Raw genomic sequence first — 47,831 nt, forward strand, 5'->3', positions numbered from 1 at the left:
TGGTCATTCGACGAAACTGTATATTTGTACAGTTTCGACGAATGCGCAAATGCCGTTTTCCGATTAAGCGCCCGCTGGCTAGAAGATGTAGTCGGTGGTCAGGAAGCTGGACTGGCGATTGCGGATGATCTCGCTGATCAGCGTCTTGTTGGCCTCCTGGAACTTGGTGGCCACCAGGGTACGGATCGAGAATACCCGCAACGCGTCATGCACCGATAACGTACCTTCTGCGCTGTTCTTGCGGCCGTTGAACGGGTAGGTGTCCGGGCCGCGCTGGCACTGGGCGTTGAGGTTGATGCGCCCGACCTGGTTGGCGAAGGTATCGACAAGCGCACCGACGGTCTGCGGATCGTTGCCGAACAGGCTCAGCTGCTGGCCGTAGTCGGAGTCGAGCACATAGTCGATCACCGTGTGCAGGTCGCGGTAGGGCACCACCGGCACCAGCGGGCCGAACTGCTCTTCGTGATAGACGCGCATCGACGGTGCCACCGGGTACAGCAGGGCGGGGTAGAAGAACGATCCCCGGCTCTGGCCGCCGCCCGGATTGATGACCTTGGCGCCGTGGGCTTGCGCATCGGCGACCAGGCCGTCGAGGTAGTCGACCTTGCCCGGCTCGGGCAGCGGCGTCAGTGCAACGCCGGGTTCCCAGGGCATGCCAGGCTTGAGCGCAGCAAGCTTGCGCTGGAATTTCTCGAGGAACGGCTCGACCACATCCTCGTGCACGAACAGGATCTTCAATGCCGTGCAACGCTGGCCGTTGAACGACAGGGCGCCGGTCAAGGCTTCGTCGACGGCATTGTCCAGGTCCACCTCTGGCAGCACGATCCCTGGGTTCTTGGCGTCCAGGCCCAGCGCCGCACGCAGGCGGTGGGGGCGCGGGTGGAGCTTTTTCAGGTCGCTGGCGGCCTTGTGCGTGCCGATGAAGGCGAACACATCGACCTTGCCGCTGGCCATCAGGGCGCTGACCGTCTCGCGGCCACGGCCATAGATGACGTTGATCACCCCCGGCGGGAAGCTGTCGCGGAAGGCTTCGAGCAGCGGGCGGATCAGCAGCACGCCGAACTTGGCCGGCTTGAACACCACCGTGTTGCCCATGATCAGCGCCGGGATCAGCGTGGTGAAGGTTTCGTTGAGCGGGTAGTTGTATGGCCCCATGCACAGCGCCACCCCCAGTGGTGCGCGGCGGATCTGGCCGAGGGTGCCCTGTTCCAGCTCGAAGCGGCTGGAGCGGCGGTCCAGGTCCTTGAGGGCGTTGATGGTATCGACGATGTAGTCGCAGGTGCGGTCGAACTCCTTTTCCGAGTCCTTGAGGTTCTTGCCGATCTCCCACATCAGCAGCTTGACCACCGCCGTGCGCTGTTCGCGCATGCGCGCCAGGAAGGCTTCGACATGCTCGATACGCTCGGCAACACGCATGTTCGGCCACGCGCCGCGACCCTTGTCGTAGGCCTGCACCGCGGCATCGAGGGCGGTGAGGGCGGTGTCGGCATCGAGCAGCGGTGCGCTGCCGAGGATGACCTGGCGTTCTTCATCGCCTTGCTTGAGCCACACCGGGCTGCGCACGGTGGCCAGCGGCCCGTCCCAACGCCTGAGCTGCCCGCCCACCAGGTAGTCGCGTTGCTCCAGCGGCTCGCCCAGGCGCCAGGCCTCGGGGATGTCTTCTGGGGTGGGAAACAGCGAATCGAGCAGACGGTCCATGGGTACTGCACCTCACTTTTTAGCTGATCAGGTGAAACGCTTCAGCCGAGCATGCACCTGCTGTCGGAAATATTCCAGTCTGGTTCAAGCGCGAGGGTTCGCCATCGACGACCCACCGGCGCCTGGCAGGCGCCGACGGGTGGCCATGGGGTTTACTCTTCCGGTGACGGCGGCTCCGGCGATTCGGCAAGCTCGGCTTCGGGCGCCGGTGGGAAAGGCAGTTCCAGCAGGTGCTCGGCACCTGCGGCAACGGCTTGCTCGCCCAGGACCGGGTCTTGATCCATCAGGTAAAGGCGCCGCCAGATTTCTGCGAGGTTTGCCTCGGGGGCGGCATTGAACTGCTCGTCCTCGATCAGCGGCCTCAGGTCCCTGCGGTACTGAAGGGGCAGGCGCTCCCAGACGGCGGTGTCCTCTTCGCTGGCCATGGACAACAAGGCTTCGTATTCATGGTCGGCGACCATCAGGTCTACGCCGAAACGCACATAGTAGGCATTGATCTGCGCAATCATGCCGTCGCCCATGTGCTGGCTTTCCAGGCGCATCACCTGAGCGAGTGGACGCGGCAGAGGTTGTGGCTGTGGCAGTTCGGTGAAGCGGTTTTCCGACAGGTTGACGATGTTCGGGTTGCGCATGTTCACCAGCCCAGCGGGTATTTCGGTCAGTTCGCAATTCCCGAGCATCAGTGAGTCCAGGTGGGGCAAGGCTTCCAGGTTGGGGCTTGCCTGCAGCGGGTTGTTGGTGAGGTCCAGGGTCCTGAGGTTGACCATCTCGTTGAGCCTTTGCTGTGCCTGCTCGTTCCAGGTCAGGTTGTTTTCCTCCAGGTCCAGCAAGCGTAGGGTTTGCGGGTTGCTCAGTTGCGGAATGTGTTGCAGCGAGCACGCTTCCAGGGTCAGCCCCTGCAGGTTGGGCAAGCGTTCCAGCAACGAAGCGGGCAGGGTGTCGATGTGCGGGTTGCGGGCCAGGTCGAGGATCCCGACATGTGGGAAGTGGTGGGGCAGCTCTAGGCTGGCGAGGTCGTCGTTGGTGAGATCGAGGTCGGCCAGTTCCATCGAGAACAGCCGGTCTTCGCCCAGCGATTGTCGACTCATGCCGCGCCAGCTGTTCAGCAGTCGCGGTACGGCCCGGGTCCGTGCAGGTGAGCCTGCGGCCCAGGCAGCGAAGTTGGACGTTACTGATTGATACTGTGCGTTCAGGGCTGCCACGGCCTGATCCGGGCTTGCTCCTTGCTCACGACTCGAGGCAAAGAAGGCATTGATGCCGTCATTGTTCATCGTGGGGTAGACCTGCTGCACCTGGCGGTAAAGCGCTCGGTCGATCGGTGCGGGAGGTGGCGGGGGGACGACCGCCGGCTCAGGCTCGCCGCCTGGCGCAGGGTTCGGATCCATTGGTGCTCCACCGCGCAGGCCCTGTTGGCGCAACCAGGCGAAGTCGCCGAATGGGCGCAACTGTCTGGCCCAGGCTTGGCGGTCGGTGTCGACCAGGGCTGTCAGGCGCGCTCGCAGGCTGTCGCTGGCTCCGGCCTCAAGCTCCATCGCTGCGCGTTCACTGGCCGACAGTACCTTCGCCGCCGCCTGGCACAGATCGGCAGTGGCGGGGGCGAGAACGGGACGCTCGCCCAGATAGGGCGCGTAACCCTGCGCAGACTTGATGATGACCCGCAAGCGAGTCGCGTAGCGGCTGCCAGCCATGGCCAGGGTACGCCCCTGGAGATCCTCCGCGCGCAGCTCGATGCGCACATCCTGTGGCCAGCCCTTCAGCGCCGTCATGGCCTTGAGCGCAAGGCGTTCGCTGTGGGCGCTGGCCAGCTCGGGCAGGTTCAGGCCTTCCAGGCCTCGGGCAACCGGCAGCTCATCCTCGAGGCCCCGCGCAAGGTTGGCCAGGCGTGCGGGAAGGGCTTGTCCGGTGCTCCAGGCCGCCTGCTCGGTCGTGGTCATCGAACCGAGCAGGCGCCTGCACAATGGCGCACTCAGTCCCGGGTAGTCCTGCTGCATCCGTGTTTCGTCGGCATGGGCTGGCACGCTGGCCTCGTAGCCTTCGGCGAACAGCCTGTCACGCTCGGCGCCGCTGGCTGTCGGATAGGTTTGCGCGATCTGCCGTTGCAGGCGCAGGCGTACCAAGGTGTCGGCCAGCAGCGGTGGGGTCTTGGCATGGGTCAGGTGTACCTGGCGCAGTTGTGCTTCGTCCACGCCGCTGATGCGCGCAGCCAGCTCCAGCTGTGCCGGGGTGAAGGTTTCAAGACGGCTGTCCAGCCGCCTCACCAGTGTCGCCAGTGGCCAGTCGCGGGGTTGTTCGTGCTCGGCGCGCCAGGCCGTTTCGTCATTGTGCTCCAGCAGGGGCTGGTAGGCGTCAGGGTCGTCAGGATGAACCAGCCGCCAACGCTGCAGCTGTGCGTCGAAGCGTCGTCGATACCAGTGGCCGTCCATCTGCAAGGAGTCCGGCGTGGCGTCGGAGGCCGGGATACGGTAGGGCGTCAGGTCGGGGCGCCAGAGGCGTTGGCTGCCATCGGCCCGGGTGATCGGGTCGAGGCTCTCGAGCAGCGGTGTGCGGGTGAGCGTGCGCACCACCTGGCCACCGACATGCAGCCCGGCGATTACCGCCAGGTTCAGGCCTACCACTTTCAGATGCTGGAACGCCTCGTCGCGATCACCGACCTCCCAGGCCTCGTAGCCTTCGTAGACCTCATGCAACAATTGGCAGGCGGTCACGGCGATCATCAGCACGCCGATGGCCGGTATGAAGAAGCCGAGGGTCATCAGGGCATTCAACCCAAGGCTCTCCCACATCTGCAGGCGCTTCTTGCGCGCCCGCTCGTCGGCCTGGGCCGTGGGCACGGCGAGCAGCAGTGCCTCGGCCTTGAGCCAGGCGAGATGGTCGCTGTACAGGAACTCGAACAGCGGCCCTTCGATGTCGTGCCGCTCCAGGTGCAGATCGGCTCCCTCAGGCAGTGTCCAGGCTTGATCGTAGCTTGCGTGCGCATCGCTGCTGAGGTTTTGCCGTGCCCGATCGAGGAACTGCAGCCGATCTTCGCTGGCGATGAGCGCCAGGCACCGTCTGCGAAAGGTGGGGTCGCAAAGATCGGTCTGCAATTGCGCGACCAACGCCTGCTCACTGCCGAAGGCGCGGACGGCGGCTTCCTGCCCCGGGAGATACAGCAGTCGACCGGCTTCACCCGCATCGACCAGCAGGGCCTCGTGCAACGTCACGCCGAACACTTGCAGTTGCTGGCAAGGCAGGGCCGATCCGTCGTCGAGCAACTGCTGGATGCAATCCCGTGCGTTGCCATCGATCCGATGCTGCAGTCGCGCCAGGTCGGCTGCCAGTTGCAGGTTGCTTTGGTAAAGCCTGATTGCGGCGGGGCGGACATCGGGCGCGCTGAACCTGGCTTCCAGGTGCGCTTGGTAGCGCTGGCCCAGGTCGAGGTCGCGACATGTGCTGGCAAAGGCCTCGGGAGTAAGCGGCAGCGGTTTGATCTTGAAGGCTTTGGAGGCCAGGGAGTAGGGCACCTGGGTTTCGCTGTCGCCAAGGGTCGTGCTACCGGTCACGGTAATGTCGGTGATTTCGCTGTCGCCCTCGAGGGCCAGCGCGCTCTTGATGTTGAAGCTGACATCTTCGGCAAAATTGTGCAGTGCTGCCTGGAGCAGGCTGCGTCGTTCGTAGGTGCTTACGTAGACCTGATGGGTGAACAGATCATGGACCTGGATCAGCTCCGAGGTACGCAGCGGGGTCTCGAACCCGTGCTCGGCCTTCAGGCGCTCGGCGAGCAGTGGTTCGGCGAACGCGTCGATCTGCTGCAGGCCCTTGAGCGCCCTGGCCAGGCTTTGCTGGGCCGTGGCCAACTGTGTCTGGCTGGCCAGTACGGCTTCGCGCAGGTCGGGCAAGGCGTTTTCGAACCAGGCGGCGTGCTGCCCTGGCAGGCCCTGCTGAGGCAGTGCACTGGCACGCAAGGTTTGCCATTGCTCTTCTGCAAGTCTCGATGCCCAGGTGGGCAAGCGCTGGGTGATCAGGTTCTGGTGGGTGGAGGGGAGAGTTGAAGGCATGGCTGTCGCTCCTGTTGTGGAACGCAACAGCAGGCGCCATCGATGGATGGGGGGGTGGTAAATAGATGGGGCCTGATTATGAAGTTTGAAGGTTTCCAGGAAACCAGAGGCGATTCAGGAGCGTGCGGTGGCTCGGTGAGGGTAAAACCTGAGCCTGGCGCAAGGCGAACGCTGGCCGTTCTGGCCAGGTTTGATGGGCGCTGTCACCTGGTATTTCTGTCAGTTGTGCGATGTGGGCAACTGCTTTTCAATCAGCGGACCAAACATGCCGGGTCCAAGGGATTGGGAGACAGCCATGCCGAATGACGCGCAGTTCAATGAGCCAGACGACGAGGGCGGCGTCGTGCTGACCCTCGATGAGATGATCAAGGCCTTTAACCAGCAACTGGCGACGCAGGAGATGAGCATGTTCTCCGTGGGCGGTGCCGGCCTGGCGGCGCTGGAGCGGATCTACATCCCGGGGCAGATCACCTCGGTGAAAACCCCAGGTGTCCAGGTCGGCGTCAACTACAACATGGCGCACACGAATGCCCGTGGGTTGTTGATCATCATCCAGCGCTACTCGAACATGCGCGTTGGTGACTGGATCGAGGTGTTCTGGGGGGATGACACTCTGCCTGTAGCGTCCGACAGGCTTCAAACCCAAGAGCAGGTTGATCAGCTTTTTCCGATGTACGTGCCCTCGGAGAAAGTGAAGGAGGGGGTGTTCGACCTGTGGTGCAAGGTCACCCGTGCCGGGGGCGGTAATGAAGATAAGTCCACGCCGCTGAGCGTGCTGAGCCGCCTCATTTTCCCCGGCGGAACCGACCCCGAGCCGGAAAAGCCAGGCCATCAGCACCTGGTACCGCCGAAAGCCAAAGTCCCGCCCTCTGGCGTCATCGGTGAGGACGAAGCGAAAGCCGGTGTCGAGGTGGAGATCGAGGTGTACCCGAACATGCGTGAGTACGACCAGATCCGCCTGAGTTGGGGCGGGGAGTTCGTACTCCACGATGTGCAGCCGGCAGAGGTGGGGAAACCCGTGGTGATTACTGTGCCGGAAGCGACCATTCGGGCCGCAGGCGACAGTGATGCCCTGGTCCTGACCTACCGGGTGACCGACGAGGTGAACAACCCGTCCAGCGACTGGTCTGAGCGCAGCACGCTGAAGACGGAAGTCGGTGTCGGGCTGCTGCCGGCACCTTACATCTTCAACCCTGACCCTGGCGCCGATCCTGAAGATGTCATCGACTTGGATGCGTTGGGTGATGCTGACCTGGAAATCGAAGTGGACACGCCGAGAACGGACTTCGAGGTGGACGACGTGATCACCGTCACCTGGCTAGGTAGCTCCACGCACGGCGAAACCCTTGAAGTCACCCCACCGTCTCAGACTGTAAGTCGGGTTGGACGCACGCTGGTGTTCAGCATTCCCAATGACAAGCTGTTCGCCTTGGGCGGCGGGCGTGGCGTTGCATCATTCGTCAACACTCGTGGCACTGACGATACCCCCTCCAAGCGTTCGTTCGTCAGTATTGCTGGTGTTATCCCCGTCCCGGCCAAACCTGACCTGCTCGAGGCTACCGGGGGTAGTTTGGACCCCACCCTGGTGGAGGCCACCGTCCAGGTGCCTGCGCAGGTGAACCTCGTGCGGGGGGACAGAGTGACGTTGACGTGGCTGGGGACGCGTGCCAACGGTACGCCGCTGCTGCACACGGAAATCAAGACTGTCAGTACCTCCCAGGCGGGCAAGGCCTTGGCGTTCCATGTACAAGGCGCTGCCAACCTGGCCCCGCTGGACGGCGGCAGCCTCGCCCTGAGCTACCAGCTCAAGCGGCGTGATCTGGACACGCCGCTGGATTCCGCGCATGAAGTGCTGCAGGTGGGTGACGCGCGTGCCGCATTGCCCGCGCCCTCGACGCGCCCACTTGTTCCCGGCGGCAAACTGGACCCAGACGCTTACCCACGGGGTATCGAGGTCATCGTACAGCCCTACACGAACATGAAGCAGGACCAGGACATGTACCTGGAGTGGACGTCCACCGTGGGGCAGCCGTACTACGACGATGTGCCGGTCACCCCGGGGCAGGAGACCATCTTCGAGGTCAGCCCCGCCCAACTGCGGGCGAATGATGGCGGCGCGGTGCTGGTGGGGTATCGGATCACCGAGGCTGGACAACCGGACCGCTATTCCGAGTACCTGGAGTTGCAGGTAGGTGCCGGCGAGAAGGTTGATTTGCTCGCGCCGGAGGTCGTGGAGGCCCAGGACGGCATTCTCAACCCTGGCGTTGTCACCGGCGGTGCGACGGTGCGGGTGCCGGCCAGCGCCGATCTCAAGGCGGGCGATGAGGTAGAGGTCTTCTGGGACGGCGACAAGCCGGGTGGGGTGACCTCGGTGTCCGACTTCGTGCTGGCGGATGGTGGTTTCCTGGACCTGCCCATCGACTATGCCTTCGTCATCGCCAATGCCGATGGAAACGTCAATGTCCGCTATGCGGTCTATCGATTGAGTGGCGCAAAGGACAAGTCGCTGGTTCTGTCGATCCGCGTGCAAAGCGCCGCCTTGCCACTGCCGATCGTTCTCGAGTCCATAGAGGGTAATATCAACCCGGACGACGTGGTCAGTGGTGCGACGGTGGTCGTCGAGGCGGTGGCGCAATTGCGTGAGCGTGATGTGGTGACGGTCGAGATCGTCAGCCCGGCGCCAGGCGGCAGCACGACGATTCCGGTCCCTGTGCCGACCGGTGGTAACAATCAGGCATTGCGCGTACCGGTGCCCTATGCCGTGATCAACGCCAGCAGTGGAGCGACTATCGCCCTTGAATACAGAATCGATCGCGCCGCTGGCGGCCCGCCGGAGAGTTCACCGTCCAATACCTACTCCGTGAGCCGGGTGATCGGTGCGGGGCCCATCCGTATCTTCGGTGCCCGTTATGGCGCCAGTTCCTCCCTCGCCTCGGGCTCGCCACGGATTATCAGTGCCTACAACTCGACCACCGACCAGCCCATTCTCGTGGAATGGCAATACGCTGGCGATGTGGCCTGGACGGCAGGTTACACCTGGCTCGACCGCCAACCCCAGCGGCCCCTGCGGGTGCGCAGCACCACCGATGCGGTGTGGCTCAACCCGGCCAATGTCGTCGGCAACGGTAAAGATGCACTGGGCAAGGGTCAGGCAGCCTTTGCGGTGATGCTCGACAACCCCACCCCTGGCCTGTTCAGCCTCTATGGCTGGGGGAGCGCGGCCTATGGCGCCAATGTGTCTCCGACACTTATCACCTATGATGATGTGGTCGAGGTCAGTGGTACCCGTAGCGCTTACGCAGCACGTCTGCAGAGCGGCTCCGTAGCCTGCTGGGGCGATACCGCCGAAGGCGGGACCCTGCGACCTGAAGACATAGGACAGCCATTCCTTGAGGTTCGCAGCAACGGCACGGTGTTCGTTGGCCGCCTCCAGGTAACGCCGGGAAGCAACAACGGCCGACTGACTGCGTGGGGCACTGCCGACAATGGCGCAACGGTGCCGCCGGACATCCTCGCGCTAACTGATATCACGGCGGTGTTCGGCGCTGGCTATGCCTTCGCTGCACAACGGGCGAATGGGCGATTGGTCGCCTGGGGCGATGTACAGCGTGGGGGTACCCTACCTGCAGATATCGCTGCGCTGAGCGACATCCAGATTGTCAAGGGCAACTGGGGGGCCTTTGGCGCCCGGCGGGCCAACAAGCGCCTGGTGGCCTGGGGTAGCGTCACCTATGGCGGAACGATACCGGCGCCTATTGCGGCACGTAACGACATCGAAACCCTGGAAGGCGCCACGGGTCAAGCCTTCAGCGCCCTGACCACCGCTGGGCAAGTAGTGGCCTGGGGGGCGACCAGCCATGGCGGAACAGTCCCTGCAGAAATCGCCGCGCTCAGCGATATCGTCGAGGTCACCAGCACCCTTCATGCGTTCTGCGCACGGCGTCGCAACGGCCATGTGGTGGCGTGGGGCAATACCGCCTATGGCGGTACGGTGCCTGCGCCCATCGCGCAACTGTCAGATATCGTTCAAGTGACGGGCAGCGCCTGGAGTTTCGCCGCCTTGCGCCGCAACGGCACGGTGGTGGCCTGGGGCAGTGCAGACTCTGGTGGCGATACAAGTGCCGTGGTTGCGCAGTTGACCCATGTGCAGGCGGTGTATGCCAACACTCACGGTTTCACCGCACTGACCACTGACGGGCGTGTGGTCACCTGGGGCAATGGCCCAGGTGGTGGTGACAGCTCGGCAGCGCAACCGGTCATTGCTGGGCGACTGCTGGCGGGCCGCCCTGACCCGAGTGCGGTCAACGCCGCAGTCAACGAGCGGAACGGGATGAGCCGCTTGGCGCTCGACAGCGCCAGTTTGTCGGAGAGCACACGATGAACGATATGACAGAAGCACAAGCAGCGCAGAATAGCCTTGCCGTACCCACCATGGCGAATGTGATCAATGGCAAGCTCGATCCAGCCCAGGTGCCGAGTAACGGTGCCCCGGTGGTCATGGCAGTGGGGGCGGAGCATGCCGGCAAGACCCTCACGCTGGTGCTGGCATTGGCCCAGGGGACTGAGCTTTTCACCCAAAACCTGCCCATCGGCTCTACGGGGCGCTCCATCACGCTGCGTATTCCCAAGGAGCACTTCACCAATAACCTGGCTGCTCAGGTGAAGGTGTTCTACCGGGTCAGTACGGTAGGGGATAGCCCCGTGCTGACGTTCCAGATCGACCAGGGGTTCGCGGGCGCTCATGAGTTGGACCTGACGGCACAGCGGTTCACGCCGGTGTACCTCGACGGTGAACTCAAGCTGCCTGGCCAGTTGCCGGTATTTTTGCGTTTCACCCGGATCGCTCCGGGGGCGACCAGCTACGCCAGCAGCGACGAGAGTGTGGCCACGGTGGATAACCAGGGGCAGGTCACGGCATTGCGCAACGGCCAGACCACCATCACCGCGCAATCACCTGGCGGACCGCAGAGCTATGTGCTGACGGTCAAGGGCATTCGTGGCCTGGAGTTCCTCGCGCGTCAAGGCTCTACCTGGCAAAGCGCGGACACCCTGTGCAAGAGCGCGGGCATGCAGCTACCGACCCAGGCGGACTTCACCAAGGTCCAGGGTGCATACGGCGTGCAGATGGCCGACCTGGGGCTGCCGAACTACCCCATCTGGGGGGCGGCACTGGATGGCGGCACGGCCTGGACCTACCACCCCTACACCCAGGTCCTGACCTCCGAGAGCACTGACGCCAACACCCTGCGTCAGGTCGCCGGGGTGGGTTGACCTGCGGTGTGCTGCTTCGCTGAGGGGCGGCGAACCCCACTCCCCACTTCTGTCAGGCGTTCCATCATGCGATCCCTGGGGTGGTGACCTATCGCCTGGAAGAGCAAGTGGTCAGTTGATCACTCGCTGAGCATGTCTGAGGTTTTCTTGTGAGAATGCCGTGGCTGTCACGTTGTTGTGTGCTGTTGAGCTGCCTGCTGGCCCCCGCTGCCTGGGCGCTGACCGGCCCAGAGCTGGCGGTCGCTCTCAACCAGTCTTACCAGAGCGGTGCGCTGCGCTGTGCAGGTAATCGGCCAGCGTATTTTTGCAGCGGTGTGCTGGTGCGACAGCAGCCTGCCAATGCGCCGCTGCCGTTCTGGACCCATGGCCCCGAAGCCATCGGTCAGGGTGCCGAGCGCTTCAGTTGGTTGCGACATGACGTGGGGGGAATGAGTGTCAGCGAGCCCAGTGGCTACATCTTCAGTAACCGTTTCGAGGCCATGGCGCAGGGCAAGGACTACAGCGTGCAAGGCGATGACGGCGGCACCCGGCCTGGCGAACTGCGGGTGGTCAACTGGGACACGTCGTTGCCCGAGCGCCTGGCCGTAGTGGCGGTGTACTACAACCGTGGCGACATCAACGGCCTACTGGCGGCCCAGCGGGACCAGCGCGCCTACCACGAGGCCGTTGGCGTGTGGTTGCCGGTACTGCGACTCGACCCCGCCCTGCCACAGAGCGCGGTGTTCGGTTTCGACTCGCGCGAGCAACTGTACCGCGGTTACCAGGTCGCCGACCGGCTGAACTTGCGCTACGCCGACACCGCCGCCAGTTGCTACGATGCGAGCCCCAGTTACAACTGCAATGGTGTGCTGATCCGCGCCACCGGTGCCTCCGCCGGCTTTCGTTCCTGGAACCCCACGCAGAACTCCATTTCACGAGATGGTGTTTCGTTCACCTATCTACGCGCCGATACCGGTGTCCAGCGCTTGGCCAGCAATGAGCCGGGTTTGATCTTCGATCGTCTGGATCAACCTGTCACGCATCCGGTCAGGTTGCGCTGCGCCTACCCGGCCAATGCCGGCACCAGCGGCATCCCGAACAGCTGTCGAGCCAGTTGCCTGTCGCAAGGTATTACCACGGTCGCGGCGTGGCGCGCGCGTTACGCTGGCAGCGCTGCGAACAGTTGCGCCTTCAGCATGGAGCCCACGCCCAATGCTGCGCAGTTCCAGTTGAACATCGACGTGCGCGCCAGCGCTGGTGCGCACAACGAAATCATCATTGGTGCCTGGCCGCAGAACATACCTCGGGAGTTGCCTATCGAGGCGATCTACTATCCTTCCGGTAGCGCCAGCCTGGCCGGGGCGAAGCTGATCCAGCGTGACTACTTCCAGCACACCGGCGTTTTCATGCCGGTAGTGCGCGTGAACCTGGCCAGTGGCAATGGTCAGGTGTTCACCTTCGTGGCGCAAGACCAGAACCTCTAGGAGTCAGAGTGAGCGACGTGCCATTAGCCAATGATTTCGACGAGCAAGAGACGCTCGCCCCTCGAAAGGCTGGTACTTAAAGCGCGGTGGCGTAACCCACCCGCGGTACGTCCTCAAGACGCGCATCGATCAACGATTTCAACGATTCCCCACTCTCCAGGTAGGCATCGCCAAAATCATGCCCGCCCAGCGCGCTGGGATGCGCGACCACCTCCAGCACCCCATCGCGCGGCGCCAGGCCCGCCTTCAGGTCCGCGGGGGTGCACACATAGTCGGCCGTGGCCCCGCTCAACTGGCGCAGGCGCCGGTTCAGCAGGGTCTTGAACAGCCGTTTCGCCGGGCCGATGTTGTGCCCCAGGTTGCGTGCCAGGCGCACCGGCACGCCCTGCTCACGGGCAAAACGCGCAACCACCTCACCCACTGGCCAGATGTTGTGCACGTGCTGGTGCGAGTCCAGGTGGCTGGGCATGACGCCATGGGCCACGCAGCGTTGCCATTGGGCTTCGAGTTCGTGGCGCACGGCCTCGCGCTCGCTGCGTGACAGGCGCAGGGTGCGCTGGCGCAGTCCGAGGTCGAACTCGCCCTGGGCGGTGCAGAAGCGCGGTTCGGCGAGGATCGCCTGGCTCAGGGGCCGACCGTAGGTCAGGTTGAAATGCAGGCCGATCCGGCCCTTCAGCACTGGCTGCTGGGCCAGTATGCACGCTGCCTGGAACGCCGGCATGTTGGCCATCAGTGTTGCCGAGCTGATCAGCCCGGCCTGGAACGCGTGCAGGATCACCGCGTTGATGGGGGCACTGAGGCCGAAGTCGTCAGCGTTGACTATGACCTGGGATGGCATCCGGGCGCTCCTGTGTGGGGTTAGGGGTGACGGTGGCTGCGCTGTGGGCCTTGCGCAGGCGTGGCTTGAGCCAGCGCCAGCAACGCAGGGCCAGGCCCAGGGCGATGCCGTCGGGGCGCCAGCTGTAGCTGCTCAGGCGCCATTGTTCGACCTGGCCGGTCTGGCGTTCATGCAACTGGTGGCTGGAGTTTTCAAGGCTTACCCGCGAGGCGTCGACCCAGCTCCAGCCCTCCTCGAGGCCCCAGTGAATCCACTCTTCGAGCAGCACTCGGCCACTGCCCAGCTCGCGTTGTTCGGGCACGAACGCCAGGTTGTAGTCGTAGATGCGTCCGCGCTCGAGCAGGGCCAGGCGGTAGCTGATGCATCGCCCGTCCAGCTCCAGCAGCACCAGGCACACCAGCCCTTCGCCAGCCAGCGCGGTGAAGGCCTGGTACATCCACTCGCGGCGCTGGCTGCCCGAGAAGATGCCGACGTCATCGTCGCCTTTCCAGCTCGCCGCTTCCACGGCGCTGATCGCATCGAGCAGGGCGGTGATGTTGTGGCGGTCGGCGACCACCCGGCGCACCTGCGCGCCGCAGGCGGCGATGCGCTTGCGTGCACGGCGCAGCTTGTAGCGTGGGTCGCCACTGACCTCCTGGCGATCGGCTTCACTGATCCGGTGCACCGGTACACGGCAGCTCAGGCGCCGCTCGAAGGTCGAGCTGGCCGCAGCCCATTGGCGCAGCCAGTCCTCATTGTCACCCTGCACGACTTCACTCAATTGCAGCAGCGCATGGGGAAGATGCTTGCGGATGGTCTTGAGCACCTGTGTTGCGTGGTGCGCCGGCAGGTCGAGCAACAACGCGATGCGATCGCTCAGCGGATGACCCAGGTGACGCACCACCGGGACATTCAGCGGGCCTGCCGCCTGGCGTTCGCGCACCAGGGGCAGGCACAGGCACAGGCGGCCATCGAGGTGACCGAGCAGAATCTTCAGTTGCTGGCCCGGTTGCAGAGCGGCCTCGGCGGCGCGCAGCCAGCCCAGGTGATTGAACGGGGTGCTGCCGGCCACGCGCTGGCGCAGCGCTTCATAGCCGGCGGCGGGAAAGCTGGGGGTGCGCAGCGAGGCGCACCAGCTCAGTTGCAGGGCCACGGGGTCAGGACGCCGCAGCCGTGGCGTTTTCGGACGCCGGTTTACGCAAGGGCTCCAGACGCGACTCGCTGTAGCGGCTTTCGCGGAAGAACTTCCAGCGCCCGAACAGGCAGTAGACATTCATGATGCGCCCTTGCTCCTGATAGCCCATGCGCAGGTGCAGTTTGAGCGCCGGGATGTTGTGTTGTTCGCAGACGTCCACCACCTTGGTGCAACCCTGCGCGGCCATGGCCTTCCACAACGCCACTTGCAAGTCCACCGACAGCTCGCTGCCCCAGTACTTGCGGATCAACTCGCCGCCGAACTCGAAGAACTCGCCCGGACCGACCGGGAACCAGCACCCGTAGTAATGGCGGTCGTGGTAATGGCGCGCACTGCCCCAGATGAAGGCCACGGTGTCGCCGTCGTCATCGAGGAACATCAACCCTGTGTGGCCCTCGGCCGCCAGCTCGCGCATGGTCTCGACGCGGTCGCCGAAGTGCTTGGCGAAGGCCTTGACGTTGTTCACGGTGATGTTCTCGATGCGCAGTGGCGCATAGGGTTTGAGACGGTGCGGGGGCACCGGGGTTTCCAGGTCGCGTTCCATCCACACCAGTTCCCAATGATAGAAGACGTAGTGTCGCCAGGCGCTGCTCAAGGTATTGCGTAGTCCCTTGCGCTTGATGCGATCCTGGATCTTGCTCAATGCACGCATGGTGCCTCCTGTTCGCGGCAGGTCGAGGTGCGTCTCATGACGCACTCCAGGTCAGGGCAAACAAGGTCTGCCCTGGCAATTGAAAACGAATCTGCCCCTGCTGGCAGCTGAAGCGGGCAGGGCGCGGTTGGTTATCGGGGCCGAACAGTTCGAGCTGGCCGGCCGGGCAGTCGCCCAGCGCCAGGTCGACTTGCTGCACGCGCTCGGCCTTGTTGACCCCCAGCAGGCTGCGCTGACGGCCGTCGGCCATGGCCAGCACGTCGACCTCGAAGGCGTCGTTGTCCAGGGCCAGCACCTGGCGCAGCCAGTGGCGCTGGATGAACTGCTGGGCAAGGCCCACCGGCTTGAGCTCGAAACGGTCATCGCCCAGCACGCGGATCATGCCCTTAGGCCATTCGGGCTCGTCGGCGACATGGAACCAGTTGAGCATGTCCAACAGGCCGTCGGCGGAGGCGTTGATCACCACCGAGGCCCACCACAGGCCCGCGTAGTGGGTGTTCTGGTCATAGGGGCTGAGGCTGGAGCCGCTGGACAGGTTGGTCTGGTCGAGCAGCAGCGCCTTGCGCGGCCGGCCTTGGCTGTCGAGGCCGACCAAGGCCGCGGCCTGGCGCACGCTGTCGCGGTAGCTGCGGGTGGCGAGCAGGTCGCGGACCATCCATTCGTGCCAGGCCAGGGCATCGATCTGCGCACCGTGCTCCTGCAGCAGGCGCCGGGCCCAGTCGATACCGCGCAGGTCCTTGCTGCCCTGGGTGAAGGGGCCGCCGAGCAGGCGTGACGAGGCGGGCATGGCGATCCGCACGCCCGCCTCCCGGGCACCCGGCCAGGCGCTTACGCGCTGGGCCATGCCGGCGAAGAAGTCGCGGTAGCTTTCATAGTTGCGGTAATTGAGATTGGGCTCGTCGGCAAAGGCCAGGTAGTGCAGGCCCTTGCCGCCCAGGCGCGCGGTGCCGGCCAGCCAGGCATCGAGGCCGTCGTGGCTGGTGCGGTCGGCGGCAAGATCGGCGCGCCGACCCGTGCCGGCGAGCAGGGTGATGTCCTGGGTGATGCCGAAGCGCTGCTGGTACAGGCGGCGCCAGGCGTCTTCATAGCCGGGCTGGCGGGCGAGCACGTCCATGAAGCTGTAGTAGCCGGCCGCCTGCGGACGCAGGGCATCCAGGGCGGCGAAGCTCGACGGTGGCGGCAGCACGTAGGGCAGGTTGACCCCCAGCAGCGGCGTGTGGCCCAGCACCTTGGCCTGGAGCCTGAGTCGCACCTGCCCGGCAGGGTTGGCGACATCGCCCAGTTGATCGGCGCGCTGGGCGAACAGGTTGGCGCTGCCATCGAGCCAGAATGCCGCCTTGCCGCGCCCTTGCAGGCGCAGGCGCCAGGTTTCGTCGCGTGGGCTGACCGGCAGCGCCTGCTGGTCGAAGCGCCAGTAGGCGGGGTAGGGCTTGAGCGCCACCTCGACCTGCCGACCGTCGCTCAGGCGCTGCGCCGAGAGCCCGCGTACGCCGCCGTGGAACTTGCCGGCCAGCGTCGCCTGCTCACCGGCCTTGACGCGGAAATACAGCTCGACCCGTGGCCCGACCTCGGCGCTGAAGTGCACCTTGGCGGGAGCGAACAGGGCGCGTGTGGTGTCGCTGTGCTCGATCTGGTAGCCACGGAAGCTGTAGCCAGGCACCTCCAGGCGATAGGGGCCGGCGTCGGCGGTCACTGGCCAGCGTTGCTCGCCGCGCAACTCCTCGGCCTTGATCGCCCGCTCGCCGCGCAGTTGGCCGTGGCCGTCGAGCAGATAGATGCGCTCGGCATTGGCGTCGGCCTGCCAGGCCGGATGCCAGCGCAGGCGCAGTTCATCGTTGCGCGCGGGTTGCAGGTACAGGCTGCCGTCGCGGAGATCGCCCCATTGCAGGCTCGCCGCCGGTGCCAGCGGCACCCACAGGGCACAGAGCAGCAGGCAGCGCTTCATGCTGGCCTGCGCTGCAACATCTGGCGCAGCGGCGCGAAGTCGCTGGGCAGGATGATCAGGGTGTGCAGTACCGGCACCCCACTCAGGCGGCAGTACAGCACCAGCATGGCGAGGGTCACCGCGAGATAAGCGATGGACGAGGCCGCTGCGGCACCGACGATGCCCCAGGTCGGAATCAGCAGCACGTTGAGCACCAGGTTCAGCGCGGCGCCGGCACCCATCATCAGCGAGACCGTGCCGGGGCGGTTCTTGCCCAGCAGGTCCAGGCGCAGGATGCTGGCGTAGCACAGCCCCAGCAGCCCTGGCAGCAAGGCCAGCAGCGCCGGGTAGGCCGGTTGGTAGGCAATGCCGAACAGGGTGACGATCAGCCAGTCGCCGATCACCGCCATGCACAGACAGGCGCCGAGCATCACTGTGGCGGTCAGGCGCAATGCCAGAGGGGTGAGTTTCTCCATGCCGGCGTCCTGTTGCAGCAGGCGCTTCATCAGCGGAGTGGTCACCGCTTCCGGCACGATCAGCAGTAGTTCGGCAGCGGCACTGGCCATGGCGTAGTGCCCCAGCGCAGTGCTGCCGAGCATCGCGCCGATGAACAGGTAGTCCGAGCGCAGGATGACTTGCTGGAACAACAGGTCGGGGTGGCTCTTGGCACTGTAGCTGAGCAGCTCGCGCTGACCGCCGCGATCCCAGCGCAGGGCCAGCGGATGCTGGCGGCGCAGCCACCACAGGCCCAGCAGCAGCACCAGGGCGATACCCAGCAGCCAACTGATCACTGCCGCCTCCAGCGCCTCCTCACGCCACATCCAGAACAACGCGAGAAACAGCAGCAGCGGTGCCGCCGATTCGACCAGGCGCAGCGCGTTGAACGCGCCGACGCCACCGCTGGCGTTGTGCAGTGTCAGCAGGCCGCTCTTGAGCACGGTCATCGGCACCGCCAGCAGCAACAGCCAGGCCAGCAGGCCCAGTTGCAGGGTGATGTCCAGGTCGGCACCGAAAGCGCGCACCAGCACCACGCAGACCAGCGTCAACAACCCCGCCAGCAGGCAACCGTAGACCAGCACCTGGGTCAGCAGCAGGCCCATGTCGCGCTGCTTGGCCGCCTGGTAGCCAACGGCGCTGTTCAACCCGCCGCTGGTGGCGGCGCTGATCAGGTCGGGCAGGGTGCTGAGCAGGGCGAACAACCCTCGCTCGCTGGGGCCGAGGATGCGCGCCAGCAGTACGTTGCGCAGCAGGCGCAGGGCGATCATCGCAAGCTTGGTGCCCATGCTCAGTGCCAGATGGCGCAGGTAATGGTTGCGGCTCATGAGCGGCCCCCGCGGCTGATGCGCCAGGCCAGCAGCGACGGACGGCTGGCATTGCGCTGGCTGACGCCGATGCGTGGCAGGGCCAGCGGATCGTCATGCCCCTGGCAGATGCCGGCGCGCGTGCTCAGGGCGAAGGGATAGCGGTGCGCCGCCACGCGTGCGCGCACGCGGTCGTCATGATCGCCATTGGGGTAGCAGTACACCGGCAGGGGTTGCTGGCAGCCGTGCGCCAGGGCGGCATGGCTGCGTTGCAGTTCCTCGTCCAGGCGCCGGTCGTCGAGGTAGGGCAACAAGGCGTGGCTGGCGCCGTGCGGGCCGAAGCGCACCAGGCCCGAGTCCTCCAGTTCACGCACTTGCTGCCAGTCCATGGCCTGGGGCAGCGATTCGGCAGGGCAGGCGTCGGTCAGTTGCTGCAGGGCTTGCGGGCTGAGGCTCTTGAGGCTCTGCAGGTAGTGCGCCAGGGCCTGGCTGCGCGCTTGCGAGCGGTCGTTCATGAAGTAGGCGGCCGGCAGCGGTCGGCCGAGCTTGCGCAGGTACTCGATGAGGCTGCGCCGTGCAGGCTCGCCGTGGCTGCCCCACAGGGTCTCGCCGACACTTTCCCACCAGAAGCGCTGGCGGCTGCCGATGTAGTCGGTGGACAGGAAGATGCTTGCCGGCACCTGGTGCTTGCGCAGCAGCGGGAAGGCGTTGCTGGCGTTGTCGCGCCAGCCATCGTCGAACGTCAGGGCGACCTTGGGGCGCTGGTTGCTGCGCGGTGCCTCGTGGTCCTTGAGCAGGTCCATGAGGCTGACGCAGTCGAAGTGGCGTGGCAGCCAGCGCAGCAGCCCTTCGAAAGCGCGTGGCCCGACACACAGCTCGTTGCGGTGCGCCAAGGCGGCGCTGGCATCATCGGCCAGTACCCGGTGCAGCATGAGGATCACCCCGGCGCCGCGCAAATCGGCGCGGCCCTTGGGCGACTTGAAGTACAGCCAGCCACTGGCCTGTTTGATCTTTGTCTTGATCGGCATGTCCGTCGCTCATCGATTCTGGTCGGGGTTCCATTGGCTGTAGCTGTGCCCGCGCAGGAATTGCCACAGGCCGACACTCATGCCCGCCAGCGTCACCAGCACGAAGGCGGCCAGGCGGAACGGCGTGGGCAGGCGGTGGCCGGCATCGAGCAGGCCGGCAATCGCCGCCGCATAGCCGAGCAGTTGCGCGGCCAGGGTCAGGTGGTAGAAGTGCGACTCACCGACCAGCCAGAGATTGGCCAGCAGCAGCGGCAGCAACAGCACCGGTGCCAGGCGGCGGATCAGCTTGTGACTGATCAGGGCGATGGCGTACAGGCCGTGGCGTACCGGGTTGAGCAGTTCGCTGCGCGCGGCCAGGCTCTGCAGGCCGCCGACGGTGACGCGTTGGCGACGGCGGAACTGCTTGTCGGCCTCGTCCACCCCCTGGTCGAGCACGATCGCCTCCGGCACGTAGACGATGCGCTGGCCGGCGGCCGGGGCGCAGGTGCTGATGTAGAAGTCGTCGTTGACCTGTTTGGGAATCGCCTGGTACAGCGGGCGACGCAGGGCGAGCAGGGCGCCGTCGGCCGAGACCATGCAGCCGGTGCGGTTTTCTACCTTGCGCACCCAGGCTTCATAGTGGCGGTACAGGCTGTCGCCCAGGCTCAGGCCCTTGCCTGGATCGGGGATGATCATGTGTCCGGCAGTTCCCCCCACATCGCTGTCGGCGAACGGCGCCAGCAGCAGGCCAAGGGTGTTGCCAGACCACTGGTTGTCGGCGTCGGTGAACACCAGGATATCGCCGCGGCAGACGCTCACCGCGGTGTTCAGCGCGCCGGTCTTGCCCAGGCGTGGCAGGTCGAGCACCTGTACCCGCGGATCGTCCACGGCGCGGGCCAGCGCCACGGTGCGGTCGCTGGAGCCGTCGCTGGCCACCACCACCTGCAGTTCGGCGGCCTGGTAGTCCTGGGCGAGCACGCTGGCGAGCTTGGCCTCGATGTGCCGCTCCTCGTTGTGCGCGGCGATCACCACGCTGACCCGCTGCGGAGGCAGCGGGCCGGGTCTGCGCACAGGGAAGAACGGCGCAGCCAGGGTCAGCAGCAGCGGATAGCCGACCCAGGCGTACAGCGGCAACAGCAGGCACAACCAGAAGATGATCTCAGCCACGAGCGGGCCTCCTTGCGGTGCGGTTGAACAGGCTGAGGATGAACGCAGCGCCAGCCAGGTGCAGGCGCAGCCAGTGCAGGCCCCAGAGCTGCAGGGTCAGCAACGTGTCGTGGTGCCTGAGGCTCTGGCGCAGGCTCAGCGCCAGGGCAGGCAGGGCGCTGATCAGCAGCAGCGCCAGGGCCACATGGGGGAAACCTTCGAGCAGCGTCGACAGCGCCATGGCGTCGAGTACCCAGGCGCCGACCGACAGCAGCGGGAAACGCAGCAGGCGCAGGCTCACGCCATGGCTGCGCAACAGTTGCAAGTGGCTGCCCTGGCGCCACATCTCCTTGCCCAGCCATTCACCCCAGCTGCCCTCGAAGCCCCAGTGCAGCACCACGGGCTGGCGCAGCACGCGCAAACGCGCGCCGGCTTCGTGCAGGCGCAGGGTAAAGTCCTTGTCTTCGCCGGTGCGCAGGCGCTCGTCGAAGCCGCCAACCTGGTCGAACCAGGTGCGGCGCATCAGCAGGTTGGGCGTGGGCAGCCAGGTGCAGTCCTGCACCGTCTGCCCGGCGCGCAGCGTGCGGCGTTGCCAGGCGTGGGCGAACCAGGGCGCCTGGCGTGGGGTGTCGCAGTCAAGGGCGAAGACATCTCCTTCGCCTCGGCGCTGCAGGCCCAGCAGCAGGTCGAGCCAGTTGTCGGGCACCTCGATATCGGCATCCAGGAACGCCAGCCACTCACCGTGGCTGACCTGTGCGCCCTGGTTGCGCAGCGCACCGATGGCCACACCGGGCAGGCTCAGCACCTGGGCGCCGTGCTGGCGGGCGATGGCCGGGCCATCGTCGCTGGAGCCGTTGTCGACCACGATCAGCTCACAGCCCAGCCCCGCGCAGTGGGCGGCCTTGCGCGCGGCTTCGAGGGTGCGGCCGATATGGCGGGCTTCGTTGAACATGGGGATGACGATGCTCACCTGGTTCATGGCGTCGCCCCCGCGGTGCGCGGCTCGCTGGCCTGGCGCAGCAGCACGCTGGACAGCGCCAGCATCATCCACAGGTACTTGTGGCTGGGGGCGCTGAGGAACATCAGGAACAGCCCGATGGCCAGCATGCTCATGGTCAGGTGGGTCATCAGGTCGGCGTTGTCGTGCTCGCCGTTGGCCCGCCAGGCCGCGCGGGCCCGCCAGAAGTTGCGCAGGGCCAGGGCGATCATGCCGACGAAGGCCAGCCCCGCCGGTACGCCGGTTTCGCTGAACAGCTCCAGGTAGGTGTTGTGGGCGCGGCGATAGAGGTCGGTGGTCTTGCTGTTGACCGGCGCGAAGGCCTTGGAGAAACCGGTGTCGGCGTAGTGCAGCGGGAAGGTGCCGGGGCCGGTGCCGAGCATCGGGCTGTGGCTGATCATCTCCTTGCCCACCACCAGGTACGAGGCGCGCCGACCCAGGGATTCGTCCTGGTGCGCATTGACCCCGGACTTGAGCAGCATCAGCGACTGGATGCGCTCGGCGTAGCCGGCCGGCATCAGCGCCGCGCCCAGCGGCAGGACGATGGCCAGGCCGAGCATGGCGAAGCCCAGGTGGCGCGGGCGGATGCGTGCCAGTTGCTCGCGGTAGTTGTACAGCACGATGCCCAGGCTGATCAGCAGCACCACCAGGCCTGAGCGCGACTCGGTCTTGGTCATGCCCACCAGCAGCAACAGGCAGCAGCCGGCCCAGAACAGCTTGAGCGGAATCTGCCGGGTCTTTATCGCCAGCCACAGCCCCAGCGGCATGGCGATGGTGATCAGCAGGGCGAAGGCATTAGGGTCGAGCATGGCCGAAGCGCGACCCTGCTCCTGGTATTTGCTGGAGAAGATGGCGAACAGGCAGGTCACGCAGACGCTGACGGTGATCAGCCGGGCCAGCATCGGCAGGTTGAGGTCGCGCCCCACCAGCAGGGTGATGACGAACACCACCAGGCCGACCAGCAGCTCGCGCAGGTGGCCGACGGACAGCTCGACGCTGTCGCTGGTCCACAGGCTCAGCAGGTACAGGGCCATGAACGGTATCAGCAATCGCCATTGATTGCTGCGCAGGCGCTCGGCAGGCAGCTGGCGCACGGCCAGTTGCAGGGTGAGGATCAGCACCAGGCCCAGGCCGATCAGCTTGGCGCCAGAGACCATGCTGTCCTTGAGCAGCCCTTCGAGCGGCACCAGCGCGGCGATCGCCAGCAGGCCCCAGGCTGGCTTGCGGTACAGCACCAGGGCACCGGCCAGGCCGACCACGGCGCCAGGGGCCAGGTAAGGGTAGGGGCTGGCCAGCAAGCCCAGCGACAGCAGGGCCACCAGGCCCACCAGCGACAGGGGGATGATCATGCGACAACCTCCGTGGCCGTGCCCCGGTACACCAGGGCCCAGCGTTGTGCCAGGGTCGGCAGGTGGTAGTGTTCGCGCTGGGTCTGGCGGGCGCGGGCAACCAGTTCTTCGGCCTGTTGCGGATCGTCCAGCAGCGCCTGCAGTTGGGCAGCGAGTTCATCGACTGCCAGCGGTGCGGCAAGCAGCCCGCTGCGCCCGTGTTCGATCACGTCGGGAATGCCGCCGACGCCGAAGGCCACCACCGGTACGCCGTCCTGCATGGCTTCGAGCAGAATCATCGGCGTGCCTTCGGTGCGCGAGCTGATCACCAGGGCATCCAGTCGGGCCATCCAGGCTGGCATGTCGCGCTGGAAACCCGGCAGCGTGATGCGCTCGGCCAGGCCTGCCGCCTCGATACGCGCCTGCAGCGTGGCGCGTTCGGGGCCGTCGCCGAGCATCACCGCGTGCAACCGTGGATGGCGCTGGCACAGCGGGATCAGGGTGTCGAGGAACAGGTCCGGGCCTTTTTCGCTGGACAGCCGCCCGACATAGCCTGCCAGCCAAGGGGCTTGGCGCAGTCCCTGGCTGTGCACCGCGGCGCTGCCATCGCGGGACGAGCCCGCTCCCACAGGCACGGGCTCCGGCAGGCCGTTGGGGATCACCTGCAATTTGCTGGCTGGAACTCCCGCCTCGCGATGGATGCGGGCAATGCTCTCGGCCACGCACACCACGGTCGCCACCGTGGGTGTGCGGCACAGTTGCAGGCTCAGCCAGGTGTAGAAGCGCTGCTTGGTGCTGCGCGGCGTGAAGCCGTGCTGGGTGGTCACCAGTGGCAGGTGCCAGAGGGTCGCGGCCAACCAGCCGAAGACCATGCCCTTGAAGTTGTGGGTGTTGATCAACGGCCGCTCGCCACGCTGGGCCGCCACTTGCCTGAGCAGTGCGCCCAGGCCATGGCAGCTCTGGCAGTCGATGCCGGCTTCGCGAAAGCGCGTCACCAGGTCCTGCGGCGCGTCGAGGAACAGCACCCGGTGCCTGCCAGGGGTTGCCTGGCAGTGGTCCAGGAGCATGCGCTCGGCGCCGTAGAATCCGCCGCTGCTGAGCAGGTGCAGGATCAACCGGCCGGTTGCGGGAGCTGCAGCGTTCAATTGCGCACCCAGTGCATCAGGCGAGGCAACGACCACGACTTGTGCGGGTTGGGCAACGCCGGGGTCTGGTCGTTGATCACCAGCAGCACCGGCAAGCCCAGCTCCTGGCCGATCTGTGCAGGGTGCTTGAAGCGGTGGTCGAAGAACTCCTTGACGTAGACCAGTGCGATCGCCAGCAGCAGGCCGGTGACCAGGCCGAACGGGATGATCAGGCCAGGTTTGGGGAACGACGCGGTGGCCGGCTCGTAGGGCGCGCTGAGGATCCGCGCGTTGGACTGGCTGCCATCGAGCAGCCCCTGGCCGCGACTTTCTTCATAGCGCTGGGCATAGGTGGAGAAGGCCTTGTGCAGGGCATCGATCTCGGTGTCGAGCTGGCGGGTCTTGCTCTGGGTCTCGCGCAGCTCGGTGATGCGGTTCTTGTACTCATCGATGCGTTGGGTCTTCTGATCGATCACCTGCTGGGTCACGGCCAGGTCCTGCTGGCGTTCGCGGATACGGTTCTCGACGATCTTGAGGAACTGACCGCGCAGCTGGGCGATCTGCTGACGCGCCATGACCATCTGCTCGGCACCGGGCTGGAACACCGTGGCATCGCCGTTGTAGCGTGCCAGCTGGGTGGTCAGTTGCTCGCCCAGTTGCTTGATCTCGCGGTCTTCGAAGGCGACGTTGTCGACCGTGGTGGTGAAGGTGTAGGGGAAGGCGTAGTCGGCCATCTTCGCCTTGCTCGCCGCCGCCAGGCTGCTCTGCAGGTAGTCGAGCCACTGCTGGTTCTCCAGCTTGCGGTCGCGCTGCAGGTTGAGTGCCTGTTCCTCGGTGTTGATCGCATTGAGGCGGAAGGTGATCTCTTCTTTCGGATCGGACGAGCCGATCGCCGTCAGCAGGGCCAGGCGTTGGCCCTCGAGGTCTCCAAGACGCGCCTGGTAGTGCAGTTTCTTCTGCTCGTAGAAGGTCTCGGGCAGCTCGTTGGACTGCAGGTCCTGGCGGTTTTTCAGGAAGTTGTCCAGCAGGCGGGCGACGAACAGGGTGCCGAGGCGCGCGTCATCGGCGCTGTAGGTGACCGAGATGACGTTGGAGCCGGGCAGGGTCTCGACCTTGAGATCCTTGACGGCCTGGTCGGTGAGCTCGTCGAGCTGGGTGTCGCGCTCGTCGGCCACCGACTTGCCCAGCAGGCGATGCAGTGGATCGACGATGCCATGGCGCAGCGGGTCGATCACGGTGCGCCGCAGCAGGCCGGGTTCGGCCTGGTACTGGCCTTCCTGACGCAACTGGCTGATGGTCTGGCGGATCAGCGTGGGCGAGCGCAGGATGTTGCTCTCGGTCTCCATGTCGGCCAGCGATGGCGGGATGAACTGGTCCGCCTGCTGGGCCAGCGAGGAGCTGGTGTCACTCTGCGACAGCTTCTTGGACTGCACGATGACTTCGGCGGTGATGTCGAAGCTCTGCTTGAGCACCAGCGGCAGGATCACCGCGATCACCGCGAAGATCAGGAACACCCTTTTCACCAACTGGCGGTTGGCGAAGAAGATGCGGAAGAACTCATGCACATAGTTTTCTTTCGGTTGCGTGGTCATGGTCCGTCCCCCGGTCAGTTGTTGCTTTCTTTGTTGTCGACGCGGTAGCTGAAGCTGAAGCCAAAGCCCTGGAACAGCACCACGTCAGCCAGTTGCCGGGACAGCTCGGCAGCGCTGGCCAGCTTGGTCTTGGGCACGTACAGCATGTCTTCGGGCTGCAGGTAGGCGAGCTTCTGGCTACCGCCGGAGAGGGCCTGGTCGACGTCGTAGTTGACCGCATGCACGGTGTTGCCTTCGCGGCGCATGATCACCACCGAACCGAGCTTGGCCTTCAGGGTCGGGCCGCGGGCCAGGGTCAGGGCCTCGAGCACCGACACCGGACGCCGGATCTGGAATGCGCCTGGCTGGCCGACTTCGCCGAGCACGTAGATCTCGTTGGCGGCAGTGGACTTGAGCAGCACATCCACGCTCATGCGTCCGGGCAGGCTGGCGTAGCGCTCGTTGAGGTAGTCACGCAACTGGTTGACGGTCATGCCCTGCAGTGGCACCGAGCCGATTTCCGGGAAGGTCGCGCGGCCGTCGTTGCCCACGGTGATGTCGCGGCTCATGCCGGTGCCGGGGTGGCTCAGGGCGTTCTTCAGGTTGACCTCGTCGGTCATGGGGCTCAGCACGCGCACCGTCACCTGGTCGCGGTTGGGCTTGAACACGCGCTTGTCGTTGTAGGCCTGGCGAATGGCGCTCTCCGCTTCGCTCGGGGTCAGGCCCTCGACGCGCACCGACGCGTTGGTGGATGGCAGGGTGATGCTGCCATCGGGCTGCACCAGTTGCTGGCCGTTCAGGCCGCTGGCGGCCATGAAGTTGAGGTCCAGGGTGTCACCGGACTGGATGCGGTACACCCCGGCAGAGCGGTTGCTGACGTGGAAGATCACTTCCAGCACGTCCTGTGGCCGCAGCACCTGCTCGCGGCGGGCGACTTCGGTGGCCTGGCTCTCGGCCGGCGGCGCGGTGAGGATCTGTACCGGCATTTCGCGGCTTTCCTGGCTGGCGCATCCGGCCAGGGCGAGCACGCACAGGGCAATCGAGGGATATCTCATGGCGATCATGGCGTGCGTCCTCTCACAGGTTGTCGTACAGCCACTTGGGCATGTAGTACTTGCGCTTGTTGAACACGCTGCCGATCAGCCGCGCGCCGGCTTGCTCGAGGCGCTGGACTGCGGCCTGGGCCACCTCTTTGCGGGTTTCCTCGGCGCGCACCACCAGGATCACGCCATCGACCAGGGTGCCGATCACCAGGCTGTCGGCGCTGGCGTAGATGGCCTCGCCGTCGATCACCACGAAGCGGTAGTGGGCGGCGAACTGGCGCAGCAGGATGCGCAGGCGCTCGGGGTCGAGGCGGTCGCGGCCGCGCTTCCAGGTGCCCACCGGCAGCACGTCGAATGGCTGGTCGGACAGGTGCACCACGCAGTCCTGCGCCAGCGGTGGGGTGTCCTCGTCGAACAACAGGTCGGTGTAGCCGCGCAGCTTGTTCAGCCCCAGTTGCTGGCTCAGGCCGTTGCTGCTGGAACTGCCGTCGATCAGCAGCACCGCACCTGCGCTCATCAGCGCCAGCTGGCTGGCGAAGGCCAGGGTGCTGGTGCTGGTGCCGGTTCCGGTGTTGGCCGCGGTCAGCAGCAGGGTGCGCTGGTCGAGGTCGAGGACAGTGGCGGTCAGGTTGGTCTCGCTCGGGTTGGCGATACTCAGGCTTCTAGAAGTGGAACCGTCCATCTCAACTTGCTCCGTGGCCAGTGAAAACCTTGAACGGGGTCTTGAGCAGGATTTTCAGATCCAGCAGCAGGCTCTGTTCGTTGATGTAGCTGAGGTCAAGCTCTACGCGTTGGTCAAAATCGATGTTGCTGCGTCCGGAGATCTGCCAGAGGCCGGTCATGCCGGGGTAGATCGACAACCGTGCCAGGTGGTTGTCCTTGTAGCGGTAGGCGTTGAACGAGGTGGGGCGCGGGCCGACCAGGCGCATGTCGCCGGTGACGACGTTGATCAGGTTGGGCAGCTCGTCCAGGCTGCTGCGCCGCAGCCAACTGCCCACCGAGGTGATGCGCGGGTCTTTGTCGATCTTGAAATCGATGGAGTCGGCGCCGTGCTTGTTCAGGTGGCGTACCGAGTCCTTCAGCGCCTCGGCGTTGGCGACCATGGTGCGGAACTTGAACATGCCGAACAGGCGGCCGCGGTAGCCGGTGCGTTTCTGCACGAAGAACACCGGGCCCGGGCTGGACTGCTTGATCATCACTGCCAGCACCAGGAACACCGGGGACAGCAGCAACAGCAGGGTCAGCGCCGCCAGACATGACAGCGCGCGGTTGGTGCGCGACAAGGTCCAGGGGCGCCCACCGACCCGGCCGGTCATCCAGCCGCGGCCTTGCATGTGGATGGCGGCATCGATGCGCTGGCGGTGCGCCGGGTCCATGCGTTTGTCCTGGTACAGCGCCTGTAGCTGGGCGCTTTTCGGTTGTCCTGTCATATCACCCTCCGTTGTTTCGACTGCTCGCCTGCAGGTTCGCCGTCTGTGGCGGGCGAGTAGTAGTGCTTGAACCAGGCGACGAATCGCCCGAGCCCTTCATCCAGGGAAATCGTTGGGGTAAAGCCGGTGACCCGGGCCAGGGCGCTGGCATCGGCACAGGTGGCCAGCACATCGCCCGGCTGCAGTGGCAGCAACTCGATCACCGCATCGCGCCCGAGGTGTTTTTCCAGCAGGGCCAGGTAGTCGAGCAGTTCCACCGGGCGTTGGCCGCCGATGTTGAACAGGCGCCAAGGCGCTGCGCTGCTGGCCGCATCGGGGCTGAAGGCGTCCCACTGCGCATCGGCGCGAGGCGGGTAGGGCAGCAGCCGCACCAGGCTTTCGACGATGTCGTCGATGTAGGTGAAGTCGCGCTGGTGCCGACCATGGTTGAACAACTGGATCGGCCGGCCTTCGCTGATGGCGCGGGCGAACTGCATCGGCGACATGTCCGGGCGGCCCCAGGGGCCATAGACGGTAAAGAAGCGCAGGCCACTGCAGGGGATGCCGAACAGATGGCTGTAGCTGTGCGCCATGGCCTCATTGGCCTTCTTGGTGGCGGCATACAACGACAGCGGATGATCGACTGCATCCTGCACCCGGTACGGCGTGCGCTGGTTGGCGCCATACACCGAGCTGGACGAGGCATACAGCAGGTGCTGCACCGGGTGGCGCCGGCAGCCTTCGAGAATGTTCAGGAAACCCGCCAGGTTGCTGTCCAGGTAGGCCTGGGGATTCTGCAGCGAGTAGCGCACACCCGCTTGCGCTGCCAGGTGCACCACCACCTCGGGGCGCTCCTTGGCGAACAGCCGGGCCATGGCGTCGCGGTCGGCAAGGTCCAGGCAGTGCAGCGGAAAGTCACCGACGCTCTGGCGCACCCAGTGCACGCGGGCATGCTTGAGCGACGGATCGTAATAGTCGTTGAAGTTGTCCAGGCCCAGCACCTCATGGCCGTCGCACAGCAGGCGCAGGCAGGTGTGGGCACCGATGAAACCGGCGGCGCCGGTGACCAGCACTTTCATGGCGCGCCGACCTGCGGGGCATTCTGGTCGGGTGCGACCTGGCGCAGGCCGATGCCGCTGTAGTGCAGGCCGTGGGCGGCGACCTGCTCGGGGTTGTACAGGTTGCGACCGTCGATGATCACCCGTGTACGCAGCTTGCTGGCCAGCAGCGAGAAATCCACCACGCGGAAGTTTTTCCATTCGGTGCAGATCACCAGGGCGTCGGCGTCCTGCAGGGTGTCGTCGCGGGTGGCGCACAGTTGCAGGTCGTCGCGGTAGCCGTACAGGCGCCGGCATTCGTCCATCGCTTCGGGATCATAGGCCCGCACCGTGGCGCCTTCGTCCCACAGCGCTTCCATCAGGTAGCGGCTCGGTGCTTCGCGCATGTCGTCGGTGTTGGGCTTGAAGGCCAGGCCCCACAGGGCGATGGACTTGCCGCGCAGCCCGCCCAGGCGCTGCTGGAGCTTGGCGAACAGGATGCGCCGCTGCCGGTCGTTGACTTCGTTGACGCTCTGCAGCAGGCGCAGGGGCATGCCGCTGTGTTCGGCGGTGTGCAGCAGGGCCTTGATGTCCTTGGGGAAGCATGAACCGCCAAAACCGCAGCCGGGGTAGATGAAGTGGTAGCCGATGCGTGGGTCCGACCCGATGCCGCGGCGCACCGCCTCGATGTCGGCACCCAGGTGCTCGCTGAGGTTGGCCAGTTCGTTCATGAAGCTGATACGCGTGGCGAGCATGGCGTTGGCGGCGTACTTGGTCAGCTCGGCGCTGCGGTTGTCCATGAACATCAGCTTTTCGTGGTTGCGGCAGAAGGGCGCGTAGAGTTCGGCAAGCTGGTCGTGGGCGACCTGGTCATGGGTGCCGACGATGATCCGGTCGGGGCGCATGCAGTCGGCCAGGGCGCTGCCTTCCTTGAGGAATTCGGGGTTGGACACCACGCGCACCTGCAACTTGCCCTTGCCCAGGCGCTGCAGTTCGGCGCGGGCAAGGGCCTCGACCTGGTCGGCAGTGCCGACCGGCACCGTGGATTTGACGATCAGGGTACGGTCGTTCTCCATCAGCTCGGCAATCTTCCGGGTGACGTCGAGCACATGGCTCAGGTCGGCCGAGCCGTCCTCGTCAGGTGGGGTGCCGACGGCGATGAAGATCAGTTCGGCATGGCTGACCGCATCGCTGGCCTGGGTACTGAACAGCAGGCGATCTTCCTTGATGTTGTCTTCCAGCAGGCCCGACAGGCCCGGCTCGCTGATCGGCGGGACGCCCTGGCGCAGTTGGTTGATCTTGTGGGCATCCACGTCCACGCACAGGACCCGGTGGCCAACGTCGGCAAGCGCTGCCGCTTGTACCAGTCCTACGTAGCCAGTGCCAAAAACGCTCACGTCCATGTCGGCGTGCCTCGTATGGATGAGTAAGAGGTATGAAACAGTGGTGTGATTTCTGTATAGCTCAGCTCGCGGGAAATGCGTCAAACCAATGGCATGTTTCGTCGCATTTACAGACGCCAAGCAAAACGGCCACTGGCCATCAACCCTTTGTCAATCCGGGGTTTAGCGTTGAAAGCTACTGGCAGTTGGCCGTTCGACGAACTGATGAACGGTTGCAGGCCGCGAATAATGCGGGCTTATGACGATAGAGCGTCTCAACCGTGTTACGTTTTTTGCGCCAGAATATGGCGTTGCGATATCGCCGGAAAATTGACATTTTGGCCTTGTGATTTGTTTCAGGACTGCTACGGTTTGAATGGAAACCCATGACCGGAGTGGTCGAATCATGCGCGGATGGATCAAGCTGGCCCTGCTGTTCATCTACCTGGCGAGCTTTCATGGCTATTACCGGGAGCGGATGGAAGCACTGGGTCTTGGCCTGCCGTTGCTGCTTTACCTGGGCGTGGCCGGGGTGCTGGTGGTGGGGCTGCTGCTGGCGGCGTGGATTCGCCCGGCTTGGCTGCGCTGGGCGCTGGCGGCGGCTTTTGCGGTGAGTGCGCTGTTCTTCGATGCTTATCTGCGAATCACCGATTCCTACCTCACCTATAGTGCGTTCGTGTCCATGGTGTATGCCGGTGGCTTCATCCAGGAAGCACTGGAGCAGTACCACTATGCAATCACCTTGGCGGCGTTCAGCTCGCTGCTGGTGCTGTTGGGTGTGGGCTTGCGGCCGGGCCCTGTGCCGCGCTTGCCGCGCCTGGTGCCGGTTGTCGCGCCGTTTCTGGCGCTGGCGTTGCTGATCGGCGTGCTGTTCATCCGCGCCGGCGAGGGTGCCCGTGGCCTGCCAGTGATGTACACACCCTTGGCTTACCTGAGCCTGTTCAGCTACGAGGCGCTGCACGACCGTGTCGGCCCACGCGAGCCGGTGAGCCTGGCGCAGTCCGGCAAGCCGATGGCGCGCGATATCGTGCTGATCATCGACGAAAGCATTTCGGGCAACTACCTGGACCTCAATACCCCAGCCGGCGTGGCGACTCACCTGCTGCAGCCGCAGCCAGGGGTGAATATCTTCAACTACGGCTACGCCGCTTCGGTGGCCAACTGCAGCGCCGACACCAACGTCACCCTGCGCTTTGGCGGCACCCGCAGCGATTACCTGCGCATCAACTCGACCCAGCCGTCGATCTGGCAATACGCCAAGCGTACGGGGCTGGGCACGGTGTACATCGATGCCCAGCGCACCGGTGGCAACCTGCAGAACCTGATGGACGACAACGAAAAGCGCGACATCGACCGCTTCGTCCAGTTCGAAGACACTCCCGTGGTGCAGCGCGACATGGCGGCGCTGGAGCAACTGGTCAGCCTGCTCAAGGATGGCCAGCCGCAACTGATCGTGATCAACAAGGTTGGCGCGCATTTCCCGGTGCACGACAAATACCCCGACGCCTTCCTGACCTACCAGCCGGCATTGCCGCGCGGGCATTTCACCGATGTGGCCGACACCGGCACGCGTGAAGGCTTCGATGGACGCCCCGAAGACTGGGTGCTGTATCGCAACGCGTACCGCAATACGCTGGGCTGGAACGTGGGTGAGTTCTTCCGCCGCCTGTTCGCCGAGGCCGACCTGAGCCAGGCGGTGCTGATCTATACCTCCGACCATGGGCAGGACCTGCATGAGCGCGGCAATCCGGGCCTGAACACTCACTGCGACAGCGAGCCGGTGATGGAGGAGGGGCTGGTGCCGCTGGTGGTGATTCAGGGCGAGGGCGTCAAGGCCCTGGACTGGCAGGCGCACCTGGCACAGAACCGCAACGCCTCCAGCCACTACAACATCTACCCCACGCTGCTGAAGTTGCTCGGCTATGACGCCGCAGCCGTCACCCGCACATACGGCCAGGCGCTGGATGTGCCGACCGACGATCCATTCACCTTCAACGTGCGCTTCAACGCACGGCTGGGCGCCAAGCCGGACTTTCGTCACATCGACCTCAGCCAGGTGGTGACCCCTGACCAGGCCAAGGGCGTAGCGGTGACGGCGGCGCCCTGAGCGTTCAGCCAGGCCCCAGCATCGGGGAATCGGGTGGGGGATGGACATGGATGTCGCTGCTGTATTGTTCATAACATTATGATTTTGTTGAGTTTTCTCAATGGCATGACGCTTGCTTTGCCCTCAGGGAGTGCTCATATCCCGCAAGAGGGGACCGCGCATGAACAGGAAGACTCGCCCCGCCTACCTGGGGCTGTTGCTGGGGGTAGCGCTGATCGGCCTGGGTGTCGCCTACGAGAAACTCTGGTGCGATCCCCGCGAACTGCTGCAGGCGCCTGCCGACCCGCAGGCCCTGCATCGGCTCAGCCGCGAGGGCGTGACCGTGGAGTTCGAGGCGCGGGCAATGGACGGCGGCGAGCTGCGTGAAGGCAGCTTCGCCAACGTGCGGTTCAAGCTCAGCGACCAGGCCAGCGGCCAACCGCTCTCGGGCATGGCGCCGGGGGCCTGGCTCGATCCGGCGCAGTCGGCGCCGACGGGCGATCGCGACAGCAGTTGCAAGGCGCGGGTCGCGTTGTTTCTCAAGAGCAGCATCGGCGCACGGCCGTTGCTCGACCTCAACAGTTACTTTCTGCTGGTGCTGAACAAGGATGCCAGCCTCACCGTGATCGACCCGACGGTGTCGGTGGGCGGTGTCACCAGTACCCTGGCGCGCATTGACCTGCCGGGGCGGCCGATGGACTGGGCGGCCAGCAGCGACGACAAGCAGGTGTTCGTCTCGCTGCCCGAGCGCGGCCAGGTGGCGCTGATCGATACCGAGACCTTCCGCCGCACGGCCCTGCTGGAGGCCGGCGAACAGCCGGTGCGCGTCGCCCTGCAACCGGACCAGCGACGCCTGTGGGTTGGCAACAACAGCGCGGACCCAGCCAAGGGAGGGGTCACCGTGATCGATGTGCCCAGCCGCAGCACGCTGAAATCCTTCGCCACCGGCTCCGGCCATCATGAGATCGCCTTCAGCGGCGACTCGCGCTTCGCCTTCGTCAGCAACCGCGACGGCGGCACCCTGAGTGTCATCGACATCGCCGACATGCGCCTGCTCAAGACCCTGGAGGTCGGCCCGCATCCACTGTCGGTGAGCTACTCGGCGTTGTCCCAGGCGGTCTATGTGGTCGATGGCCAGGAGGGCACGGTGCGGGTGATCGATGCGCGCAGCCATCAACTGCGCCATACGGTCAAGGCCGAGCAGGGGCTGGGGCCGATGCGCTTCAGTGGTGACGGGCGCTACGGTATCGTCCTCAACACCCTGGAAAACCAGGCGTTGGTGATCGATGCGAGCACCGATACGCTGATCCACCGTATTCCGGTGGCCGCCGAGCCTTACCAACTGACCTTCACCAAGGGCTATGCCTACGTGCGTGGCCTGGCCTCGCCCAAGGTCAGCATGATCAACCTGTCGAGCCTCGGCGAAGGGCGCACACCGATCGTCCAGGGCTTCGAGGCCGGACCTGCTGCGCCGCGCCAGGCAGGTGACCTGCCGCTGGCCCAAGGGGTGAGCGTGTCGCGGGATGACAACTCGGTGTTCGTGGTCAATCCGGTGGACAACACCACCTACTTCTACGCCGAGGGCATGAATGCGCCGATGTCCGGCTACAACAACCGTGGCCATCAGGCGCGCGCGGCCATGGTCATCGACCGCAGTCTGCGCGAGCTCGCACCGGGGGTGTACGGCTCGACCGTGAAGATGCCGGCGGCCGGCACCTTCGATGTGGCCTTTCTGCTCAACCAGCCGCAGATCATCCACTGCTTCAGCACCGAGGTGGCCGCGCTGCCGCAGGCGAGCCGACGCAAGGGCGTGCATGCCGAATTCATCGGCACCGAACAGCCGCACCTGCAGGGCCACCCCTTCATCGCCCGGGTGCGCATCCTCGGTCACGACGGCACGCCGCGCGTCGGGCTGAGCGACCTGAGCCTGCGCTACTTCCTCGCGCCCTCGTCGTTGCCGCGCAGCGTCCCGTTCCAGGACATGGGCGAGGGTGTCTACCAGGCCTCGCTGCAGCTGGGCGAGGCCGGTGCCTGGTACCTGCATGTGCAGTCGCCCACCCTCGGGCGCCGCTTCGCCGAAGAAAACTACACCAGCCTGCGCGTGTTGCCCGCCGCAGCGTCCACCGCTTCCCAAGGGGAATCCAGGAGTGTTCGATGAACCGCAATCATGCCGCCGGACTGCTTGCCCTGAGCCTGGCACTGACCAGCCACCTGGCCTTCGCCCATGCCGGCCACGACCATGGCGGCAAGCCTGAACCGGCGCCTGTGGCACGCCAGGAAAAGGCTAGCGTGCGCTTTGCCGATGTCTCGCTGCTCGATCAGAACGGCATGCCGGTGCGACTGGAAAAGGACCTGGTCGGCGAGCACCTGGTGGTCATGGGCTTAATCTACACCAGCTGCACCACCGTGTGCCCGGTGGTGTCCTCGATCATGAGCAAGGTCCAGCAACAACTGGGCGGCCGGGTGGGCGAGGAGATCCGGTTGGTGTCGATCAGCGTCGATCCGCAGCGTGACGATTCCAGTCGCCTGCTGGGCTACGCCAAGGCGTTCCAGCATGGCCCGGGCTGGAGCTGGCTGACTGGCTCGCCCTACGCGATCAGCGAAACCCTCAAGGGGCTGGGCAGCTTCAGTGCCGACCTGACCCAGCATCCGCCGCTGATCCTGGTCGGTGACGGGCGCACCGGTCACTGGACGCGTTACTACGGTTTCACCGACCCCAACGTGCTGATCGCCGAGATCAATCGCCTGGGCGCCCGCCGGGTCCATGCCAAGAGCACCGCCATCGCCGGCCAGGAGGTTCAGCCATGAGCAGCTTCAGCTCCCGCCACGGTGGCATGCGCAGCCTCGACTGGCTGACCCTCGGCGCCTGCCTGTGGATCTTCGCCTCGATGGCCCTGGCCCATGAAGGGCATGCCCCGCAGCCACAACCGGCGCCGTCGACCATGGCCAGCGGCGCAGGCACCCGTGATGCGCAGACCTGGTTCACCGACACCCTGCTCAAGGACCAGAATGGCCGGGAGCTGCGTTTCTACAGCGACGTGCTCAAGGACAAGGTGGTGATGCTCAATGTCATCTTCACCCACTGCAACGACGCCTGCCCGCTGATCACCCGCAAGCTGCGCGAAGTCCGCGAAGCGATGGGCCCGCAGTTGGCGGCGCAGGTGACCTTCGTCTCGCTCAGCAGCGATCCGCTCAACGATACCCCCGAGGTGCTCAAGGCCTTCGCCGAGAAGCAGGGTGTGGACGGGCCGAACTGGCTGTTCCTGACCGGCGACAAGGCCCGTGTCGACCTGGTGCTGGGGCGGTTGGGGCAGTTCCTGCCCAGCCCCGAGCAGCACTCCACCCAGCTGATTGCCGGCGACGTGGCAGGCAAGCGCTGGAGCAAGATCCGACCTGACGCTCCCCCTGCGGCCATCGCCCAGCGTCTGCAACTGCTGGCCCAGCCGCTGGCGGGACGGTGAGCCATGGGCATCCGTGCGGCAATGGCCCGGGTGTGGCTGGGTGTGGCGCTGGCCCTCTGCGGCCCGGTGCAGGCGCTGGACCTTACGCCGGAGCAAGCCGCTGGCAGGCGGCTGTACCGCGAAGGGCTTTCCAGCAGCGATGCGCAATTGTTCGCGCGGGTCGGCGCCAGCGACATGCGCGTGCCGGCCAGTGTGCTGCCGTGCGCCAGCTGCCACGGCAATGACGGTCATGGCCGTGCCGAGGGCGGCGTGCGTGCGCCTGACCTGGACTGGCAGCGCCTGGCCCTGGGGCAAGGTGAGCGCCAGAGCAATGCCCGGCGCTACCCGGCCTACGATGACGCCAGCCTGGCGCGGGCGATCCAGCGCGGCATCGATCCGGGCGGCAATCGCCTCGATTCGGCCATGCCGCGTTTCGACCTGACCCTGGCCGACCAGCGCAACCTCACCGCGTACCTCAAGCGGCTGGGTGAGGACCGTGATCCGGGGGTAGAGGAGGGCATCCTGCGCCTGGGCACCCTGCTGCCGAACGACGGGCCGCTGGCCGAAGCAGGGCGGGTGGTGCGCGCGGTACTGGAAGACGGCATCGAGCAGCTCAATCGTCAGGGCGGCGTGCATGGCCGGCGCGTGCAACTGGTGAGCGCCGACCCGGGTCATGACCCCGCCAGTAGCGCCCAGGCGCTGCAGTACCTGGCCGAGCGGGAGCGGGTCTTCGCCCTGGTCGCACCGCTGGCGCCGCTGCTCGATGGCACCGCCCTGGAGCGTGCGGGGCTGCCAATGATCGGCAGTACGCCGCGTGGCGGCGGCAATGCGCTGCTGTTCGACCCGATGCCGGACGCCGTGCAGCAGTTGCTCAGCGTTGCCCGGCATGCGCGCGACGCACTGGGCCTGGCGCCTGATGCGCTGCAGGTGGTGTACGCCGGCGACGGGCAGTCGGCATCGGCCGAGCGCCTGCGTCAACGTCTGGTGCAGATGGGCTGGGCGCCTCGGCCCGTGCAGGCGTTCCAGGGGCAGGCAATCGCGGGCGAGGGCATCGTCTTTCTCGGGCGGGCGCAGGTCTTTGCCGAACTCGCCGCCACGCTGCAGGCGGCAGGGCACAGCCCCTATCTGTTTGCTGCATCCGGCCAGGTGGCCAGTGCCCTCGGCCAGTTGTCGCCGCAATGGTCGCAGCGTGTCTGGTTGAGCTACCCGTTCGTGCCCGATGACTGGACCGAACAAGGCCGTGCTGCGCTACTCGGTGTGCAACAGCGCCAGGGGCTGGATCCGCGGCAGGCTTCGGTGCAGGTCGGGGCCCTGTGTGCCTGGCGCTTGCTGGTCGAGGCGTTGAAGCAGGTGGGGCGCGATGCCAGCCGCGAGCAATTGCGCGTGGTACTGGAGCAACTGCACGACATCGACACCGGCCTGACCCCGCCGCTGGGCTTCGGGCCCGGACGTCGACAGGGCCTGGCGGGCGCCCATGTGGTGGCGGTCACCTTGCCGGGGCCGGAATTCAGCACCGTCGCACCCTATCGCCCATTGCCAGACCTGCCTTGAGAGGAACCCGCCATGCGTATCCTGCTGCTGTGCCTGCTGCTGGCGCTTGCCCAGGCGAGCCGTGCCGATCTCGCGGTGGCGCGGGTCAACGGTGTGGAGATCGGCGTCGTGCGCCTGGAAGGCTATTTCAGCGAGTACCTTCAGGCCCAGGGGCGGGCGTTGACCAGCATCCGCAATCCGACGCTGTACAAGCGCCTGCGCGACCAGGCGCTGGACGAGTTGATCGACAAGGAGCTGCTGTGGCAGGAGGCACAGCGCCAGGGCATCACGGTCAGCGACGACCAGGTGTCGGCCCAGGTCGGCCAGCTCGAGGCGGCCTTCGGCAGCCCGGCGGTGTTCGAGCGGCGCCTGGTTGAGGCGGGTTTCGATAGGGCGAGCTTCGCTGACTACACTCGTCATGAGATGGCCGCCCAGCAGGTCTACGCGCGCCTGAGCCAGGTCGATGAGCCCAGCCAGGGCGAGATCGCCGCGTTCTACCAGGCGCACCGAGAAAAGCTGCAAGGCCAGCAGAACCAAAGTGCTAATGCTTCAGTCATAGCTGAACAGGGCCTGGCCATGGCCAGGGATGCACTTGTCGCGCAGTTGCAGGCCCAGGCGCGGCAATCGGTGCGCCAACGTTTGCGCCAATCCGCTATCGTGGAGCGCGCCGACTGAGCCCCGACAGTGGCAGTTCCCCAACAGTGGGGAATGGCTCCAAGGCAAAGTGCTATCAGACTCCCCGGAAGTGGGTAATCTCCGGCATGCGTCATAGGGTCGATACAGCAAGATCAATGACTTACACGTGGTGCGACATGACTTTTCACGCCTGGCACGAAGCCTGCTCAAGCCTCTACAAGGCCGCACTTCGCAGACCGGGAAACCGGGCAGTTCATGGGAGTGGACCTTGGTGAACAGAGTTTTGGTAGTCGACGACGAACAGACCCTTGCGCAGAACCTGCAAGCGTATCTGCAGGCGCAAGGCCTGGACGTCCATGTTGCCCACGACGGTGCCGAAGGGATCGAGCTGGCTCAGCGCCAGGCACCGGATGTGATCGTGCTGGATTATCGCTTGCCCGACATGGAGGGGTTTCAGGTTCTGGAGACCGTACGCAGGAACAGGCAGTGCCACTTCGTGCTGATCACTGCGCACCCGACCGCCGAGGTCCGTGAGCGCGCCGCCGAGCTGGGTGTCACGCATGTCCTGTTCAAGCCGTTCCCACTGGCGGAACTGGCCCGTGCGGTATTCGACCTGATGGGCATCGAGCGCCAGCGCAGGGCGACGGACAATCCGGCCGAAGGGTTCGTCGAGCGACGCCAGAGCAGGAACCAGACGTTCCCCCTGCAGTTGTACGATGGCAGCTGGGTCCTGGCCGAACGCCGACGCAACGGCGCCAAGCCGCCCGGACCTGACGACGACCAACTGCTCACCGGGGAATAGCGGCGCCCGCGGCCATTCCCTCAGCCTGCGACGCGCCCCTGAGCGGAGTCGCAGGCCATGTCCGAAGCCTTTGATGCAGTCAGTAGCGGCCCTTTGGCGGGGGCCCTGCAATACCCCCGCGAACTGCTGGCCCGCGCCCGCAACACGTCTGGTGACGAGCGCCTGCTCACTTGCCTGGAGCGTCTGTCCTGCGATACTCCGGCCGCCTTCACCCAGCGTCTGGCCACAACCCTCCATTACCCGAGCCTCGACACCCAGGCCCTGTTCGCCAGCCAGCCGCGTTTCGAATGCGTGAGCCTGGCCCAGTGCCTCAAGCGCGAGTTCGTCATGGTGGAGCAGGGCGGTCAACTGATCGGCGTGTTCGCCGACCCCTTCGATCCCGCCCGACTGGCCTGGATCGACGATTGCCTGCAAGGTGCGCCGCTGTACCTGGCGCACGCCGCCGACATTGCCACCTTCCTTGCCCGCCACGAAGAAAGCTTCCACGCCGTCGATGCCCTGGGCCATGACGGCGAAACCGGCGTCGAAGGCGATGCCTTGCAGCGCCTGTCGCTGACCAGCATCAGCGAGGACCAGAGCCGGGTGGTCAAGCTGGTCAACTCCACGCTCTACGATGCGCTCAAGCTGCATGCCAGCGACATCCACCTGGGCATGACCGGCCAGGGCCTGACCATCAAGTACCGAATCGACGGCGTGCTCAACGGCGCCGGCAAGGCCAGCGGCAGCGCTTTCGCCGACCAGGTGATCTCGCGCATCAAGGTCATGGCCGAACTCGACATCGGCGAAAAACGCGTGCCCCAGGATGGCCGCTTCAAGGTCGCCATCGGCGAACGCCAGATCGACTTCCGCGTGTCGATCATGCCGAGCATCTTCGGCGAAGACGCGGTGCTGCGGGTGCTCGACAAGCAGGACCTTTCCGACCAGGTCAGCGGTGTGCGCCTGCAGGCGCTGGGGTTCGCCGACGACACCCTGCGCGCCCTGCGCCGCCTGGCCAGTGAGCCGTACGGCATGATCCTGGTCACCGGCCCTACCGGCAGCGGCAAGACCACCACCCTCTACGCCATGATCAGCGAGATCAACCACGGCGTGGACAAGATCATCACCATCGAAGACCCGGTGGAGTACCAGCTCCCCGGCGTGTTGCAGATACCGGTGAACGAGAAGAAGGGCCTGACATTTTCCCGTGGCCTGCGCTCGATCCTGCGCCACGACCCGGACAAGATCCTGGTCGGCGAGATCCGTGACCCCGACACCGCGCAGATCGCCGTGCAGTCGGCCCTTACCGGGCATCTGGTGTTCACCACCATCCACGCCAACAACGTGTTCGACGTGATCGGCCGCTTCAGCCAGATGCAGGTCGATCCCTACAGCTTCGTCTCGGCGCTCAACGCCGTGCTGGCCCAGCGCCTGATTCGCCTGGCCTGCCCGCAGTGTGCCCGTGAGCACACCCCGGACGACGAATTGCTGGCTGCCTCCGGGCTGACCCGCGACCGTATCGACGGCTGGCGCTTCGTCCGTGCCCAGGGGTGCGGCCAGTGCCGTGGCAGCGGCTATCGCGGGCGCAGTGCGATTGCCGAGCTGCTGCACCTGGACGATGACCTGCGGCAGATGATCGTCGAACGCCGTCCGCTTTCGCAGATCAGGCAGCTGGCCTGCCAGCGCGGCTTGCGCCTGCTGCGCGCGTCGGCGCTGGACCTGGTCCGTGAGGGCCGTACCACACTCGAGGAGATCAACCGTGTCACATTCATTGCGTGATCCTGACAGATACTGCGCCGTGCTCGGTGCCGAGGGTGTCGGCCTGGGCCGGTGGCACGGGCGGCAACACCAATGGCTGGGCAGCCGCGACTTCACCTGCGACGCCACCCAGCCGGCCTGGGTGCCGGCGCTGGACACCTTGGCGGCACTGCTAACCGAGCACGCACCTCGTGGGGCGGCACTGCGGGTGGTGCTGTCGGCGCGCTACAGCCGTTTCTGCCTGGTGCCCTGGAGCGATGCCATCGGCCACCCGGGGGAGCTGCAGGCCTATGCCCGGGCCTGTTTCGAGAGCCTCTACGGCCAGCCGCTGGACGACTGGCGCATCGTGCTCTCACCGGAGCCTTCCGGTGCTGCGCGCATCGCCACCGCGCTGCCCGAGGCCCTGCTGCAGGGGCTGCAGGCGCTGGGTGTGCAAAGCCACCTGAGGCTGCGTTCGGTGCAGCCGTACCTGATGGCGGCCTATAACCGTTGCTCGGCGCAGCTGGGCCAGGGCGATTTTCTCTTCGTCCTCGCCGAACCCCGGCGCAGCGTGCTGTTGCTGGCTGCCGGTGGTGCCTGGCAGCAGGTGCTGGCGCAGGGCTGCGCCGACAGCGACCAGGCGCTCAAGGCCTTGATCGAACGTACCTGCGAGCTGTACGGCGAGCCACTGCCACAGGTCTACCTGCATGCCCCAGGGCGCGCAGACATCGCCGAACTCGGCGCGGTGCAATTGTGCGCAGCGGCAGGTGACGCTGACCCGTTGCACGCCATGTGGCGGGCGGTGGCCTGACATGCGCCGCCTCGACCTGGAATTCCAACCCCGGCGCAGCAGCGCACTGGCCTGGTCGCTGCTGGCCCTGGGCAGTGCCGTGGTGGCGCTGCTGTTGGTACTGCACCAGCAGTTGCAGCACGAACAACTGGCGCTGGACGGTCGCGTCCATGAGCTGGAAATCAAGCTCGGCCGGCGCCCGGCCACCGCCGCGCCGCAGACCAGTGCCGCCAGTCGCGAACAGGCTGAGCAACTGGCCCAGATGCGCAGTGTCTCGCAGCAGTTGCAACGGCCTTGGGAGCAACTGTTCGCCATGCTCGAGGCCATGCCCCAGGAAGACGTCGCGCTGCTGGCCCTGACGCCGGATGCACGCAAGGGCCAGGTACGCATCAGCGCCGAGGCTCGCAACCTGGAGGCGATGCTGCAGTACCACCAGCGCCTGGAGCGTAGCGCCGAGCTGCGCGATGTGTCGCTGCTCAACCACGAAGTGCTGGCCGGCCAGGCTGAACACCCGGTGCGCTTCAACCTCACCGCCACCTGGGAGACCGGTCATGCGCGTCCCTAGCCTGATTCTTCATGAACGCCTGCGCGCGATGGGTCGGGCAGGGCTGGCCGCACTGCTGACCGGAGTGCTCGCGCTGATCATGGCGGTCGCCGTGGTGTTGCCTCAGTGGCAGGCCGTGCGCGAACTGCGCGCCAGCGAGGCCGATGCCAGCGTGCAGGTACAGCGCCTGGGACGAGGCGAGTTGAAGATTGCCGCCAAGCCCGAGCAGCAGACCCTCGACAGCCTGCGCCAGCAACTGCCCGGTCAGCCCCAGGCCAGCGCGCTGATCGAGCGCCTGTACCACCTTGCCAGCGCCGAACGCATCAGCCTGGCCCGCGGCGAGTACGCGCTGGGTATCGATCCGAAGACCCAGCTGGTGCGCTACCAGATTGTCCTGCCGGTGCGCGGCAGCTACCCGCAGATCCGCGGTTTTCTCCAGGCGCTGCTCGGCCAGTTGCCGACCCTGGTGCTCGAAGACCTGGAGCTGCAACGCAAACGCATTGGTGACCGGGAACTCAACGGTCGCGTGCGCATGACCCTTTACCTGTCGAGGTTGTGATGAACACTCAGCGCGTAGTGATGTGGGCGGGTTTCCTCGGTGTGAGCGCGCTGTTGGCGTGGGCGCCGGGGCACTGGTTCGGCGGGGAGGAGGGGGTGGCGCTATCCCGGGACAAGCCCGCTCCCACACAGGCAACTGCGCATGACACGCCCGCTGTGGGAGCGGGCTTGTCCCGCGATGGCGTCGGCACTGCCCCCGCCTCCGGCGACCTGTTCCCCGACCAGCGCTGGGCCGCCGCCCCGACCCTGGCCAGCGTCACCGAGCAACCCATCGCCCCGGCACCGCTAGCCCCGGTAGCCGCCAGTGCCCCGGCCCTGCCTTTCCAGTTCGTCGGCCGCCTGGACGACCGTGACGACCTGCAGATCTTCCTGCAGAACGGCGAGAAGCTCTACGTCGTGCGCCAGGGCGATGTGATCGAGGACACCTACCGCCTCGACCGGGTCTCGGCCAGCGAGCTGAGCCTGGTCTACCTGCCGTTGCACCAGTCGCAGACCTTGTCTGTCGGGAGCGCACCATGAAACCGTCGAAGCTGTGCAAGCCTGCCCCGTTCATGCTCCTGGCCCTGTGCGTGGCCCTGGCGGGTTGTGGCTCCAGTGGCACGCGCAAGGACAGCGCCGAGTTGATCAAGGAAGGCCAGTACGAAGCCGGGATCGCCTTGCTCGAACAGGCCCTGCGTGAAGATCCGCGTGACACCGAACTCAACATCGCCCTGGCCCACGGTCGCCAGCAGGCGGTCGAGGCCTTGCTGGCCCAGGCCGACAGTGACCGCGTGCGCCACGACTTCGCCGGTGCACGCATGGGCTACGGTCGGGTCCTGACCCTGGAGCCGAACAATCGCCGCGCCCAGGAAGGGCTGCGCCAACTGGAGCTGATCCGCACCCTCGACGACCGCGTTGCCCTCGGCCAGGCGGCCTTGCGCCAGGGCGACCTGTTCGGCGCCGAGCGCTACATGCGCGAAGTGCTGCGCCTGGACCCGCAGAACCAGAAGGGCCAGATCCTGCGCAGCGACATCGAGAACGTCCAGGCCCGTACTGCCCAACCCTTCCCGCAACTGCGCAGCAAGCTCGAGCGCCCGGTCACCCTGGAATTTCGCGATGCCAACCTCAAGACCATCTTCGAGGTGCTGGCCCAGGTCGCCGGGATCAACTTCATCTTCGACAAGGATCTGCGCCCGGACATGAAGGCGACGATCTTCGTGCGCGAGGTGCGTATCGAGGACGCCGTGGCCCTGCTGCTGGAGCAGAACCAGTTGCGCCAGAAGATCGTCAACGACAACACCCTGCTGGTCTACCCCGACTCGCCGCAGAAGACCAAGGACTATCAGGAACTGGTCATGCGCACTTTCTACCTGACCAGCATCGATGCCAACACCGCGCTGAACATGGTCAAGACTTTGCTCAAGACCCGGGATGTATTCGTCGACGAGCGCCTCAACACCCTGACCCTGCGCGACACCCCCGATGCCGTGCGCATGGCCGAGAAGCTGCTGCAGTCCCAGGACCAGTCCAACCCCGAGGTGGTGCTGGAAGTGGAGGTGATGGAGGTGGCGCGTTCGCGCATCCTCGACCTCGGCCTGCAATGGCCCAACACCTTCGGGGTGATCAACAGCGACGGCAGCGCGGTGGGTGTGCTCGACCAGCTGCGCGGGATCAACTCCAGCCGCATCACCATATCCCCGTCGCCGCAGGCCAAGATCAACGCCCAGGACAAGGACATCAACACCCTGGCAAGCCCGGTGATCCGCGTCAGCAACCGCGAGCAGGCGCGCATCCACATCGGTCAGCGGGTGCCGATCATCAGCGCCACCTCGGTGCCGTCTACCCAGGGGCCGGTCATTACCGAGAGCGTGACCTACCTCGATGTCGGCCTGAAGCTCGAAGTCCAGCCGACCGTGCACCTGAACAACGAAGTGGCGATCAAGGTGGCGCTGGAAGTGAGCAATGCCACGCCGCTGGAGCCGACTCGTCAGGGCACCATCCCGGTCCAGGTCGATACCCGCAACGCCCAGACCAGCCTGCGCCTGCACGATGGCGAGACCCAGGTACTGGCAGGCCTTGTGCGCAACGACCATAACGCCAGCGGCAACAAGATCCCGGGCCTTGGCGACATTCCGGGGCTGGGCCGGCTGTTCGGCAGCAACAAGGATGACATGAGCAAGTCCGAACTGGTGCTGGCGATCACCCCGCGCATCGTGCGTAACCTGCCTTACCAGAGCCCGTCGGACATGGAGTTCGCCACCGGCACCGAGTCGACCCTGCAGGTCCGCCAACTGGCGCAGCCACTGCCAGCCGATGTCGTGCCCAGTGATACCCCCAGCGAGGCTGCGCCGGTGATCGAGGGGCAGATGGCGGTGGTGCCTCGGAGCCCGCGGCCATGAAACGCCGCCAGCAGGGGTTCAGCCTGATCGAGGTGGTGCTCACCCTGGCGCTGCTCGGGTTGCTCGCCAGCATGGCCGCGCCCATGGCCGAAACCCTGGTGCGGCGCAACAAGGAGCAGCAGTTGCGCGAGGCGTTGTACCAGATCCGCGATGCCATCGACGCCTACAAGCGCGCTTTCGACGCCGGCTACATCGAGAAGCGCCTGAACGCCAGTGGCTACCCACCGAGCCTCGAGGTGCTGGTCGAAGGCGTGCGCGACGTGCGTAGCGCCAAGGGCGCGAAGTTCTATTTCCTGCGGCGCATCCCTCGCGATCCGCTGCGCGAGGCGCGGCGCGACGACCAGGGCGGCTGGGGCCTGCGCGCGTACGACAGCAGCGCCGACAACCCGCGTGAAGGCGAGGACGTGTTCGATGTGTACTCCAAGGCGCCGGGCAAGGGCCTGGACGGCACCCCCTACGGGCAATGGTGATGGCCATGAAACGCAACCGCGGTTTCACCCTGATCGAGTTGCTGGTGGTGATGGCGATCATCGCGACGTTGATGACCATCGCCATGCCGCGCTACTTCAACAGCCTGGAGGCGAGCCGCGAGGCGACCCTGCGCCAGAGTCTGGCCGTGTTGCGCGAGGCACTGGACCACTACTACGGCGACACCGGGCGCTATCCCGAGTCGCTGGAACAACTGGTCGAGCAGCGCTACCTGCGCAACACCCCGGTCGATCCGGTCAGCGAGCGCCGCGATGCCTGGCAGCTGGTGCCACCCCCCGAGGGGGTGGCCGGTGGTGTCGCCGACATCAAGAGCGGGGCAACGGGGAGGGCGCGTGATGGCAGCCTCTATGCCGAGTGGTAACGCCGGCTTCACCTACCTGGGCGTGTTGCTGCTGATCGCCACCAGCACCCTGGCCCTGGCCGCCACCGGCACGTTGTGGGCCACCAGCGCCCAGCGCGAGCGCGAGCGCCAGCTGCTGTGGGTCGGCGGCCAGTACGCCCAGGCGCTGCGCAGCTACTACCGCGCCTCGCCGGGGCTGGCCCAGTACCCGCAGGATCTGGCCGAGCTGCTGGAGGATAACCGCTTCCCGGCACCGCAGCGGCATATCCGCCGGCTGTACCGCGACCCGATCGGCGCCAGCGAGGACTGGGGCCTGATGCGTGCGATCGACGGCCGAATCACCGGGGTGTACAGCCGCTCGCAGGCCGCGCCGATCAAGCGCAGCGGCTTCAGCGCGCAGTGGTCGGGGTTCGAGGGGCTGGCGCACTACAGCGACTGGCAGTTCGTCGCCGAACAGGCCTTCACCGAGAGCGGCACTGGCCCGCGTCGGCACAGCGGCCCGGGAGAGGCGCCATGAAGCGCCTGGCCATCGCCCTGTGCCTGGCGCTGTCGCTGGCCCAGGCTGCGGCACGGGCCGGCAGCGAGGACGAAATGATGGGCTTCATCGTCGACAACACCATTTCGCACATCGGCCACGACTTCTACTCCGTGTTCACCGACCGCTTGCGTGCCACCAGCCGTCTGGACTTCAACCTGGTGGTGCGCGAACGACCCGATGCGCGCTGGGGCAGCCTGGTGACCGTGGAGCACGAACGCGAGGTGCTGTACCGGCGCTTCCTGCCACCGAACACCACGCAGCTCAACGACGAGGCCATCGCGGCCGCCGACCTGGTCCGCCAGCAGATCATTCAGCGCAAGCTGCAACGTCTGCTGCAGGACACCACCGACCTGGAGAGGGACGAGCTATGAAACCCGCCATTTCACGCAGCATCGCCGCCTGCCTGCTGGCAACGGCCTTCGGGGCGCAGGCCACGGAGCTGGTCTACACCCCGGTCAACCCGGCCTTCGGTGGCAACCCGCTCAACGGCACCTGGCTGCTCAACAACGCTCAGGCGCAGAACGATCACGAAGACCCGAGCCTCAAGAGCCGCAGCTCGGCGTTTTCCGGCACCACGGCCCTGGAACGCTTCAGCAACCAGCTCGAGTCGCGGCTGCTCTCGCAGTTGCTCGACAACATCAACAATGGCCGGGCCGGCAGCCTGGCCACCGATTCGTTCCTGGTCGATGTGATCGATGACTCCGGTGCCCTGAGCATCCGCGTCACCGACCGTGCCACCGGGGAAATCTCGATCATCGAGGTCAGCGGCCTGAACCCCTGAGAGGGACTGGCCAACAGGGGAGACATGCCATGAAACGCCTGCTGAGCACACTGCTGATTCTCGCCACCCTGCAAGGTTGCGGCCTGCGTGAACCGATGCCTGCCGAGCAGGACGCCGAAACACCGACCCTGACCCCGCGTGCCTCGACCTATTACGACCTGCTCAAGATGCCGCGTCCCAAGGGCCGGCTGATGGCGGTGGTGTACGGTTTCCGCGATCAGACCGGGCAGTACAAGCCGACCCCGGCCAGTTCGTTTTCCACCAGCGTGACCCAGGGCGCGGCGAGCATGCTGATGGATGCCCTCAACGCCAGCGGCTGGTTCGTGGTGCTCGAGCGCGAAGGGCTGCAGAACCTGCTGACCGAACGCAAGATCATCCGTGCCTCGCAGAAAAAGCCCGACGTGGCCGAGAACATCCAGGGCGAGTTGCCGCCGCTGCAGGCGGCCAACCTGATGCTCGAGGGCGGCATCATCGCCTACGACACCAACGTGCGCAGCGGCGGTGAAGGCGCGCGCTACCTGGGCATCGACATCGCCCGCGAGTATCGGGTCGACCAGGTCACGGTCAACCTGCGTGCGGTGGATGTGCGCACCGGGCAGGTGCTGGCCAACGTGATGACCAGCAAGACCATCTACTCGGTGGGGCGCAGCGCCGGGGTCTTCAAGTTCATCGAGTTCAAGAAACTGCTCGAAGCGGAGGTGGGCTACACCACCAACGAGCCGGCACAGTTGTGCGTGCTGTCGGCCATCGAGGCGGCGGTGGGGCACCTGCTGGCCCAGGGCATCGAGCGGCGGCTGTGGCAGG

General features: G+C 65.8%; 40 protein-coding genes. 22 read left to right on the forward strand and 18 right to left on the reverse strand.

Features of this window, described 5'->3' with window-relative positions; all coding sequences use genetic code 11:
• Positions 1-78: 78 nt before the first annotated feature.
• Positions 79-1,698: an NADP-dependent glyceraldehyde-3-phosphate dehydrogenase gene (locus HU729_RS08950; protein ID WP_186709584.1), complete on the reverse strand. Its 1,620-nt coding sequence runs from the start codon at positions 1,696-1,698 to the stop codon at positions 79-81.
• A gap of 152 nt (positions 1,699-1,850) precedes the next feature.
• Positions 1,851-5,735, reverse strand: a complete 3,885-nt coding sequence (locus HU729_RS08955; protein WP_186709585.1) for a leucine-rich repeat domain-containing protein — start codon at positions 5,733-5,735, stop codon at positions 1,851-1,853.
• Between the two features lie 295 nt (positions 5,736-6,030).
• Between HU729_RS08955 and HU729_RS08960 the strand changes: the two genes are divergently transcribed.
• The 3 genes from HU729_RS08960 (at position 6,031) to HU729_RS08970 (ending at position 12,469) form a co-directional block, all read left to right on the forward strand.
• Positions 6,031-10,116 carry a hypothetical protein gene (locus HU729_RS08960; protein ID WP_186709586.1) on the forward strand — a complete coding sequence of 1,362 codons (4,086 nt, stop codon included), beginning with the start codon at positions 6,031-6,033 and terminating at the stop codon, positions 10,114-10,116.
• On the forward strand, positions 10,113-11,006 hold the full coding sequence (locus HU729_RS08965) for an Ig-like domain-containing protein (RefSeq protein ID WP_186665338.1): 894 nt from the start codon (positions 10,113-10,115) through the stop codon (positions 11,004-11,006). The genes HU729_RS08960 and HU729_RS08965 overlap by 4 nt, the downstream gene beginning before the upstream one ends.
• Before the next feature lie 149 nt (positions 11,007-11,155).
• Positions 11,156-12,469, forward strand: a complete 1,314-nt coding sequence (locus tag HU729_RS08970; RefSeq protein ID WP_186709588.1) for a hypothetical protein — start codon at positions 11,156-11,158, stop codon at positions 12,467-12,469.
• A 76-nt stretch (positions 12,470-12,545) separates the two neighbouring features.
• On the opposite strand, the gene HU729_RS08975 is transcribed toward HU729_RS08970, so the two are convergent.
• From HU729_RS08975 to HU729_RS09050, 16 genes are all read right to left on the reverse strand, one after another.
• Positions 12,546-13,307 (reverse strand): ChbG/HpnK family deacetylase, encoded by a 762-nt coding sequence (locus tag HU729_RS08975; RefSeq protein ID WP_186709590.1) that lies wholly within the window; start codon positions 13,305-13,307, stop codon positions 12,546-12,548.
• The gene (locus tag HU729_RS08980; RefSeq protein ID WP_346655293.1) at positions 13,279-14,439 is read right to left on the reverse strand and encodes a GNAT family N-acetyltransferase; all 1,161 of its coding nucleotides are present in this window, start codon (positions 14,437-14,439) and stop codon (positions 13,279-13,281) included. The genes HU729_RS08975 and HU729_RS08980 overlap by 29 nt, the downstream gene beginning before the upstream one ends.
• A gap of 4 nt (positions 14,440-14,443) precedes the next feature.
• Positions 14,444-15,133: an N-acetyltransferase gene (locus tag HU729_RS08985; protein ID WP_186709594.1), complete on the reverse strand. Its 690-nt coding sequence runs from the start codon at positions 15,131-15,133 to the stop codon at positions 14,444-14,446.
• Between the two features lie 34 nt (positions 15,134-15,167).
• The gene (locus HU729_RS08990; protein ID WP_186709596.1) at positions 15,168-17,078 is read right to left on the reverse strand and encodes a hypothetical protein; all 1,911 of its coding nucleotides are present in this window, start codon (positions 17,076-17,078) and stop codon (positions 15,168-15,170) included.
• Positions 17,075-18,379: an oligosaccharide flippase family protein gene (locus HU729_RS08995; protein WP_186709598.1), complete on the reverse strand. Its 1,305-nt coding sequence runs from the start codon at positions 18,377-18,379 to the stop codon at positions 17,075-17,077. Before HU729_RS08995 ends, HU729_RS08990 begins: the two co-directional genes overlap by 4 nt.
• Positions 18,376-19,386: a polysaccharide deacetylase family protein gene (locus tag HU729_RS09000; RefSeq protein WP_186709606.1), complete on the reverse strand. Its 1,011-nt coding sequence runs from the start codon at positions 19,384-19,386 to the stop codon at positions 18,376-18,378. The genes HU729_RS08995 and HU729_RS09000 overlap by 4 nt, the downstream gene beginning before the upstream one ends.
• A gap of 9 nt (positions 19,387-19,395) precedes the next feature.
• Positions 19,396-20,532 (reverse strand): glycosyltransferase, encoded by a 1,137-nt coding sequence (locus tag HU729_RS09005; RefSeq protein WP_186709608.1) that lies wholly within the window; start codon positions 20,530-20,532, stop codon positions 19,396-19,398.
• A complete protein-coding gene (locus HU729_RS09010; RefSeq protein ID WP_186709610.1) occupies positions 20,525-21,490 on the reverse strand; it encodes a glycosyltransferase in 966 nt (321 codons plus the stop codon). Before HU729_RS09010 ends, HU729_RS09005 begins: the two co-directional genes overlap by 8 nt.
• A complete protein-coding gene (locus HU729_RS09015) occupies positions 21,487-22,857 on the reverse strand; it encodes an O-antigen ligase family protein (protein ID WP_186709611.1) in 1,371 nt (456 codons plus the stop codon). The genes HU729_RS09010 and HU729_RS09015 overlap by 4 nt, the downstream gene beginning before the upstream one ends.
• Complete coding sequence (locus tag HU729_RS09020; protein WP_186709647.1) at positions 22,854-23,903, reverse strand: glycosyltransferase family 4 protein; 1,050 nt, start codon at positions 23,901-23,903, stop codon at positions 22,854-22,856. The genes HU729_RS09015 and HU729_RS09020 overlap by 4 nt, the downstream gene beginning before the upstream one ends.
• Before the next feature lie 74 nt (positions 23,904-23,977).
• Positions 23,978-25,552 carry a Wzz/FepE/Etk N-terminal domain-containing protein gene (locus tag HU729_RS09025; protein ID WP_186709613.1) on the reverse strand — a complete coding sequence of 525 codons (1,575 nt, stop codon included), beginning with the start codon at positions 25,550-25,552 and terminating at the stop codon, positions 23,978-23,980.
• A gap of 14 nt (positions 25,553-25,566) precedes the next feature.
• Positions 25,567-26,586 carry a polysaccharide biosynthesis/export family protein gene (locus tag HU729_RS09030; RefSeq protein WP_186709649.1) on the reverse strand — a complete coding sequence of 340 codons (1,020 nt, stop codon included), beginning with the start codon at positions 26,584-26,586 and terminating at the stop codon, positions 25,567-25,569.
• Positions 26,587-26,608: 22 nt separating this feature from the next.
• Positions 26,609-27,256, reverse strand: coding sequence for a CpsD/CapB family tyrosine-protein kinase (locus HU729_RS09035; RefSeq protein ID WP_186665324.1), 648 nt, complete (start codon positions 27,254-27,256; stop codon positions 26,609-26,611).
• Position 27,257: 1 nt separating this feature from the next.
• The gene (locus HU729_RS09040; RefSeq protein WP_186709615.1) at positions 27,258-28,004 is read right to left on the reverse strand and encodes a sugar transferase; all 747 of its coding nucleotides are present in this window, start codon (positions 28,002-28,004) and stop codon (positions 27,258-27,260) included.
• Entirely contained in the window at positions 28,001-29,062 is a 1,062-nt protein-coding gene (locus tag HU729_RS09045) for an NAD-dependent epimerase (protein WP_186709616.1), read from the reverse strand. Before HU729_RS09045 ends, HU729_RS09040 begins: the two co-directional genes overlap by 4 nt.
• Positions 29,059-30,423: a UDP-glucose/GDP-mannose dehydrogenase family protein gene (locus HU729_RS09050; protein WP_186709618.1), complete on the reverse strand. Its 1,365-nt coding sequence runs from the start codon at positions 30,421-30,423 to the stop codon at positions 29,059-29,061. Before HU729_RS09050 ends, HU729_RS09045 begins: the two co-directional genes overlap by 4 nt.
• 385 nt (positions 30,424-30,808) lie before the next feature.
• Between HU729_RS09050 and HU729_RS09055 the strand changes: the two genes are divergently transcribed.
• The 19 genes from HU729_RS09055 to HU729_RS09145 all read left to right on the forward strand — a co-directional run.
• Positions 30,809-32,509: a sulfatase-like hydrolase/transferase gene (locus HU729_RS09055; RefSeq protein ID WP_186709620.1), complete on the forward strand. Its 1,701-nt coding sequence runs from the start codon at positions 30,809-30,811 to the stop codon at positions 32,507-32,509.
• Positions 32,510-32,669: 160 nt separating this feature from the next.
• Positions 32,670-34,646, forward strand: a complete 1,977-nt coding sequence (locus HU729_RS09060) for a cytochrome D1 domain-containing protein (protein WP_186709622.1) — start codon at positions 32,670-32,672, stop codon at positions 34,644-34,646.
• Positions 34,643-35,296 carry an SCO family protein gene (locus HU729_RS09065; RefSeq protein ID WP_186709624.1) on the forward strand — a complete coding sequence of 218 codons (654 nt, stop codon included), beginning with the start codon at positions 34,643-34,645 and terminating at the stop codon, positions 35,294-35,296. Before HU729_RS09060 ends, HU729_RS09065 begins: the two co-directional genes overlap by 4 nt.
• Positions 35,293-35,949 carry an SCO family protein gene (locus HU729_RS09070; RefSeq protein ID WP_186709626.1) on the forward strand — a complete coding sequence of 219 codons (657 nt, stop codon included), beginning with the start codon at positions 35,293-35,295 and terminating at the stop codon, positions 35,947-35,949. The genes HU729_RS09065 and HU729_RS09070 overlap by 4 nt, the downstream gene beginning before the upstream one ends.
• A 21-nt stretch (positions 35,950-35,970) precedes the next feature.
• Positions 35,971-37,479, forward strand: a complete 1,509-nt coding sequence (locus HU729_RS09075) for an ABC transporter substrate-binding protein (protein WP_238348339.1) — start codon at positions 35,971-35,973, stop codon at positions 37,477-37,479.
• A 12-nt stretch (positions 37,480-37,491) separates the two neighbouring features.
• Entirely contained in the window at positions 37,492-38,133 is a 642-nt protein-coding gene (locus HU729_RS09080; RefSeq protein WP_186709630.1) for a SurA N-terminal domain-containing protein, read from the forward strand.
• Positions 38,134-38,362: 229 nt separating this feature from the next.
• Positions 38,363-38,896, forward strand: coding sequence for a response regulator (locus HU729_RS09085; RefSeq protein ID WP_186665306.1), 534 nt, complete (start codon positions 38,363-38,365; stop codon positions 38,894-38,896).
• Between the two features lie 57 nt (positions 38,897-38,953).
• Positions 38,954-40,651, forward strand: a complete 1,698-nt coding sequence (locus HU729_RS09090; protein ID WP_186709632.1) for a GspE/PulE family protein — start codon at positions 38,954-38,956, stop codon at positions 40,649-40,651.
• A complete protein-coding gene (locus HU729_RS09095) occupies positions 40,632-41,420 on the forward strand; it encodes a hypothetical protein (RefSeq protein WP_186709634.1) in 789 nt (262 codons plus the stop codon). The genes HU729_RS09090 and HU729_RS09095 overlap by 20 nt, the downstream gene beginning before the upstream one ends.
• 1 nt (position 41,421) lies before the next feature.
• On the forward strand, positions 41,422-41,964 hold the full coding sequence (locus HU729_RS09100; RefSeq protein ID WP_186709635.1) for a pilus assembly protein: 543 nt from the start codon (positions 41,422-41,424) through the stop codon (positions 41,962-41,964).
• Entirely contained in the window at positions 41,951-42,502 is a 552-nt protein-coding gene (gene pilO, locus HU729_RS09105; protein ID WP_186709637.1) for a type 4a pilus biogenesis protein PilO, read from the forward strand. Before HU729_RS09100 ends, pilO begins: the two co-directional genes overlap by 14 nt.
• Positions 42,502-43,020, forward strand: a complete 519-nt coding sequence (locus HU729_RS09110; RefSeq protein ID WP_186709639.1) for a hypothetical protein — start codon at positions 42,502-42,504, stop codon at positions 43,018-43,020. The genes pilO and HU729_RS09110 overlap by 1 nt, the downstream gene beginning before the upstream one ends.
• Positions 43,017-44,879: a secretin N-terminal domain-containing protein gene (locus tag HU729_RS09115; protein WP_186709641.1), complete on the forward strand. Its 1,863-nt coding sequence runs from the start codon at positions 43,017-43,019 to the stop codon at positions 44,877-44,879. The genes HU729_RS09110 and HU729_RS09115 overlap by 4 nt, the downstream gene beginning before the upstream one ends.
• Positions 44,876-45,349 carry a type II secretion system protein gene (locus HU729_RS09120; RefSeq protein ID WP_186665292.1) on the forward strand — a complete coding sequence of 158 codons (474 nt, stop codon included), beginning with the start codon at positions 44,876-44,878 and terminating at the stop codon, positions 45,347-45,349. The genes HU729_RS09115 and HU729_RS09120 overlap by 4 nt, the downstream gene beginning before the upstream one ends.
• 5 nt (positions 45,350-45,354) lie before the next feature.
• Positions 45,355-45,729, forward strand: coding sequence for a type II secretion system protein (locus tag HU729_RS09125; RefSeq protein ID WP_186665290.1), 375 nt, complete (start codon positions 45,355-45,357; stop codon positions 45,727-45,729).
• The gene (locus tag HU729_RS09130; protein WP_186665288.1) at positions 45,704-46,225 is read left to right on the forward strand and encodes a type II secretion system protein; all 522 of its coding nucleotides are present in this window, start codon (positions 45,704-45,706) and stop codon (positions 46,223-46,225) included. Before HU729_RS09125 ends, HU729_RS09130 begins: the two co-directional genes overlap by 26 nt.
• Entirely contained in the window at positions 46,222-46,617 is a 396-nt protein-coding gene (gene csgE / locus HU729_RS09135; RefSeq protein WP_186665286.1) for a curli production assembly/transport protein CsgE, read from the forward strand. The genes HU729_RS09130 and csgE overlap by 4 nt, the downstream gene beginning before the upstream one ends.
• Positions 46,614-47,027, forward strand: a complete 414-nt coding sequence (locus HU729_RS09140; protein ID WP_186709643.1) for a curli assembly protein CsgF — start codon at positions 46,614-46,616, stop codon at positions 47,025-47,027. Before csgE ends, HU729_RS09140 begins: the two co-directional genes overlap by 4 nt.
• Before the next feature lie 29 nt (positions 47,028-47,056).
• On the forward strand, positions 47,057-47,831 hold a 775-nt coding region (locus HU729_RS09145), incomplete at its 3' end, for a CsgG/HfaB family protein (protein WP_186709645.1).

Source organism: Pseudomonas sp. RW10S2 (assembly GCF_014268985.1).
GTDB lineage: Bacteria > Pseudomonadota > Gammaproteobacteria > Pseudomonadales > Pseudomonadaceae > Aquipseudomonas > Aquipseudomonas wayambapalatensis.

What these genes read in the sequence shown, in the direction of transcription:
- HU729_RS08950 (WP_186709584.1), bottom strand. Translation starts at nt 1,698, where the DNA reads ATGGACCGTCTGCTCGATTCGCTGTTTCCCACCCCAGAAGACATCCCC.
- HU729_RS08955 (WP_186709585.1), bottom strand. Translation starts at nt 5,735, where the DNA reads ATGCCTTCAACTCTCCCCTCCACCCACCAGAACCTGATCACCCAGCGC.
- HU729_RS08960 (WP_186709586.1), top strand. Translation starts at nt 6,031, where the DNA reads ATGCCGAATGACGCGCAGTTCAATGAGCCAGACGACGAGGGCGGCGTC.
- HU729_RS08965 (WP_186665338.1), top strand. Translation starts at nt 10,113, where the DNA reads ATGAACGATATGACAGAAGCACAAGCAGCGCAGAATAGCCTTGCCGTA.
- HU729_RS08975 (WP_186709590.1), bottom strand. Translation starts at nt 13,307, where the DNA reads ATGCCATCCCAGGTCATAGTCAACGCTGACGACTTCGGCCTCAGTGCC.
- HU729_RS08985 (WP_186709594.1), bottom strand. Translation starts at nt 15,133, where the DNA reads ATGCGTGCATTGAGCAAGATCCAGGATCGCATCAAGCGCAAGGGACTA.
- HU729_RS08990 (WP_186709596.1), bottom strand. Translation starts at nt 17,078, where the DNA reads ATGAAGCGCTGCCTGCTGCTCTGTGCCCTGTGGGTGCCGCTGGCACCG.
- HU729_RS08995 (WP_186709598.1), bottom strand. Translation starts at nt 18,379, where the DNA reads ATGAGCCGCAACCATTACCTGCGCCATCTGGCACTGAGCATGGGCACC.
- HU729_RS09000 (WP_186709606.1), bottom strand. Translation starts at nt 19,386, where the DNA reads ATGCCGATCAAGACAAAGATCAAACAGGCCAGTGGCTGGCTGTACTTC.
- HU729_RS09010 (WP_186709610.1), bottom strand. Translation starts at nt 21,490, where the DNA reads ATGAACCAGGTGAGCATCGTCATCCCCATGTTCAACGAAGCCCGCCAT.
- HU729_RS09015 (WP_186709611.1), bottom strand. Translation starts at nt 22,857, where the DNA reads ATGATCATCCCCCTGTCGCTGGTGGGCCTGGTGGCCCTGCTGTCGCTG.
- HU729_RS09020 (WP_186709647.1), bottom strand. Translation starts at nt 23,903, where the DNA reads ATGCTCCTGGACCACTGCCAGGCAACCCCTGGCAGGCACCGGGTGCTG.
- HU729_RS09025 (WP_186709613.1), bottom strand. Translation starts at nt 25,552, where the DNA reads ATGACCACGCAACCGAAAGAAAACTATGTGCATGAGTTCTTCCGCATC.
- HU729_RS09030 (WP_186709649.1), bottom strand. Translation starts at nt 26,586, where the DNA reads ATGAGATATCCCTCGATTGCCCTGTGCGTGCTCGCCCTGGCCGGATGC.
- HU729_RS09035 (WP_186665324.1), bottom strand. Translation starts at nt 27,256, where the DNA reads ATGGACGGTTCCACTTCTAGAAGCCTGAGTATCGCCAACCCGAGCGAG.
- HU729_RS09040 (WP_186709615.1), bottom strand. Translation starts at nt 28,004, where the DNA reads ATGACAGGACAACCGAAAAGCGCCCAGCTACAGGCGCTGTACCAGGAC.
- HU729_RS09045 (WP_186709616.1), bottom strand. Translation starts at nt 29,062, where the DNA reads ATGAAAGTGCTGGTCACCGGCGCCGCCGGTTTCATCGGTGCCCACACC.
- HU729_RS09050 (WP_186709618.1), bottom strand. Translation starts at nt 30,423, where the DNA reads ATGGACGTGAGCGTTTTTGGCACTGGCTACGTAGGACTGGTACAAGCG.
- HU729_RS09055 (WP_186709620.1), top strand. Translation starts at nt 30,809, where the DNA reads ATGCGCGGATGGATCAAGCTGGCCCTGCTGTTCATCTACCTGGCGAGC.
- HU729_RS09060 (WP_186709622.1), top strand. Translation starts at nt 32,670, where the DNA reads ATGAACAGGAAGACTCGCCCCGCCTACCTGGGGCTGTTGCTGGGGGTA.
- HU729_RS09065 (WP_186709624.1), top strand. Translation starts at nt 34,643, where the DNA reads ATGAACCGCAATCATGCCGCCGGACTGCTTGCCCTGAGCCTGGCACTG.
- HU729_RS09070 (WP_186709626.1), top strand. Translation starts at nt 35,293, where the DNA reads ATGAGCAGCTTCAGCTCCCGCCACGGTGGCATGCGCAGCCTCGACTGG.
- HU729_RS09075 (WP_238348339.1), top strand. Translation starts at nt 35,971, where the DNA reads ATGGCCCGGGTGTGGCTGGGTGTGGCGCTGGCCCTCTGCGGCCCGGTG.
- HU729_RS09080 (WP_186709630.1), top strand. Translation starts at nt 37,492, where the DNA reads ATGCGTATCCTGCTGCTGTGCCTGCTGCTGGCGCTTGCCCAGGCGAGC.
- HU729_RS09090 (WP_186709632.1), top strand. Translation starts at nt 38,954, where the DNA reads ATGTCCGAAGCCTTTGATGCAGTCAGTAGCGGCCCTTTGGCGGGGGCC.
- HU729_RS09100 (WP_186709635.1), top strand. Translation starts at nt 41,422, where the DNA reads ATGCGCCGCCTCGACCTGGAATTCCAACCCCGGCGCAGCAGCGCACTG.
- pilO (WP_186709637.1), top strand. Translation starts at nt 41,951, where the DNA reads ATGCGCGTCCCTAGCCTGATTCTTCATGAACGCCTGCGCGCGATGGGT.
- HU729_RS09110 (WP_186709639.1), top strand. Translation starts at nt 42,502, where the DNA reads ATGAACACTCAGCGCGTAGTGATGTGGGCGGGTTTCCTCGGTGTGAGC.
- HU729_RS09115 (WP_186709641.1), top strand. Translation starts at nt 43,017, where the DNA reads ATGAAACCGTCGAAGCTGTGCAAGCCTGCCCCGTTCATGCTCCTGGCC.
- HU729_RS09120 (WP_186665292.1), top strand. Translation starts at nt 44,876, where the DNA reads ATGAAACGCCGCCAGCAGGGGTTCAGCCTGATCGAGGTGGTGCTCACC.
- HU729_RS09125 (WP_186665290.1), top strand. Translation starts at nt 45,355, where the DNA reads ATGAAACGCAACCGCGGTTTCACCCTGATCGAGTTGCTGGTGGTGATG.
- HU729_RS09130 (WP_186665288.1), top strand. Translation starts at nt 45,704, where the DNA reads ATGGCAGCCTCTATGCCGAGTGGTAACGCCGGCTTCACCTACCTGGGC.
- csgE (WP_186665286.1), top strand. Translation starts at nt 46,222, where the DNA reads ATGAAGCGCCTGGCCATCGCCCTGTGCCTGGCGCTGTCGCTGGCCCAG.
- HU729_RS09140 (WP_186709643.1), top strand. Translation starts at nt 46,614, where the DNA reads ATGAAACCCGCCATTTCACGCAGCATCGCCGCCTGCCTGCTGGCAACG.